Below are 57,671 nucleotides of genomic sequence, written 5' to 3'. Positions count from 1 at the left end.
CGGCGGCGGCCGCGCAGCGGCTCGGGTGGGCGGTGACGCGCTTCAACCGCAAGCTCGACAACGTGTGCGACAAGCTGGACAAGATCGGCGTCAAGGGGCTGCGGGGCGGTCCGCGTGCGCTCGCGACGAACCGGCGCGCGCGCCTCGTCGAGTACGCCGTCGCGTCGCGGCTCGTCACGTCCGAGGACCTGCCCCTGCTCGACGCCGCGGACGGCCCGCCCACGACCTGACGCCCGACCCCGAGACCGACCCCGAGACCGACCCGAGACACAGCCCGAGGACCTCTCTGTGCGCATCAAGCTCTCGCTGCACCGCCCCGACTCCACCACGACCAACGTCGCCGTCACCGCGGACGCGACGGCGACCGTGCGGGACGTCGCGGAGGCGCTCTTCGCCGGCGACCCGCAGCGTTCGGGCGCGCAGCTCCCGGAGCGGCTCACGCTCCAGGTGGGAAGCACCTCGACGGTCGCGGGCGGATCGGGGCAGGGCGGGCGGGTGCTGTCGCCGACGAGCGACCTCGTCGAGGCGGGGCTGCGCTCCGGGTCGACGGTCTCCATCGTTCGCGTCTCCGAGCAGTTCGACGCACCCGGCCAGGACCGCGGTGCGGCGATGGCCGTGCTCCGCGTCCTCGAGGGGCCCGACGCCGGTCGTGAGTTCCCGCTGCCCGTCGGGACGAGCTACGTCGGCCGCGACCGGGACATGGACATCCGGCTGTCCGACGCCCAGGTCTCCAAGCGGCACGCGCGCATCACGGTGGGCGAGTCGATCGAGATCACGGACACGAACTCCGCGAACGGTCTCGTCATGGGCGGTCGCCGCATGACCCGGTCGACCCTCACCTCGGCCGACACGGTGACGATCGGCACGACCACCGTCTCCGTGGTGGCGCTGAACCGGACCACGAGCCTCGCGCCGACGAGCCCCGTGGTGGAGTTCAACCGGTCCCCGCGCGTCGTGGCGCGGTTCGGCGAGCGCAAGCTCAAGGCCCCCAAGCCCCCGCAGCCGCCCGAGTCCCCGCGCTTCCCGTACATCGCGATGCTCGCGCCGCTGGTGATGGGGTCGATCCTGTACGCGGTGACGCAGAACATCCTGTCGATCGTGTTCATCGGGCTGAGCCCGCTCCTCATGCTCGGCGCCTACATCGACAACACGCTGCAGGCGAAGAAGAAGTTCAAGAACCAGGTCGAGCAGTTCCGCACGTCCGTCGCCGCGATGAAGATCACCATCGAGCGCACCCACGCGGTCGAGCGCGCGGTACGGCTCACGGAGGCGCCGTCGGTGTCGGACACCGTCGACGCGGTGCGCCGCCTCGGCGGGCTGCTGTGGACCCACCGGCCCGAGCACCCGGCGTTCCTGACCCTGCGGGTCGGGGTCGGCCGGGCGCCGTCGCGCACGCAGCTCGACGAGCTGAGCGAGAACAACACGATGCCCGAGTTCTGGGCCGAGCTCGAGAAGCTCGCCGCGGAGTGCGCGACGATCGACGGCGTCCCCGTCGTGGCGCGGCTGCGGACCGACGGCGGGCTCGGCATCGCCGGGTCGGGTGCCGTGGCCGACGCCGTCGGCCGCGGCATGCTCGTCCAGCTCGCGGGTCTGCACTCGCCGTCCGAGCTCGTCCTGGCGGCGATCACGTCGCAGCGCTCCCGCAGCGACTGGGAGTGGCTCGAGTGGATGCCGCACACCGGTTCGCCGTACAGCCCGATCGAGGGCGACCACCTCGCCGACAACCCGGGCGCCGCGCTCTCGCTGCTCTCGCGGCTGGAGGACCTCATCGAGGTGCGGGGGGCCGACCTCGGCCGGCACGCCGAGCTGCGGGGGCCGCTCGACCCGGAGGACGTGGCCGAGAAGACACCGTCCCCGGTGCTCCCGACGGTCGTCGTCCTCGTGGAGGACGACGCCCCGGTCGACCGGTCGCGGCTCACACGGCTCGTCGAGCGTGGTCCCGACGTCGGCGTGCACGTGGTGTGGGTCGCGCCGACGGTCGAGCAGCTGCCCGCCGCGTGCCGCACCTTCGTGCTCGTCGGGGACGAGGGCGCCGGGCCGTCGCAGCCAGGTGCGCCCGGCGCGGCGACGGGGGCGACGTCGGGCGAGGTCCGCATGGGCCAGCTCACGTTCCCCGTGACCTGCGAGACGCTCGACCTGGCCACGGCGCACGACCTCGCGAGGATCCTCGCGCCGGTGGTGGACGTCGGCGCCCCGGTCGACGACGACTCCGACCTCCCGCGGTCGGTCTCCTACCTGGCGCTCACCGGCCCTTCGCTCGCCGAGGACCCCGGCGTGATGGTCGACCGCTGGCGCGAGAACGGGTCGCTGACCCCGCGCGACGGTTCACCGCCGGTACGGCGCAGGACCCCGACGAACCTGCGCGCGCTCGTGGGCCACTCCGGGGCGGAACCGCTGTACCTGGACCTGCGGACCCAAGGTCCGCACGCGCTCGTCGGCGGGACGACCGGGGCGGGCAAGTCCGAGTTCCTCCAGTCCTGGGTCCTGGGCATGGCGGCGGCGCACAGCCCGGACCGCGTGACGTTCCTGTTCGTCGACTACAAGGGCGGCGCGGCGTTCGCGGACTGCGTCCAGCTCCCGCACACGGTCGGGCTCGTCACCGACCTGTCGCCCCACCTGGTGCGCCGTGCACTGACCTCGTTGCGCGCGGAGCTGCGCTACCGCGAGCACCTGCTCAACCGGAAGAAGGCGAAGGACCTCGCGTCGCTCGAGCGCACGGGCGACCCGGACGCCCCACCCAGCCTGCTCATCGTGGTGGACGAGTTCGCGGCGCTCGTGAACGAGGTCCCCGAGTTCGTGGACGGCGTCGTCGACGTCGCGCAGCGCGGCCGCTCCCTGGGGCTGCACCTCATCCTCGCCACGCAGCGCCCCGCGGGCGTCATCAAGGACAACCTGCGGGCGAACACGAACCTGCGTGTCGCGCTGCGCATGGCGGACGCCGACGACTCGACGGACATCCTCGGGATCCCGATGGCGGCGCACTTCGACCCGTCGATCCCCGGGCGCGGCGCGGTGAAGACCGGTCCGGGCCGGATCGTGCCGTTCCAGACCGGCTACGCGGGCGGCTGGACGACGGCGGAGCCCGAGCGTCCCCGCATCGACGTCCAGGAGATGGCCTTCGGCACCGCGGCGCGCTGGGAGCTGCCCGCGCCGGAGGTCGACGACACGGCCGACCCCGGCCCGAACGACATCTCGCGCGTGGTGTCCACCATCGCGCGTGCCGCGCACGACGCGGCCGTGCCCGAACCTCGCAAGCCCTGGCTGCCCGAGCTGGCGCACACCTATGACCTGGCCCGCCTGCCCAACCCGCGCACCGACACGATGCTGCTGCTCGGCGTCCAGGACGACCCGTCGTCGCAGGCGCAGCCGACGGTCTTCTACGAGCCGGACCGCGACGGCAACATGGCGATCTACGGCACGGGCGGCTCCGGCAAGAGCGCTGCGCTGCGCACGATCGCGGTCTCCGCCGCGATCACCGCGCGCGGCGGCCCCGTCCAGGTCTACGCGATCGACGCCGGCGCGAGCGGCCTGCGCATGCTCGAGGAGCTGCCGCACGTGGGCGCGGTCATCTCGAGCGACGACGAGGAGCGCGTCGCGCGCGTCCTGCGGATGATCCGCGACCTCGTGGACGAGCGCTCCGCACGCTACGCGGCCATCCGAGCCGGTGACATCACCGAGTACCGACGGCTCGCCGACGCCCCGGACGAGGCGCGCATCCTGCTGCTCGTCGACGGCATCGGCGCGTTCCGCGAGGCCTACGAGTTCAAGAACACGCCGGGCTTCCCGGTGTGGGGCGCGTTCTCCCAGGTCGCGACCGACGGCCGCCAGGTCGGGGTGCACGTCATCGTGGCCGGGTCGCGCGCGTCGTCGGTCCCGGCGTCTCTCGGCTCGACGATCCAGAAGCGCCTCGTGCTGCGCCTCGCGAGCGAGGAGGACTACCTCGCGCTCGGCGTTCCTCGCGACGTGCTCTCCCTGACCTCCCCTCCCGGGCGCGGGATCCTGGAGAGCGACGAGGTGCAGGTGGCGGTGCTGGGCGGCGACCCCAACGTCGCGATCCAGTCGCGCGAGGTCGGCAAGCTGCACAGCGCCATGTCGCGGCTCGGCATCCGCCCCGCACCGCCGGTCGAGCGCCTCCCGGACTCGTTCCGGCTCTCCGACCTGCCGGTGCGTGCGGGGGAGCGGGCCGCGTTCGGTCTCGACGACCTCGACATCGCGCCGGTCGGCCTGCCGCCCCGCGGGACGATGATGCTCTCGGGCCCGCCCGGGGGCGGGCGCACGACGGCGCTCGTCACGATCGCCCAGGCCATCCGTCGGGTGGGGAGCAGCCGGGTCGTGCACCTCGCCCCGCGGCGGACGAGCATCTCGTCGCTGGACGTGTGGGACACGAGCGTCTCGTCGCCCGAGGACGTCGTGACCCTGCTCGAGAGCCTGACGGGCGCGCTCGAGTCGGGGCACCTGCGCCCCGGTGGGCTGACGCTGCTGATCGAGTCGGTCACGGAGTTCACCGGGACGCCGGCCGAGCAGCCGCTCGCGGCGTTCGTGCGCACCGCCGTGCGCGCGGAGCAGCTCGTGGTGGGGGAGGCGGAGTCGTCGACGTGGGGCCAGGCGTGGGCGCTCGCGCAACCGTTCAAGGCGGGGCGGACGGGTCTGCTCCTGACGCCCGGCGACGTCGACGGCGACACGCTGCTCAGCACGTCGCTGGGCAGGATCCGGCGCGTGGACTTCCCGCCCGGACGAGGCTTCCTGATCCTCGCGGGCAGGGCTCGCAAGATGCACGTCGCACTGCCCGACTAGGTGTGACGTCCAGGGCAGTGCGGCCCGGTCCTGGCGCATGGGGAGGGCTCCCCATCGACGGGGTCGGGACTTCGATGGTTGAGTACTTCCATCGGAACAGGGACGGTGGCCACGCACGGTGGGCGCCGACGAGAGAAGGGGAACCACCATGGCTGGACTTTGGGGCGCGAACGTCGAGGAGCTCCGCGGGCTCGGTACGACGCTGCAGCAGAAGGCCGAGGAGATCAAGACGACCATGCAGACGCTGAACCAGCAGATCCAGTCGGTGCAGTGGCAGGGTCCGGACGCCGACCAGTTCAAGGGCAACGACTGGCCGGCCGCGCAGACGCAGCTCAACCAGGTCTCCCAGACCCTGACGGACGCGGGCAACAAGGCCACGCAGAACGCCCAGGCGCAGGAGCAGACCTCGAACTCCTGATCCCAGGAGGCTCGACCGCAGGCGCGGCACCCGTCGGGTGCCGCGCCTGCGGCATGTCTGCCGTGGGGATGCCGGGCGTGCGTCTGGGAGACTGGCCGACACCGACACCGACACCGAGGCCGACGCCGGTGACGACCATGACGACGCGAGAGGGCTCCGGACCTGATGACCGAGCTGAGATACCCGAGCGACGACTTCCCGGCGCCCGTCGGCGTGGGGGTGTCGATCCCCGACGGGTGGGTCCCGCTGCCGCTCGTCGCGCTGCCGCTCGCCGTCGGCCGCGAGGTGGCCGAGGGCGAGTTCAACCCGAACCTCATCGTGCTCGTCTCGCGCATCCGCGCCGATCAGTCGCTCGACGACGCGCACGCCCAGGCGCTGGGCGCGCTGCGTCCCCTGCCGAAGATGCGAGAGCTGGGGGGTGGGGACGTGGAGGTGGACGGCCACGCCGGCCGGTGGGTCGAGGCGCAGTTCAGGGGTGGCGCCGGGGCGGTGCTCGTCCAGACCGTCCGCACCGTCGTCGTGCCGCGCGGCCCGGTGGCCGACCTGGTCCAGCTCACGGGGACGTGCACGGTGACGCAGCACCCGTGGGCTGGGCCGGAGATCCGGCAGATCGCCGAGAGCCTGCGGATCCAGGAGTGATGTCCTGACCGCCGGAGCCCCGGCGCGCCGACGGACCTTCACCGTTTACATTCGCCCGGATCACAAGACGGCCTATCCACGTGGCGAGACGGCTGGCAGAGTAGAGGTACCGGGAGAGGGCTGAGTGAGGATGCCCTCACCTGGTCGTACAATCGAGGTGGTCCCTGCGGCCGGTCCTGCACCGGCCGCCGCGCTGCGGCCCCACCACCGGCCGTCACCGTGAGCGCGGAGGCGGACCCACCTTGTCCTCGACCGGAAGGCGCCCCGTCCTGTGAGCAGCATCCGTCCCCTGCGCGTCGCGATCGTCGGCGCCGGCCCCGCCGGGATCTACGCCGCGGACATCTTGTCCAAGACCGACCTCGACGTGAGCATCGACCTGTTCGAGCGCCTCCCCGCGCCGTTCGGCCTGGTGCGCTACGGCGTCGCGCCCGACCACCCGCGGATCAAGCAGATCATCGTGGCGCTGCACCGGGTGCTCAGCCGCGGCGACATCCGTCTGCTCGCGAACGTGGACTACGGCGTCGACCTCAAGCTCGACGACCTGCGGCAGTACTACGACGCGGTGATCTTCTCCACCGGGTCGATCCGGGACGCGGCGCTGGCGATCGAGGGCATCGACCTGCCCGGTTCCTACGGGGCCGCGGACTTCGTCTCCTGGTACGACGGGCACCCCGACGTGCCGCGCACGTGGCCGCTCGAGGCGCAGCAGGTGGCCGTGCTCGGCGCCGGCAACGTCGCCCTCGACGTGGCGCGCGTCCTCGCGAAGCACGCCGACGACCTGCTCCCCACCGAGATCCCCCAGAACGTCTACGACGCGCTCAAGGCCTCGCCGGTCACCGACGTGCACGTGTTCGCGCGGCGCGGACCGGCGCAGGCGAAGTTCTCCCCGCTCGAGCTGCGCGAGCTCGGCCACGTCCCGGACGTCGACGTGATCGTCTACCCCGAGGACTTCGAGTTCGACGAGGGCTCGATGGCGGCGGTGAGCTCGTCCAACCAGACCAAGCAGGTCGTGAAGACCCTCACGGACTGGACGCTCAAGGACCCGAGCGAGAACACGGCGTCCCGCCGCCTGCACCTGCACTTCCTGCACGCCCCGGCCGAGGTGCTCGGTGACGGCAAGGTCGAGGCGCTGCGCACCGAGCGGACGCAGCTCAACGGCGACGGCACCGTCTCCGGCACCGGTGAGTTCCACGAGTGGCCCGTCCAGGCGGTGTACCGCGCGGTCGGCTACTTCGGCTCGCCCCTGCCGGAGATCCCCTTCGACGAGCTCAAGGGCGTCATCCCCAACCGCGAGGGTCGTGTCCTGGACATCGACGGCGACCACCTCGCCGGGGTCTACGCCACCGGGTGGATCAAGCGCGGCCCGGTCGGTCTCATCGGCCACACCAAGTCGGACGCCTCCGAGACGGTCCGCCACCTCGTGGAGGACGTCACGGGGGCCGGCGACGGCGGAGACGTCGCGAACGCCGATCTCGAGGCGGGGCGCACCGCACCGCTGGGGGACCCGGACGCGATCGTCGAGTTCCTCACCGAGCGCGGCGTCGGTCACGTCGAGTGGTCCGGCTGGGAGCTGCTGGACGCGTACGAGCGCACCCTCGGCGAGCCGCACGGGCGCGAGCGCGTGAAGGTGGTCTCGCGCGAGGACATGATCCGGGTGGCCCGGGGCGAGGCGCTCGTCGACTGACGCTCCGCGAGCACGGCACGACGGCGCCCTCTCCGCCCGGACGGGGCGCCGTCGTCGTGCAGGCCCACGAGCGCGGACGTCGTGCGTGCTGCGTCGCTCCTCACCGGCTCGCGAGATCGCGGGAACGAGTGCGTCCGCTGGAGCGTTCTCTGGAGGGACGGACGGCGCGAGCCTCGTCCCGAGGGCGGCCCCGGCACGGCGGTGGGCCGCCTCGATCGCGGAAGGAGCCCACGTGGGTCGACGGCACCATCTCAACGGACTGAAGACGGCGGCCCTGTTCGGGGTCATGTGGGCGATCGTCCTGGGGTTGTGGATGGTCTTCGGCGCGCGCGCCAACCTGCTGTGGCTGTTCGTCGGTATCGGTCTGGTCACGACGTTCTACGGCTTCTGGAACTCCGACAAGATCGCGATCCGCGCCATGCACGCCCGGCCCGTCAGCGAGCTCGAGCAGCCTGCGATGTACCGGATCGTGCGCGAGCTCTCGACGGAGGCGCGGCAGCCGATGCCCCGCCTGTACGTCTCGCCCACCCGGGCACCCAACGCCTTCGCCACCGGGCGCAACCCCCGCAACGCCGCGGTGTGCTGCACCGACGGGATCCTGCACCTCCTCGACGAGCGGGAGCTGCGCGGCGTCCTCGGGCACGAGCTCATGCACGTCTACAACCGCGACATCCTCACGTCGTCCGTCGCCGGGGCGCTCGCGGGCGTCATCACGTCGCTCGCCCAGTTCCTGCTGTTCTTCGGCGGGGGCCGGGACCGGGGCGGCAACCCGCTGGCGTCGATCGCCATGGTGATCCTGGCACCGGTCGCCGCGATGCTGATCCAGCTCGCGATCTCGCGCACGCGCGAGTACGACGCCGACGAGGACGGCGCGAAGCTCACCGGGGACCCGCTCGCGCTCGCGTCCGCGCTGCGCAAGCTGGACTCCGGGACGCAGCGCGCGCCCCTGCCGCAGAACCGGGACCTGGTGGACGTCTCCCACCTGATGATCGCCAACCCGTTCCGCGGCGCCGGCGTCGCGAAGATGTTCGCGACGCACCCGCCGATGGCCGACCGCATCAAGCGGTTGGAGACCATGGCCGGCCACGGTCCCGGGTACGGCGGCATCACGTACCACTGAGGCCGACCGGCCGCTTGCTCGCGCGGTGGTGCTCGCCGTGCGACGTCCGACCGTGAGCGCGCTCAGCCCGCCAGGGCGCCCTCGAGCACGAGCGCGACCCCGTCGTCGTCGTTGGAGACCGTGCGGTCGCTCACCGCGGCGACGACGTCGGGGTGCGCGTTGGCGACGGCGAACGAGCGGCCCGCCCACCGCAGCATCGGCAGGTCGTTCGGCATGTCCCCGAACGCCCACACGTCGCGCGCGTCGACGCCGAGGCGGGCGCACCAGCGCGCGAGCGCGGCGTCCTTCGAGACGGTGGGCGCGAGCAGCTCGGCGAGACCGGCAGCGCCGGAGTAGGCGAGCTGCGCGCGATCGCCGACGACGGCGCGCACGCGCGCGAAGAACTGTTCCTGCGCGGGGATCTGGGCGTCCGCGAGGGCGGCGGGCCGGGTCGCAGGGCCACCTGACACGGGACCGGCGTCCGCGGCCCGGGCGAGCAGCTTTCCCACCGGTGCGGTCGACCGGCCGTCGAGAGTGCTCTCCACGCGGCTCACGACGGTCGAGCGGTCCACGGGGTCGACGTCGACTGCGTCGTCTCCTGGGGTGCGGAAGCCGCGGTCGAACGTCGGACCGTCGGCGCGCTCGAGCGCGAGCGCCACGCCGGGCACGGCCTCGCGCAGGTCGGCGACGAGGGCCTGTGCGTCGTCGTCGGCGAACCCGCACACCTCGAGCGCCTGCTCGGTCGCGAGGTCCCAGACCGCCGCACCGCCGAGGCACACGACCCGCCCGTGCCCGCCCACGACGTCGGACAGGAACCCGAGCCAGCGCGGCGGCCGCGCGGTCACCAGGACCACCTCGATGCCGGCGTCCTCGGCGGCGCGCAGGGCCGAACGGGTGCGGGGCGACACGCTGCCGTCCGAGCGGAGCAGGGTGCCGTCCAGGTCGGTCGCGACGACGCGTGGCAGGGTCTCGGCGGTCACCCCGGGGAGTCGGGTCACGCGGCGGTGCTCAGCGGTAGTTCGTGAACTGCAGCGCGACGTCGAGGTCGGCGCCCTTGAGCAGCGAGATCACGGTCTGCAGGTCGTCGCGCGACTTGCTCGTCACGCGCACCTCGTCGCCGGTGATCTGCGTCTTGACGGCCTTCGGGGCCTCGTCGCGGATGATCTTGGTGATCTTCTTCGCGTTCTCGCTCGACAGCCCCTCCTTGAGCGTCGCGGCGAGGCGGTACTCCTTGCCCGACGCCTGCGGCTCCTTCTCGCCGGTGTCGAGCGACTTGAGGGAGATCCCCCGCTTGACGAGCTTGGTCTCGAGGACGTCGAGGATCGCCAGGACGCGCTCGGGGGAGTTGGCGACCATGAGGATGGCCTCACCGCTCCAGGCGATCGAGGCGCCGACGTTGCGGAAGTCGTAGCGCTGCGAGATCTCCTTCGCGGCCTGGTTGAGCGCGTTGTCGACCTCCTGGCGGTCGACCTTGGAGACGACGTCGAACGAGGAGTCGGCCATGGTGGTTCCCTTCCTGGGCGGGTTGCGGGTGCTGGCTCCACCGTAGTCGAGCCGTCGCGTCAGCCGCGCGCGGCGGTCCGGGCGGCGAGCCGCGTCGCGCGCACGGCGCGCACGGCGTCGGTGGACAGGACGACGAGCGCGATCCAGACGAGCGAGAAGCCGATCCAGCGCGACGGCGGCATCGCCTCGTGGAACACGAGGAGGCCGCACAGGAACTGCAGGACGGGCGTGAGGTACTGCAGCATCCCGACCACGGCGAGCGGGATGCGTCGCGCCGCGGCGGCGAAGAGCAGCAGGGGCCCCGCCGTCACGATCCCGGAGGACGCCAGCAGGAGGTCGTGGCCGGTATCCGCCGGGGTGAACGTCCCGGCCCCGGTGAGCCCGAGCCAGAGCAGGAACGCGAGGGCGAAGGGCGCCAGCGCGGCGGTCTCGGCCGCGAGGCCGGGCAGCGCCTCGACGGTCCGGCCGACCCGGTTCTTCACCAGCCCGTAGAGCCCGAACGAGAACGCGACGCCGAGCGCGATCCACGGGACCTCGCCGACGCCGGCCGTGATGACGACGACGGCGGCCGCGCCGAGGCCGAGCGCGACCCACTGGGCGGGCCGCAGCCGTTCGCGCAGGACGACGACGGCGAGCAGCACCGTCACGAGAGGGTTGACGAAGTAGCCGAGCGCGGCGTCGAGCACGTGGCCGGAGAGGACCCCGTAGACGTAGATCGTCCAGTTGGTGGCGACGAGCACCCCGCCGAGGGCGAGGGTGGCGAACGTGCGCCGGTCCCGCAGGACGGCGCGGAACCGCCGCAGGCCACCGGTGACGAGGAGCGCGAGGACGCACACGACGAGGCACCACACGATGCGGTGCGCGATGATCTCGACCGGACCGGCCGGCTCGAGGAGCGGGAAGTACAGCGGCATCGTGCCCCACAGGGCGTAGGCGCCGACACCGAAGAGCAGCCCGCGCCGGTCCGCCGGGGCCGGCCCGCCCGTCGGACCTGGGGCGGACGGGCGTGCGGGGCCGGAGGCGTTCACGTGCTCACTGTACGGAGACGACCGGACGACGGCGGCGGCCCGGATTTCACGGCACGGCCGGTGGACTGTAGTGTTGTCCCCGCTCGCCTGGTCGACGACCGGCGGGCACCCAGTTGGACACGGCAGGTTGCCCGAGCGGCCAAAGGGATCTGACTGTAAATCAGACGGCTCAGCCTTCGGGGGTTCGAATCCCTCACCTGCCACCAGCACGACGGGGCGCCATCGGATCAGGTGGTGCCCCGTCGTCGTGCCGGCGCCTGCAGAGCTGCTCGCCGGGAAGATCCGGGGAGAGCCCGCAGCGGGCCGGAGCCGCGGAAATCAGCCGATTTCGCGCCAGGGCTCGGACCGTGTAAAGTTTTCCGCGCTGCCCCGATAGCTCAGTCGGTAGAGCGTCTCCATGGTAAGGAGAAGGTCAAGGGTTCGATTCCCTTTCGGGGCTCTGTGGTGACGCGGGGCCGTCTTGCTGGAATACTGCGAGACGGTCCCGCGTTCGCCTCATGCGGCGGGGTAGCTCAGATGGTTAGAGCGCACGACTCATAATCGTGAGGTCGCGGGTTCGATCCCCGCCTCCGCTACCACTCTTCACAACTCGCACGGCGGCCGGCGTCGTGCGACCTGCACAGCACAAGCGCCCTCCGGAGGCGCGAGAGGTGGCTCACTACCGTGGCAAAGAGTACTGACGTTCGCCCCAAGATCACGCTCGCGTGCGTGGACTGCAAGGAGCGCAACTACATCACGAAGAAGAACCGTCGCAACGACCCGGACCGCCTGGAGCTCGCGAAGTTCTGCCCGCGCTGCGGCAAGCACACCGCGCACCGCGAGACCCGCTGACCCAGCGCTCACCCACCGACCCGTGGCGATCAACGCAGACTTCGCCGGGCGCGAGTACCCGGCCACGGCCCCGTACTCCGTCGGACGCGAGAAGCTGCGCGAGTTCGCCGCGGCCGTCGGTTCCACGCACCCCGTGCACCACGATCTCGTGGCGGCGCGGGGTGCTGGTCATGGCGACCTCGTCGCGCCCCCGACCTTCGCGGTCGTCGTCGCGCAGCGCGCCGAGGCGCAGCTGATCGAGGACCCGGAGGCGGGCATCGACTTCACGCGTGTCGTCCACGCCGACGAGCGCTTCACGCACCACCGGCCGATCGTCGCCGGCGACGAGCTCGTGACGGTGCTCCACGTGGACCGCATCGTCGAGCGCGCAGGCCTCGCGATGGTGACGACGCGCTGCGAGATCTTCGCCGCGGCCACGGACGACGCGGGCGAGCCGGCGCGGACGCCGGTCTCCACCGTCGTCTCGACCCTCGCCGTCCGCGGGGAGGACGCATGACCGCCCAGCGGCCCGCTGCCGCACGCCGGCCGGCGATCGGAGACCTGGCCGCCGGGGACGTCGTCGGGACGCGCACGGTCGAGGTGGACCGTGCACGCCTCGTGCGCTACGCCGGTGCGAGCGGCGACTTCAACCCGATCCACTGGAACGACACGTTCGCGGCCGGGGTCGGCCTGCCGGGCGTCATCGCGCACGGCATGTTCACCATGGGCGCCGCGGTCGCGCTCGTCGAGGAGTGGGCGGGCGACCCGGGCGCCGTCGTCGACTACCAGACCCGCTTCACGCGCCCCGTCCCCGTCCCGGACGCGGGCGTCGCGACGCTCGAGGTGACCGGCACGGTCGGTGCGATCGACGCCGACGCCGGGACCGTCCGCGTCGACCTCACCGTGACCTTCGAGGGTGCCCGGGTGCTCGGCAAGACGCAGGCGGTCGTCCGGCTCTGAGGTGCTGTCAGCAGGTCTCCCAGGAGACGCAGCCGCTGTCCTCGAGGCGCGGCTCGGCGGGCGGAGCGTCCGCGGGTCCTTCGTCGAGGTAGGTCGTGCGGGACGAGGTCGTCAGGATGACGCCGTCGAGGCGTCCGTCGTCGCGCATCTCGTCGAGCAGCTCGTCGTCCTGCGTCCCGGTCGTCTCGAGGACGCGGTGTGCCGTCGGGTCGTACACGATGCGGCTCGTCCACCCCTGGATCGTCGTCTCGACGCCCTGCCCGCTCCGGTCCCGCGCATCGGTCACCTCACCCAGCGCGGACGTCGACGGGAGGTCGGTGAGGACGTCCCAGAGCGCGTCGCGCAGCGCCGGCGGCGCAGGGGTGCCCACCAGCAGCGTCCGCGCCATGTCGAAGACCTTGTCGTCGGGCGTGCCGGCACCTCGGTCCGGCTCGACGCTGTCGCGCAGGAGACGTTCGAGCTCGACCGGGTCGGTCGGCAGCGCGTAGAGCCCGTCCCACCCGACCAGCACCCGCTCGTCGTCGATCAGGAGCTCCGCCCACGAGGACGGCCCGATCGGCGTCACCTCGTCCTCACCCTCCTCCGTGAGCAGCCCGGGGTCGTCGTGCCCGAGCCAGTCGACGCGCACGGCCGTCGAGCCCGCGCCGGTGGTGTCCGTGCCCTGCGTCTCGAACCGCACCCGCCAGTACGGTGCGTCCGGCCACCCGCCGTCGATCGTCGGGGCGCCGTCGGAGGGGACGTAGGGGACGACGGTCGCGGGCACGACCTCGTCGGGAACCGTGAGGATCCAGGTGTGCGCCGCCCAGCCGGCGCCGGCGGCGAAGACGGCGACCGCGGCGGCGCCGGTGAGCGCGGCACGTCGCCGACGACGACGGCGTGCCGCCGGGACGACGTCGTGGGTGTCGACGTCGATGGTGGGGGCGAGGGCGTCGACGTGCTCGCGCAGCGAGCGGGCGAAGTCGGCGTCGGTGCGGTCGGTGGTGGGGTTCATGACGGGCTCCCGTCGGTGCGTGCGGTGGGCTCGGCAGCGGCGCCGAGCACGGAGCGGAGCTGGGCGAGGCCGCGGGACGCGGTGGACTTGACCGTCCCGACGGACACGCCGAGGTCGTCGGCGACCTCGCGCTCGGTCAGGCCCACGAGGTGGCGCAGCACGACGACGCGGCGTTGCCGCGCGGTGAGCGTCGCGAGCGCGCGCACGAGCTGGTCGCGGTCGGCGTGACGGTGTCCCGCATGAAGTCGGTGAACTCGCGCTCGGTCGTGCGCGCCGTCCGGACCACCCGCACCAGGTCGTCCGCCGGATCCGCCCGGGGTGCGCCCGGTGGTCCGCCGCCGTCGCCGTCGTCCTGGTCGCTCGCCCCGAGGGCGAGTGCGTGGGTGCTCAGGACAGTGACACGTCCGGGCACCGACGGAGGTTGAGTCCGGAGCGCGACCCGTCGCTCACGCCACCGGTGCGCCGGGGCGGACCGGGCCCGTCGTGGTCCCGACCACGAGCTCGACGTGCAGCGTCGTCGTCGCCGGTTCCTCCCCGGCGAGGAGGCCGACGACGGCCCGGCCGAGCGCGGCGCCCTTGTCCGCGAGCGGCTGCAGGACGCTCGTCAGGACGTCCGGTGCCAGCCAGGGCAGGTCGAGACCGTCGAAACCGGCGACCGACACGTCGTCGGGCACGCGCAGCCCCAGCTCGCGCACCCCGAGCAGCGCTCCTGCGGCGAGCAGGTCGGAGTGGGCGATGATCGCCGTCGGCCGCGTCGCGGCGTCCTGCGCCCGGAAGGCGCCGTCCGGGCCGGGTGTCCCGAGCAGCGCGAGGGCTGCGGAGCGCCCGTGCTCGACGAGGGACGCCTCGGTCTCCCAGCTCGCGACGGGCTCGACGACGTCGCGGACCCCGGCGAGCCGGTTGGCCGTGGGCGTGCGGTCCACCTGGGCGAGCCGCGCCGCGACGAGCGGTCCGCTGCGGTCGGAGTTGTCGAGCGGCAGGGAGACCTCCGCGACGCGCTCGTGGCCGAGCCCGACGAGGTGGCGGACGGCCTCGGCCGTCCCCTCGCGGTCGTCGATCCCGACGAGCGGAGCGCCCTCGACCTCGCGACCCTCGCCGATCACGACGGGCACCCCGCGGCGCTGCAGCGCGGCGAGGGTCGCGTCGTCGGACCCCACTCCCCACACGAGCACGGCGACGTCCATCGCGGCGCTCTCGACGAGGGGGTCGACGGCGCGGGCGGGGTCGTCGGACGGGATACCCGGGATGAGCAGGACGCCGAGCCCGTTCTCCCCGAGGGTCGAGACGAGGCCGTCGAGCACTTGGACGGCGACCGGGTCGCGGAACGCGCGGCGGAGCTGGTCGCCGACGACGACGCCGACGACGCCCGAGCGGCCCGACCGGAGCTGGCGCCCGAGCGGGTTCGGTCCGGTGTAGCCGAGCTCCTCGGCCGCGGTGAGGACGCGCTCGCGGGTCTCGGGTGTGATCGGCCCGGCGCCGGAGAACGCGAGGGACGCCGTGGAGACGGAGACGCCGGCGCGCTCGGCGACCTTGGCGAGGGTCGGGCGGTGCGTGCCGCCGGCCCTGGTGCCCGTGGTGTCGCTCATCACGCTCCTGCCTGGCCGCTGACCTGGAAAGTCGATTGACGCGCGGCCAGCGTACCCGCACACTGGTGACCATGCCTCGAATCGATTCGAAGCCCGCGCTCCTCGATCGGATCGAATCGATTCGAGGATCTGCGGCGCCGGACCCGTCCGACCCCCGGGTGCTCGCCCGTGCCCGCTGGGCGCTCCTCGGCATCTTCGCGCTCAACGGCGTCATGATGTCGAGCTGGCTCGCGCGGATCCCGTCCGTGCGCGACGCGCTCGACCTGACACCCGCCGAGCTCGGCGTCGTGCTGCTCGCGGGCGCCGTCGGCGCGCTCGCGACCGTCACCGTCGCCGGTCCGTTCGTCACCCGGTTCGGCGGTCGCGTCGCGTTCCTCATCGCCGCCGTGCTCTTCGCCGCGGCCTTCGTGCTCCTCGGGGTCGGTCCCGCCACCGGCTCCGTGACCCTCCTCGCGACCGGCATCCTCCTCAACGGCATGGCCTTCTCGCTGGGCAACGTCCCCATGAACGTCGAGAGCGCGGGGATCGAGCGCCGCACGGGTCGTACGGTCCTGCCCCAGTTCCACGCGGCCTTCTCGATCGGCGCCGTCGCGGGGTCCCTCCTCGGCGCCGCGTGCGCCGCGGGCGGGGTCCCCGTCCTGGTCCAGTTCGTCGTGACCGGCGCTCTCGCGACCGTCGTGCGCCTCGCCACGATCCCCCTGATCGTGCACGACACGCTGCCCATGTCCCCGGCCCGGCCCGAGCCCCGCGGTCGTGGCGCGAGCGGCGCCTCCTCGGCCCCGCGGGAGACCACGGGACCCGGCTCGGCCTCGCCCACGCTCAGGCACCGCTCCGTCGTGCTGCGCCGCGCGGTCGCGCACCGAGGTGCGCGGCTCGGCGCCGCGCTGGGCGCGTGGCGCGAGCCCCGGACGCTGCTCATCGGTCTGGTCATCCTCTCCGCGGCGCTGTCCGAGGGTTCCGCGAACGACTGGCTGTCGCTGGCCGTCGTCGACGGGTTCGCCCAGACGGAGGCGGTCGGCGCCGTGGTCTTCGGCACCTTCGTCGGCGCGATGACCGTGATGCGCCTGGCCGGGACACGCCTGATCGACCGGTTCGGGCGCGTCGCGGTGCTGCGGGCGTCGGGGATCACGTCCGTCGTCGGGCTCCTGCTCTTCGGGTTCGCCCCCACGCTCGCCCTCGCCGGCGTCGGCGTGGTCCTGTGGGGGTTCGGTGCGGCGCTCGCCGTCCCCATCGGCATCGCCGCCGCCTCGGACGAGCCCCTGCGGGCGGCGGGCCGGGTGTCCGTGGTCTCGGCGTTCTCGTCGATGGCGGCGTTGGCCGCACCCCCGCTGCTCGGGCTCGCGGCCGAGGCCGTGGGCGCGCGCCACGCGCTCGTCCTCATCGTCGGCGCGATGGTCCTCAGCGTCCTGCTCGCGGACCGGGTCGCACCGTTGCGGGCACCGTCCGGCGCCGTCGCGGGCGCCGTGATGCAGGATGGACCGGTGGACGACGGCGGCCCCGCGGCCGGCACCGAGGGCATTGACGGCACTGACGGCACGGACGGCGCCCCTGAGCCGGGGGCCGAGGCGGCGTTGCCCGACCGGCGCGCCCCGGTGCGCGTGACCCGTCGCCCGCACCGGGACCCGCAGCGCGCCGGGCGACGCACGAACCGCCCGCACCGTCGCCAGGAGACCTCGGCATGAGCTCGCCCGTCACCCCTCGTCCCGCGCGCGTCGCCACCGTCGCGGCCTGGGCCGTCTTCGCCGTGTTCTTCTGCAACGGCTTCAACTTCGCCACCTGGGCGTCGCGGCTGCCCGCCGTGCGCGACCAGCTCGGCTTCGCCGAGGCCGAGATGGGTCTGCTGCTGCTGTCCATCGCGGTCGGGTCGATCCTCGCCATGCCGCTGTCCGGCCTGGTCGTCGAACGCCTGGGCGCGTCGCGCACCATCGTCCTGTTCGCCCTGGTGAACACGGTCGGACTGGTCACCACGGTCTTCGCGGTCGACGCGGGTGCCGACTGGGTCGTGCGGGTCGCGCTGTTCGTCACGGGCATCGGCACCGGCGTCTGGGACGCCGCGATGAACCTCGAGGGTGCGGCGGTCGAGCAACGGCTGGGGCGCGCGATCATGCCGCGCTTCCACGCCGGCTTCTCGTTCGGCACGGTCGCCGGCGCGGGCGTCGGCGCGCTCGCCGCCGGGCTGGGGTTGCCGCTCCGGTGGCACGTGCTCGTCGCGGTCGTCGTGAGCCTGGTCGGCGTCCTGTGGAGCGTCCGGCACTTCCTGCCCGAGCGGGACGTGCACCGGGCCGCCGTCACGGCCGGAGCGCGCACGGCCGAGCACGCCTCGGACGGTGCGGACCCCGCGACCGCGGTCGGGACGGGTGGCGCAGGCGGGGCCGGCCGCCGCCGTGGCGGCGAGGCCGGCCGCCGTGCCGCAGGTTCCGCGCTGTCCGCGTGGACCGAGCCGCGCACGCTGCTCATCGGGCTGATCGTCCTGGGCGCGGCGCTGACCGAGGGTGCGGCCAACGACTGGGTGAGCCTCGCCGTCGTCGACGGGTTCGGCACCGACAACGCGCTCGGTGCCGTCGGGCTCGCCGTCTTCCTCACGGCCATGACCGTCATGCGGCTCCTCGGCACCGGGCTGCTCGACCGCTACGGCCGGGTCCCCGTGCTGCGGCTGTCCGCCGGGCTCGCGCTCGCGGGCCTGCTCGTGTTCGGTCTCGCGCCGACGCTGTGGCTCGCGCTCGTCGGGGTCGCCCTGTGGGGGACGGGTGCGGCGCTCGGCTTCCCGGTCGGGATGAGCGCGGCGTCCGACGACCCGCAGCGCGCGGCGATGCGCGTGAGCGTCGTCGCGACGATCGGGTACTCCGCGTTCTTCGTCGGTCCGCCCCTCATCGGGTTCCTCGCGCACGCGGTCGGCTACCGGTACGCCCTGCTGGTCATCCTCGTGCCGGTCGTCGTGGGTCTTCTCGTGGTCGGTGCGGCCCGTCCGCTGCCCACGGCCGCGGGCGGTCCCGCGCAGGAGGGCGACGGCGCGGCAGGGGGCGACGCCGCACGGGGCGACGCCGCGTCGTCGGGCGGCAGGGACTCGAACTAGGCTGGACGCGTGACCTGCGAACCCACGGATCCCCGCCCCGGCGACCCGACGAGCGCGCTCGCGACCGCCCCGGGCCTGCGCCCGGCGTCCGTCGGCGAGCCGGCGCTCGCCGAGCTCACGACGCTCCGCGTCGGAGGTCCCGCCGACCGGTACGTCGAGGTCACGAGCGATGCCGAGCTCGTCGAGACGGTGCGAGCCGCGGACGACGCGGGGGAGGCGCTGCTCGTGCTGGGCGGCGGCTCCAACCTGCTCGTGGGCGACGACGGCTTCGCCGGCGTCGTGGTGCGCGACCGCCGCACGGGGGTCACGGTCGACGCCCAGGACTCGTGCGGCGGGGCGAGCTTCCACGCGCCCGCCGGGCAGGACTGGGACTCCCTCGTCGCGCGGGCCGTGACCGAGGAGTGGGTCGGGGTGGAGGCCCTGTCCGGCATCCCGGGCACGGTGGGCGCCGCGCCCGTGCAGAACATCGGTGCCTACGGGCAGGAGGTCGCGGGCGTGGTCTCGTCGGTGCGCGTGTGGGACCGCGCGCAGTCGCGCGTACGTACCCTCGCCGTGGGCGAGCTCGGTTTCGGCTACCGCACGTCGCTGCTCAAGCAGAGCATGCACCGCGTGGCCGCGGACCCGAGCACCCCGTGGTATCCGAGCCCGCGGTACGTCGTGCTCGACGTCGCGTTCCAGTCCCGGCTCGGGTCGCTGTCGGCGCCGGTCGCCTACCCGGAGCTGGCGCGCGCCCTCGGCGTGCAGGTGGGGGACCGGGCGCCGAGCGCGGACGTGCGTGCCGCGGTGCTCGAGCTGCGCGGGCGCAAGGGCATGCTGCTCGACGGCGGGGCCGAACCCGGCACGGGCTCCGGCACCCCGGCGCCCGACCACGACCGCTGGAGCGCGGGGTCGTTCTTCACCAACCCGGTCGTCCCGGCCGAGGCGGCCGACACGCTCCCTGCCGACGCGCCGCGGTTCCCGGTGCGGTCCGCGACGCCGAGCAGGACCACCGGGCCGAGCCTCGGGGAGATCGACCCGTCCCTCGTCAAGACGTCGGCCGCCTGGCTCATCGAGCACGCGGGCTTCGCCAAGGGGTACGGCGTGCACGGCGCGGCCAGTCCCGCGACGCTGTCCACCCGGCACACGCTCGCGCTCACCAACCGTGGGGGAGCGAGCGCGGGCGACGTCGTCGAGCTGGCCCGCGCCGTGCGCGACGGCGTGCGCGAGTCGTTCGGTGTCGAGCTCGTGCCCGAGCCCGTGCTCGTCGGGGTCTCCCTCTGAGCCCGTCGGAGTCTTCCTCCGACGCGAGGCCGACCTGCCCCTGGCCGCGGCACGAGCACGCGCTCGGGGATCAGTAGACGAGGACGGTCGTCCCGGGCGGAGCGCCCCACGAGTCCCAGATCCAGTTCATCGCGCCGTTCGCGACGCGCACGCACCCGTGCGAGGCGCCCCACGGCGGGATGGACGGCGACCCGTGGACCGCGATACCGCCGGTGAAGAACTTGGGTCGCCACATGCTGCCCAGCTCGAGACTGGACTCGTAGTCCGCGTCCACCTGGCGACCCACCTGGAACGTCCCGCGCGGCGTGTTGGCGTGGTACTGCCGGCCCTTGGCCTCGAACGCCTCACCGCTGCCGCCGGATGCGTTGATCACCGTGACGACCTTCCCGTCCTCGACCGCGAGGAGGAGCTGACGGCCAAGGTCGATCTCGATCACCTTGCCCGACGAGCTCTGGGCCCCCGGCCGCACCCCGTCGTCGAGCGCCGCCTGCGTGGCCGGGCCGACGACGCCGTCCCGCGAGATCCCCGCCGCCTTCTGCAGCGCCCACACCGCCTGCTGCGTCCCGGGGCCGAACGACCCGTCCGGCGAACCGATGAAGTATCCGAGCTCGTGCAGGCGTGCCTGCAGCGCCGTGACGCGCTCGCCGCTCGCTCCGCGCACCAGCGCCGCCGGCTTCTCGGGCTCCGCGGGCTTCTCGGCCGGGGTCTCGGTCGCCTCGGGCTCGGGCTCGGGCTCCTCGGTCGGGGTCTCGGTCGCCGTGTCCGTGAGGTCCTCGGCCGGTTCCTCGCTCGGTTCGTCGCTCGGTTCCTCGGACGGTTCCTCGGTCGGTGCCGTCGTCGAGGGCTCCGGTGCCGGGGCCTCGGTGCTGGTCGGGGACGCGTCGGCGCTCGCCGGCTCCGTCGTCGTGGCCGTCGGTGCGCGACCCGGCTCCATGTCGGGCAGTCCTGCCTGGCAGCCCGCGAGCGCGAGCAGGGCGACGAGCACCGGTACGACGACGCGACGCGTGCCGCGTCGTGCGTCATGGCCCGGCATGCCGCGTCGCGAGGTGTCGTGCTCAACCATGTCGGCCCCTGTCGCTCAGCACTCTCGGTGCGGGAGAACCATGATGCGCCCCGCTCGGGTCGCCCGTGCACGCCCGTGGCGCGGTCGCCCCGGATCGTGACCGTGCTGTAACTCGTCGCCGCTCCCTCAGGAGACGTCCGGCGCGACCGGATCGTCGGGGGCGGCCGCCGGGTCGTGGTGGAGCAGCGCTCCGCGCACGAGGTCGAGGACGGCGTCGTCCGAGAGCCCCACAGCACGTGCCGTGCGCACGAGCTCGTTCGCCGCGTGGCGCGCGACGACGTCGGCCGCGGTCGCGCCGTCGGACACGACGGTCCCGGCCCGGCGTCGTGTCGTGACCGCTCCGGCCGCCTCGAGCTCGCGGTACGCCCGGGCGACGGTGCCGGGTGCGAGCCCGAGGTCGCTCGCGAGCGCGCGGATGGTCGGCAGCCGGTCGCCCACGGCGAGCCGCCCGGATGCGACGTGCGCCACGACCTGGGCGCGGATCTGCTCGTACGGCGGCACGCCGGAGGCGAGGTCGATCTCGACGCGCAGGTCAGCGGGCACGGGTGATGTCCCCGTCCGCCCCGGTGCCGCCCGCCGACGCGGGCTCCGCGCGTGCGACGCCGCGGCGAGTGCCCGCCGGGGTCCCGGGGAGCAGTGCGACGACCACCACGGTGAGAGCCAGCGCGATGCCGAGGCCGAGGGCGACGGCGCCCAGCACGCCGACGGGGCCGGCGCTCGCGCCGTTCAGCCCGGCGTTCGTGGCGGTGCTCGTCGCCGCCTTGCCGGCGACGACCAGCATCCCCGCGGTCGTGAGGCCGATCGTGAGCTGCGCACCCCGCAGCAGACGATGGGCCGAGAGCCGGCGCAGCCCCAGGTCCCACTGCGTGTCGACGCCCGCGACGGCAGGGCGGGAGACGACGAGGCGCAGGCACGCCTCGGCACCGGCGAGCACGAGCAGGCACGCGCCGAGGAGCGGCAGCCCGTAGAACCAGCCCGGGTAGGGGCTGCTCGCGCCGGACACGAGACCGTCGACGTAGCCGACCGACCTGCCGTCCGGCTCGGCGGTCAGGCCGCAGGCCAGCGTGGTCAGGGTCGCGAGGAGGGCCGTCACCCAGGTCCACCGGCGCAGGCGGTGCGGGGCGACGTCCCGCACGCTGCGCGGCACGAGGCTCGCGCTGCGGCGCTCGCCGGAGGGGGACGGCCACGTGACCTCGGTCAGCGCGAGCACCGCGAGGAACGAGAGACCCGCGGTCGCGGGGGCGACGCCGTACGCGACGCCGCCGGCGAGGCCGGACAGGGTGCTCGAGGCGGTATGGCTCGCGACGGGCAGCGCGACGAGGGCGACGAGGACGGCGACGAGGACTGCGACGAGCGCCCCGGTGCCGGCGTGGCGTCGCGCGCCGACCGCGGCCGCCGGATCGGTGACCACGGCCGGCCCGTCCGACGACGGCCGGTCGCGCAGGACCCGGCCCACCACCCACGCGACGACGACGGCGGGCACGGCGACCAGCAGCGCAAGGAAGACAATATGTATTGACACATTGATACTTTGACGCGATCAGGCCGACGTGTCAAGACCCGCCGGGACAGCGCCGCCCCGACCGCGCAGCGGTGCTCGGCCGTCGAGAGGTGCTCCCGGGGCAGGTCGTCGTTCTCACCGAGCGGGCGGGTCCGCCATCCAGGCGGTGACGTCCGACAGGAGCCGTGACTTCGTGCCCGACGACGCGCGGCTCGCCCGGATCGAGGCGCGCGCCAGGTCCGCCAGGTCGTCGTCCGTGAAGCCGTGCTCGTGGCGGGCCGTCTCGTACTGAGCGACGAGCCGCGACCCGAACAGCAGCGGGTCGTCCGCCCCGAGCGCGACCCGGGCGCCGGCGTCGACGAGCGTGCCGAGCGGGACCTGGCCGGCGTCGTCGTACACCCCGAGGGAGACGTTGGACGCGGGGCACACCTCGAGGGCGACCCCGCGCTCCACCACGTCCTCGAGGAGGCGCCGGTCCTCCGCGGTGCGCACCCCGTGACCGAGACGGTCCGGCTCCAGCGCCGTCACGACCTCGTGCACGTGCGCGGGCCCGAGGAGCTCGCCGCCGTGCGGCACGGACGCCAGCCCGGCGCGCCGCGCGATCGCGAAGGCGTGCGCGAACTCCGACGTGTCGCCGCGGCGTTCGTCGTTGCTCAGCCCGAACCCGACGACCTCGCCGGCGCCCTCGCCCGCGTACTGCGCCGCGAGCCGGGCGAGCGACCGGGCGTCGAGCGGGTGGCGGGTCCGCGACGCCGCGACGACCACGGCGACCTCGGTGCCCGTCGCGGCGCTCGCGGACCGGGCCTCGTCGAGCACGATCTCGACCGCGGGCGTGATGCCCCCGACGAACGGTGCGTACGACGTCGGGTCCACCTGGATCTCGAGGCGCCCCGACCCCTCCGCGGCGTCGTCCTGCGCCGCCTCCAGCACGATGCGCCGCATGTCCGCCTCGGACCGCACGCACGCGCGCGCCGCGTCGTACAGACGCTGGAAGCGGAACCAGCCACGCTCGGTGGCCGGCAGGCGCAGCGGGTCGCCGTCCAGGAGCGCCGTCGGCAGGCGCACGCCGTACTGCTGCGCGAGGTCGCGCAGGGTCTCGACCCGCATGGACCCCGTGAAGTGCAGGTGCAGGTGGGCCTTGGGAAGCGTCGCCAGGTCTCGCACACCGGGAGTCTGTCACGGACCGGTGAGGTAGCCCCGCTGCATCGCGACCGTCACCGCCGCGGTCCGGTCGTCGACGTCGAGCTTGGCGAACGAGCGCAGCAGGTGCGTCTTGACCGTCGCCTCGGTGATGAACAGCTCCCGCCCGATCGCGGCGTTCGACCGGCCACGGGAGACGAGGCGCAGCACCTCGACCTCGCGGTCCGTCAGCCGTCCGCCGCGCACCGACGTCACGAGCCGGGTCGCGACGCTCGGCGCGAGGACCGTCTGCCCGCGCGCCGCGGCCCGCACGCCCGCGACGAGCTCGTCGCGCGGCGTGTCCTTGAGCAGGTAGCCCGTCGCACCGGCCTCCACCGCGCGCAGGATGTCGGTGTCGGTCTCGTACGTCGTGAGCACGACGACGCGCGGCACGTCCCGGCCGCCCGCACCGCCGGGCCCGCCGACGATCGCGGACGTCGCGCCGACGCCGTCGAGCACGGGCATGCGCAGGTCCATCAGCACGACGTCGGGGCGCAGCTCCGCCGCGAGCGCGACGGCCTGCTCGCCGTCGCCCGCCTCGCCGACCACGTCCAGGTCGGGCTCGGCCGCGAGCATGCCGATGATTCCCGACCGCACCACGGGATGGTCGTCCACGACGAGCACGCGCACCGCCGCGGTCAGGACCCTGCCCCCGTCCGGCGCAGAGCAGGCAGCCCGGGCAGCGCACGCGTCCGGGCGGTCGGCGACCGGTCGACGGGGACCGCCGCGGGCAGGCGGACCTCGACGCGCGTGCCGCCGCTCGGTCCGTCGCCCACGACGACCGTCCCGCCCTCGGCCGCGACCCGCTCGCGCATCCCCCGCAGCCCGTAGCCCTCGGTGCGGCCGACGGGCAGGCCACGCCCGTCGTCGACCACCTCGAGGACCGTGGCGCCGACGTCCTGGGTGAGCACGACACGTGCCGTGCGAGCCGCCGCGTGCCGGCGGACGTTCGCCAGCGCCTCCTGCGCCGAGCGCAGCAGCACGACCTGCTCCGCGCTGGACAGGCCGCAGACGTCGGCGAGGGAGGTCGTCACCTCGACACCCGACTCGGTGCCGAACCGCTGCGCGAGCCGAGCGACCGCCTCGACCAGCGTCCCGCCCGCCGCCAGCGGCACGGGACCTGTCGCGGCGACGAGCGCGCGCGCCTCCGCGAGGTTCTCGCGTGCCGTCGCCTCGACGATCGCGAGCCGGTCGCGCGCCGCGTCGGTCGCGCCCCGGTCGAGGTCGGCGCCCGCGGCCTGGGCGAGCATGACGACGCTCGTGAAGCCCTGGGCGAGCGTGTCGTGGATCTCACGCGCGACGCGCTCACGCTCGGCGGCGACGCCGGCGCGGTGGTGCGAGCGCGCGAGCTCGGCCTGGGTCGCGCGCAGCTCGTCGACGAGCCGCGCGTGCCGCTCCGCCTGCCGCATCGTGTGCGCGGTCCACAGCCCGAGGCCGAGGGAGAAGGCGAGCGCGACCCCCATCTGGGGCGCGGTGCTCACGAGCGCGTCGGGGTCCACCCGTCCTGCGGTCGCGTCCCACGCGAGCGCGACGGCGGTGCCGCCCGCGAGGACGACGCACAGCACGACCTGCGCCCACAGGTGCTCCGACATCATCCAGATCTGGGTGAACGTCGCGAACAGCAGCAGGGTCCCGAGCGTGTCCTGCGCGGCGACCACGACCGTCCCCGCGACGGCCACGAGCAGGTACAGGTGCGCGGCGACCTGGTCGCGCGTGCGGGCGGCCCGCCGCCCCCAGACGGTGTAGGCGAGCAGGATCGCGCCGATCGCCGCGAGCGCCACGACCAGGGCGGCACGGGAGAGCTCCGTCGTGAACAGCGCGACGGCGCTGAGGGTGACGATGACGTAGAACGCCAGGTCCCACCAGCGCACGTCGCGCGTCCACGTGCCGTCGAGCTGTGCGGTGGCGCTGGGCTCGGCGTCGTCGACGTCCGCGCGGTCAGCCGTCGTCACGGCGCCGCCACCGGAACGTGCGCGCGCCCACCACGAGACCCACCACCAGCCATGCCACCAGTACAGCAGCCGTCGCGCCGTGCTGCCACGACCCCGACGGCTCGAGCGCCGCCGCCTGCTCCGGCAGGAAGACCGACCGCATGCCCTGCGCCATCCACCTGAGGGGGAACACCGACGCCACGGACTGCATCCACGACGGCAGCGCGAAGAACGCGAAGAACACGCCGGAGATGAACTGCAGGACGAGGACGACCGGCGTGACGACCGCCGTCGCGGACCTCCCCGACCGGGGGATCGACGAGAACGCGACGCCGCACACCGCGCCCGCGGCACAGCCCAGGACGAACACCCAGGCGAACGTCGCGACCCGCCCCGCGCCGTCGGGCATGGTCCACGGCATGGGGACGTCGAACGCGATCGCGGCCAGTGCCAGGAGCAGGGCGGTCTGCACGAGCGCCGTCGCGAGGACCAGCCCGACCTTGCCGTAGAAGTAGGCCGTCGCGGGCAGCGGCGTCGAGCGCAGCCGCTTGAGCGTGCCGTCGTCGCGCTCGACCGCGATCGAGATGGCGAGCGACTGGAAGCTCGTGAGCATGACGCCCGTCGCGACCATCCCCGGCAGGAAGTACTGTGCGAACGGGACGCCGTAGCCGTCCGTGCCCTGGTCCTGGCCGTCGAACACCGACGCGAAGATCGCCAGCATGATGACGGGGTACGTGAAGATGAAGATCACCGCGTCGCGCTCGCGGAAGAACGCGCGCAGCTCCGCGGCCGAACGGGCGAGCCCGAGGCGGAGGGGCCCTGGCAGCGCGGGTGACGACCGGGCGACGCGGCCGGATCCGCCCGTCGGTGCGGCGGACGTGGTGGGTGCGGTCACGGTCGTGCCTCCTCGGCGAGGGTCCCGGGTGCGATCGACGGCGTCGCCGCGCCGCCGTCGATGAGGTCGAGATACACGTCCTCGAGGCTCGGGCGGGTCACCTCGAGCCCGGGCACCTCGCCGTCCGTGCCCGCACCACTGGCCACGAGCGACGTGACGAGCGCGGTGGGGGAGTCGGTGCGCTCGCAGCGCCACGTGCCGCCGTCCAACCAGCGCACGACGGGTCGCCGCGCGGCGACCCCGCCGAGGCGGTCGGGCGCGTCCAGCGCGACGACCCGACCGTCGCGCACGACGGCCACCCGGTCGGCCAGGTGCGCGGCCTCGTCGAGGTAGTGCGTGGTCAGGACGATGGTCGTGCCGCCGTCGCGCAGCGACAGCACGAGCTCCCAGAAGGAGCGGCGAGCCTGCGGGTCGAACCCCGTCGTGGGCTCGTCGAGGAACAGCAGCTCGGGGCGTCCGACGATGCCGAGCGCGACGTCGAGGCGACGCCGCTGCCCGCCGGAGAGCTGTCGCGTCCGCGTGCCCGCCTTGGCGCGCAGCCCGACGGCGTCCACGACCTCGTCCGGGTCGCGAGGTGCGGGGTAGAAGCCGGCGAAGTGACGGACCAGCTCGGCGACCGTCAGCTCGGACTGGTCGCGCGAGTCCTGGAGCACGACGCCGAGGCGCGCGCGCCAGGCGCGGCCCGCGCTCTGGGGGTCCTCCCCGAGCACGCGCACCTCGCCCGCGTCCCGGCGGCGGAAGCCCTCCAGGATCTCGACGGTGGTCGTCTTGCCGGCGCCGTTGGGGCCGAGGACGGCGAAGATCTCGCCGCGCTCGACGCGCAGGTCCAGGCCGTCCACGGCCTGCTTCGTGCCGTACGCCTTGCGCAGCCCGCACACCTCGACGGCCGCGGCTCGGCGTTCCGTGGTGAGCCGGGTCGGCGGGGCAGGGGCGGCGGCGGGTCCGCCGCGTGTCGTCGTCATGCCATCAGCGTGCCGAGCGCGGGCTCCACGCCGCGACGACCGGTCGGCGGGACCCGTCGTCCACCGATCGGTGGACGGCGGAGCCCCCGTGGTCCGGGCGGCGGTTCGACCCGGGCCGTCGCGTCGCGTACAGTTGACCCTCGGTGGTTGACGTCCACCAGGCTGAAGTGCGCCCCGGGAGGGGTGTCGCGCGAGGTGTGGACAGGGCGTCGGCAACGAAGGGTAGTGGCGCAATTGGTAGCGCAGCGGTCTCCAAAACCGCAGGTTGCAGGTTCGAGCCCTGTCTACCCTGCAGGACGCATCCCCCGGGGTGCGCGTAGTCCGGGAACGGGTTACAGAGAAGGGTTCCAACAGGTCCAGGGCACGTCCCGTACGCGAACGATGGGGAAGATCGAGTGAGCGAGTCACCGTCAGAGGCCGTAGGCGCGGACGACGCACACGGCGACAAGGCGCAGAAGGGCCGGTCCGTCGAGGGCAAGAAGCCCAACTTCTTCGCGCGCATCGCGTTGTTCGTGCGTCAGGTCGTGGCCGAGCTGCGCAAGGTCGTGACCCCCACCCGGTCCGAGCTCATCACCTACACCACGGTGGTCCTCGTGTTCGTGGCGGTCGTCATGGCGTTCGTGTTCGTGCTCGACCTGGGGATCGGCAAGGCCACCTTCTGGATCTTCGGGAGCTAGCTCCCCGGCCGGGCGGTCGCCCGGCGGCGTCGCGAGCGCGATCGGCCTCCGCGGGCGCCACGGACCGCCCTACGTCCACCAGTCATTCGAGCAGGTCAGCAGAAAGCAGGTTCGTTCGTGTCCCAGGAGCCGCTGGACCAGACGGAGAACGTCGACCCGACGCAGCCGGAGGGCGGCGAGGACCAGGTCGACGAGGCCTCCGGCGTGCCCGCTGCCGAGGATGCCGACGTGACCGAGGACGTCGAGGTGGCGGAGGACGCCGCCGAGGCGACGGACGAGGACGACGCACGCGCGGTCGACGAGGACGGCGACGTCATCGAGGACCCGGTCGCGGAGTTCAAGCGCACGCTGCGCTCGCAGTTCGGCGACTGGTACGTGATCCACTCCTACGCGGGCTACGAGAACCGTGTGAAGGCGAACCTGGAGAACCGCATCCAGAGCCTGAACATGGAGGACTACATCTTCCAGATCGAGGTCCCCATGGAGGAGGTGGCCGAGATCAAGAACGCGCAGAAGAAGATCGTTCGACGCGTGCGGATCCCCGGCTACGTCCTCGTGCGGATGGAGCTCACCGACGAGTCGTGGGGCGCCGTGCGCCACACCCCGGGAGTCACGGGTTTCGTCGGGCACACGCACCAGCCCGTGCCGCTGACGCTCGACGAGGTCTTCTCGATGCTCGCGCCGATGCTGGCCCCCGCCGCCGCCGAGCCGGGCAAGCCCGCAGCGGGTGGCGCCTCGGGCCGGGCTCCGGTCGAGGTCGACTTCACGGTCGGCGAGTCCGTCACCGTCACCGACGGGCCGTTCGACACGCTGCCCGCCACGATCTCCGAGATCAACGCCGAGAACCAGAAGCTCAAGGTCCTCGTCTCCATCTTCGGCCGGGAGACCCCGGTCGAGCTGTCGTTCAACCAGGTCGCCAAGATCTGACTCGCCCCTGAGGCGGTGAGCGGCACCCGCCGCTCGCGAGCACGCAGCACTGCAACCGGGTCATCGCCCAAGGCGTCGGCCCACGACACGAAAGACAGGGAACCAGCATGCCTCCCAAGAAGAAGGTCTCCGGCCTCATCAAGCTCCAGATCCAGGCGGGTGCCGCGAACCCGGCGCCCCCGATCGGCCCCGCGCTCGGACAGCACGGCGTCAACATCATGGAGTTCTGCAAGGCCTACAACGCGGCGACCGAGTCGCAGCGCGGCAACGTCGTCCCGGTGGAGATCACGGTCTACGAGGACCGTTCCTTCACCTTCATCACCAAGACGCCGCCGGCCGCCGAGCTGATCAAGAAGGCCGCGGGCGTCCCCAAGGGCTCGTCGACGCCGCACACGGTCAAGGTCGCGAAGCTGACCTCGGCCCAGGTGCGCGAGATCGCCCAGACCAAGCTCGAGGACCTCAACGCGAACGACCTCGACGCCGCGTCGAAGATCATCGCCGGCACCGCCCGCTCCATGGGCATTACCGTCCAGGACTGAGCGGCACCACCAGATTCGTCCGTCCACGATCCGTGGACGGCAGTGGCAGGGTCCGCGCGGACCCGCTGACCACGACTGCAGAAGGAGAAGCAGCATGGCAACGCGCAGCAAGGCGTACCGCAACGCCGAGGAGAAGATCGACCGTGAGCGTCTCTACGCTCCGCTCGAGGCCGTCCGTCTCGCCAAGGAGACGTCGTCGGTCAAGTACGACGCGACCGTCGAGGTCGTGTTCCGCCTGAGCGTCGACCCGCGCAAGGCGGACCAGATGGTCCGCGGCACGGTCAACCTCCCGCACGGCACGGGCAAGACCGCCCGCGTCATCGTCTTCGCGAACGCGGCGAAGGCGGAGGAGGCACGTGCGGCCGGTGCCGACGAGGTCGGTGGCGACGAGCTGATCGAGAAGGTCGCCGCGGGCTACACGGACTTCGACGCCGCGGTCGCGACGCCGGACCTCATGGGCAAGGTCGGTCGTCTCGGTAAGGTGCTGGGCCCGCGTGGTCTCATGCCGAACCCGAAGACCGGCACCGTGACGATGGACGTGACCAAGGCCGTGTCCGACATCAAGGGCGGCAAGATCGAGTTCCGTGTCGACAAGCACGCGAACCTGCACTTCATCATCGGCAAGGTCTCGTTCGAAGAGAAGCAGCTGGTGGAGAACTACGCGTCGGCGCTCGACGAGGTCCTGCGCCTCAAGCCGTCGTCCTCGAAGGGCCGCTACATCAGCAAGGCCACGATGACGACGACGATGGGCCCCGGCATCCCGCTGGACCAGTCCAAGACGACGAAGCTTCTCGAGGACGACGCGGCCTGACACCGCAGACCCTGCACACGCCGACGGCGCGGCTCCCCCGGGGGAGCCGCGCCGTCGGCGTCTCCCGACCTTGCTCTCGCCGGCAGGCCGGGGACGGGGAGCGGTTGTCGGTCGTGCTACGGCTGGTGTCGGACGTGCAGCCCCGGCAGGTCGGGGAGGTGGTGGTCGCCGTGGGGGACCGCGTGCTCCGCGGCCTCCGTGCCGCTCAGCCCGAACGTCGTGACCGTCGCGACCACGACCGCGGCGACGAAGAGGGCTCCGACGGTCGTCGTGGCGCGCCGCGCCGGCAGCGGGCGCGACCCGAGCTCCGGCCGCGTGAGCACCCCGATCGTCCCGGCGCCCGCGATCTGCAGAGCCGCGACGGCGGTGACGGCGGACCCGAGGGTCTGGCCGCCGAGCACGGTGAGCGCCGCCTGGGTGATGCTCCCGACCACGAGCAGGCCGACGGCGACGCGTCCGAGGGCCTGCGCGCCGAGGCGGCGGGGCCGGCGGTCGGCGAGCGTCAGCAGCGCGCACGGGATCTCGATGGTCCCGAGCCCCAGGGCGACGAGCCCTCCCGTGGCCGGGAGCGTCCCCCGGGAGAGCCCGAGGTTGACGATCCCGGCACCGAGGAGCGCGAAGCCGACGAGCACCCGCAGCAGCGGCGCACGCCCGGTCACGCCGTCGCGGCGTGGCTGCCCGGCCGCGTGTCGGCGGCGAGACCCACGCCGAGCAGCAGGATCGCGCTCGCGAGGTGCAGCACGTTGTCGGCGCCGTTGAGCGCGATGATGTTCGCCGCGGTCCCCACGAGGAAGAGCCCGACCACGCCGACGAGCAGGTACACCGTGCCGATCGTGATGTTCACGGCCCGCGCGCCGCCGGTCGAGCGCGACGCGAGGAGCAACGCCGCGCCCACGCCGAGGTGGACGATGTTGTGCAGCGGGTTCACCTCGAAGATCAGCAGCTCGTCGCCCTCGGTGGCGGCGAACCCGACACCGGAGGTGACGAGGAACCCGGCGAGGCCCACGAGCAGGTAGACCGCGCCGAAGACGGCGGCGAGGAGTCGGTTCGGGGACGAGCTCATGGCGGTACCTGCTTCCGTGGACGGCGCGCGGGTCGTTCCCGCGCCTCGGGCAGGGTTCGTAGTGCACCGAGAGATCGGATGGGTCCCGGGTCCGTCGGCGAAATGTGCTGAACTGTCTCGCTCAGGACGTATCAGGCGACCTCGTGCGGCCTCTCGTCCAGGTGGAGAGTCCCGTGCGGGGCTCGGTGGGCCCCGGCCCGCGCATCACCACCGAGGAGAACGATGGACCGATGCAGTGCGCAGCAGAAGGGTGGTGACCGATGATCATGGTTGTCGACCCGATCGGTGCCGCCATAGGATCACCTGATCCGAGCGACCCGCTGCTGAGACCCAACCCGACGAGCGTCCCGAGGACCGAGTCGATGAGCAGACCGACAGACGAACAGGTGCCGACCGGCGAGTCCGAGGAGAGCCTCGGCGACCGAGGGGCGTTCGCGCTCCTCGAGTACCGGGAGGGCCGGACGCACGCGTTCGAGGCGTTCGTGCGCGAGGCCACGCCGCTCCTGTGGCACACCGTGCGCGCGCAGGGCGTGGATCGTGAGCAGGCCGACGACCTCGTCCAGACGGTGTGGGTCGCGCTCGTGCGCAACGCGACGACGATCAAGGAGCCGCACGCGGTCCTCAAGTGGTTGCTGATCACGGCCAAGCGCGCCTCCTGGGAGGCGGTCCGCCGGCACCGTGACGAGGCGCGACGCCGCACCGAGCTCCCCGACGACACCGACGAGGGGATCCCGGAGCTGCCCTCGTCGGCCCCCTCCCCGGAGGCGGAGGTGCTGGGCAACGAGCGCGACCGGGGCCTGTGGCAGGCGATGGCGCGGCTGCCGGAGCGGTGCCAGAAGCTGCTGCGGCTCGTGTCGCTCGCCGACCGCCCGGACTACAAGGCCATCTCGGCCGCCACCGGCATGCCGGTGGGCAGCATCGGCTCGACGCGCGGCCGCTGCCTGGCCAAGCTGCGCGACATCATCGACGACCAGGGGGAATCGTGGGAAACACCATGAACGCAGAGTTCACGCACAGCCCCGACGAGCCGCTGGACGAGGTCGACGTCGCCCTGCTCGCCGATCTGGCACGCATCGCGGACGAGATCGACCCCGTCCCCGCAGGTCTTGTCGACCGGTCGTTGTTCGCCATCACGCTCGCCGGGCTCGAGGCCGAGGTCATGGAGCTCGAGTACGTCCAGGCCCCCGCGATGTCCGTCCGGGGCGACGCCCCACCCGTCGAGGCACGCACGATCACGTTCACGTCGGAGTCCGTGACCGTGATGATCTCGCTGTCCCCGGCGGACGGCGGCCTCGTCCGCATCGACGGCTGGGCCGCGCCAGCGACGGCGCTGCGCGTCGAGCTGCACCGGCCCGGCTCGGTGTCGGAGGCCTCGAGCGACGACGACGGCCGCTTCGCGTTCGACGCCGTGGAGCGCGGTCCTGCGAGCCTCGTCGTCCGACGCGCCGATGGTTCCGGCGGCGCCGTGAGCACGCCGGTCATCGAGCTCTAGCGCCGACAGGCCTGCTGCGGACCGACTCGGGTCCGCAGCACGCTGCGGCGTCTCCGAGAGCCGCCGCCCGCACATGCCCCGACCCTGCTTCCTGCCCGCACTGGAGCGGCGCAGCGAGATTCCCCGACCACTAGGAGGAGCCCGTGAGCGAGACCCCTGAGATCCCCCCGTCGCGGACGGTCCGTGATGCCGTCGGCGGTCGTCGACCCGTCCGACACCTGGATCCCGAGCGTGTGCGGCGCAGCCCTGGCGCCTCTCGGGTGGAACCCACGGCCTACGTGGCGGACCGCATCATCGTGCGGGGTGCGCCTCCCCGCGCCCTGCGGGACCTCGCGTCCTCGGACGCGGAGGCCTTGCGAGCGGGCGGCCCGACAGCTGAGGTCGCGCTCCCGAGGTGGTCGGGGGACGAGCAGCCGACGACGTGGCTCGACGGCGTCCGTCGGATCGCCGCGGACATGGGATATCAGGTCGTCTACGACGGTCGGCTGGGAGACCTCGCACTGGACGAGGACGACGACGCCGAGTCTCCGTTCGGGTATGCCCTGCGTTTCGTGCCCGTCCGCTCCGACGACGTCGAGGCAGACACGTGGGAGGTGCTCGAGCGGGTGACGTCCGAGCTGCGCGACCTCGCTCCGGACGACGGGCTCGAGGCGCCCGCGGCCGGTCTCGACCACGTCCTGCGCGCCCAACGGCGCACGTCTCCGCTGCCGTTCATCCCTGTCGCCCGGCCTCGGACGTCGCCGCTACCGGTGGGTGCGGTCGACGAGTACGGCCATCCGGGGTCCGGCGGCCTGACGCCCGTCCGCATGATCGCACCGGCACCCGTGCGCAGGCTCGCCGACGGTTCGTCGCCCTGGGAGGCGAAGGACGGCACCCGCCGGCCGGTCGTCGCGCTCGTGGACACCGGCGTCGGCACCCATCCCTGGTTCGGTGACTACACACCCGGGGAGCGGTCGGACACGCGGCACTCGATCGTCGTGCGCGACGCGGAGCTGGACGGGAGCCCGATCGGGACCTTCCCCGTGCCGCGCATCGACTCGGAGGACGCGGAGTACGGCGGGATGAGCAAGGACCCGCTCACGGGACCGCTCGACCCGGTCGCCGGCCACGGGACGTTCCAAGCGGGCATCGTGCACCAGCTGTGCCCGGACGCGGTGCTGCTGTCCGTGCGAGCCTTCGGCGGGTCGGGGGACGTCCCGGAATGGGAGGTGCTGCACACGCTGTGGCGTCTCCTGCGCTTCCACCGCCGTGGGCTGCGTGGCGAGAAGGGCTGCCATCCGGTCGACGTCGTCGTGCTCGCGATGGGCTATTACCACGAGCAGCCGGAGGACTACGGGTACGACGGTCCGCTGCGGCGGGTGCTGCGTGCTCTGCGCCGTGCGGGGATCATCGTGGTCGTCGCAGCGGGGAACGACGGGACGACGCGCCCGATGTTCCCCGCCGCCTGGACGCCGCACGTGGACAGGACGCCGGCGGGTGCGGTCCCGCGCGAGCGTGCCGACCTGAAGGCCGAGTACACGCCGATCCTCGCGGTCGGGGCGACGAACCCGGACTCGACCGTCGCGGTCTTCAGCAACGACGGGCCGTGGGTGACGGCGGTGAAGCCCGGAGCCGCCGTCGTCAGCACGATGCCCACCACCATCGACGGCCCGTTGACGCCGTCGGTCCGGCTGCCCGAGCGGCTCGGACCAGGGGTGCGGGCGTCGGTGGATCCCGACGACTTCGGCGGCGGGTTCGCGACGTGGAGCGGCACGTCGTTCTCCGCCCCGTACCTCGCGGGAGAGATTGCCGCGCGACTCCTCGAAGGGCGGACGACCGCACAAGGCGGCGGGAGACGCCGTGACGCAGCCGACGCGTCCGGCGACGACGCGGCCTCGCAGCGCACAGGTCTGGCGTGGGATGCTGTGCGTCGTGTGCCGCGACTGTTCGCCGACGGGGCCGCGACCGTCTGATCCCGTGTCGGGGGCGGTCGTGTGAACGGTGACGCACGCGCGATGTTCACCGACCGCCTCCGTGCCGCGCAGGAGCTGAACGCGCTGGCCAGGGTGCGTCCCGCGCACACCGCCTTTCGCGCGCTCGTCCGCGACGTCGAACGGTGGGAGCGGTCGGCGGGGGCGACGGACTGGTCGTGCGAGCTGCGCGTGCGCGCACTGGTGGGCGCGGCGGCGTGCGTCTACGCGCTTCGGGGAAGTGTCGGAGCCGGCAACCAGGTGCTCGACCGTGCGGAGGCCATCGCCCTGGAGGTCGGAGATCCTCGGTTGCGGTCGTCGGTGCACGGGCAGCGAGGGCTGCTGCTCCTGCGTTCAGGGGATGGCCAGGCGGCCTTGCGCGAGCTGACGGCGGCACTGGACGAGGCCGACGAGACCAACCAGCGTGACATGACCCTGCTGCGGCTCAACCGCGGCTCGGCGTACGTGGACGGCGGGCAGATCGACGCGGCGCTGCGCGACTTCGAGGCGGCGCTCCATCACGCCCGGGTCCTGGGCAACGACTACTACGCCTCTTTCGCGCTGCACAACATCGGCTACGCGCACTACGCGCAGGGCGACATGCCGGCGGCGCTCCGTTTCATGGACGAGTCGGTCGCGCTGCTTCCCGACGGCGCCGACGGGATGGCTCTGGTCGGGCGCGCGCGGGTGCTGTTCGAGGTCGGCCTGCTGAACGAGGCGGAGCGTGCACTGGAAGAGGCCGAGTCACTCCTGGATGACGAAGGACTCGGCTTGGAACGGGCGGAGTCGCTGCTCGACCGGGCCCGATGTCTGGTCGGGCTGCGCCGGTTCGACGAGGCACGCGAGGTCGCGGTGCAGGCGAGACGGTTGTACCAGCGGTCAGGCAACCCGACGTGGTGCCTCTACGCCCGCGTCGTCGAGCTCGAGGCCATGCTCGGAGCGGACCGCTCCGAGACGGACACCGTCTCCGAGGCGCGACGTCGCGCCCGGAGACGGAGCGGCCTCGCGCTCAAGGTCGCTCTGGCGGGCGACGAGCGGGGCGTGATCGCGAGGTTCGGCGTCAGTGTGCCCGCGAGGCTGTATGCCGCCGAGTGGTCTCTGCTCGGAGGCGAGACCGATGCCGCGCGCGAGATCCTCGGCGCAGTCCGGCGGCTGCCTGCATGGGCACCTTTCCCGGTCCGGGTCCAGCACCACGCCGTGCGAGCCCAGCTCGCCTTCGCGGACGGGGACCGGCGCGACGGTGTCCGCTCCGTGCGTCGCGGACAACAGGCGATCGCGGAGCACCGTGCCCGGCTCGGGTCCGTGGACGCAGTGACTGCCACGGCCGTCCATGCCGTTCGACTGGGAAACGTCGACGTCTCCGCTGCACTGTGGACGCGGCGCCCTGCCGCCGTCTTCGACGCGGTCGAGCGCGGACGCGCAGCGTTCGCGGGGTCGGGACGCATCCGGCCACCGTCGGACCCCGCGCACGCCGGGCTGCTCACCCGGGCGCGCCGGGAGGTCGAGGCCGCGCGCGACATCGGGTCGGCGGCCGACGGCGAGCTCCAGCTCGAGCGGCAGCAGCACCTGCGAGAGGCACGCCGTCTGCAGGAAGAGGCCCGGCGCCGGTCGTGGCTGGACTCCGGAGAGGTTGCGGTACCGGTAGCGACGACGGAGCGGGCGCTGCGTGCCGCGCTCGCGGACACCGGCTCGTCGACGGTCGTCGCAGACCTGCTGGTCGACGGGGGAGCGGTCACCGCGGTGCGCGTCGGCGGGCGGGGATCGCGACTGCGGCGCCTGGCGTCGCTCGAGCAGGTGTCTGAGCACGTGCGCCGGGCGCGAGCGGACTTCGCGGTCCTGTCCAACGCACTCATACCCGTCCCCATGCGCGAGGCCGCACTCGGGTCCTTGCAGCGCACGCTCGCCTGGTTGGACGACACCTTGATCGCGCCTCTCGAGGCCGAGGGAGACCTGCATCTTGCGGCGCGCAACGTCCTGCTCGGTGTCCCGTGGGCCGCGCTCCCGTCGCGACGCGGGCTGCGCACGTGGGCGAACTCCTGGATAGATCTCCGGCAGGGGCAGCCTCAGCGCCGTACCGACCATGCACTGGTCGTCGGTGGCCCGGGGCTGCGGTTCTCGAGCGCGGAGGCGCGTCTCGTGGCGGGTGCCTGGCAGTCGGCGGCCCTTCTGACCGGCGCGAGCGCGACGTGCGCAGCGGTCGTCGACGGTCTCGACGGCGCCGGCGTGGTCCACCTGGCCGCGCACGGGGCGCACGAGACCGACAACCCGCTCTTCTCGTCGATCCGGCTCACGGACGGTCCGCTCTTCGCCCACGAGCTGGACGGCATCGACCTGAACGGCGTCGTCGTCGTGCTCTCGGCCTGCGAGGTGGGCCTGTCGACCCCGCGCATCGGAGGGGAGTCCCTCGGCCTGACGAGCGTCCTGCTCCGGCTCGGGGCGCGCGCGGTGATCGCGAGCGTCGCCCCGCTGCGCGACGATGTCGCCGCGCGCGTCATGCCTGCACTGCATGCGGAGCTGCGCGGCGGCGCGATGCCTGGGGTGGCGTTGGCGCGGGCAGTCATCGACGAGCCCGAACCCGTTCCTCTCGTGTGCTTCGGACCGCTCGTGCTGTGACCTTCTCGGCCCCTCCGCCGGCGCGGCGCACCCGGTCCGCTCGTCCTGCTCTCCTGCCGCGGTTTGGACCACGCGCCGTCGTCCCGTACGATGCTCGGGTACCCAAGACCGCCGGTCGTCCGACGCTGCCCGCAGACTCCTCTGCAGGACGTGAAGGCCGAAGTCCCACCACGAGGTGGAGGCCAGCGCAGGTAGCGAATCGACGACGTGAGTCCGGCCCCGTGCCGGCCGCGACACCGAGCCCCGCGCCTGCGCGGGGCTCTTCCTCGTTCCGGGGCCGGTGGTACCACCACCGGAAGGATTGCCATGGCGAGGCCGGACAAGGCAGCCGCAGTCACCGAGATCTCGGACAAGTTCCGCGACTCGAACGCTGCCGTGCTGACCGAGTACCGCGGGCTCACCGTCGCGCAGCTCAAGCAGCTGCGTCGGTCGCTCAGCGGCAACGCAACCTACGCCGTGGTGAAGAACACGCTGACCGCCATCGCGGCCAAGGAGGCCGGTGTCGAGGGACTCGACGCCGACCTGCAGGGCCCGTCGGCCATTGCCTTCGTCACCGGGGACCCGGTCGAGGCAGCCAAGGGTCTGCGTGACTTCGCCAAGGCGAACCCCGCACTGGTCATCAAGGGCGGTGTCCTCGACGGACGCCCCCTGACCGCTGCGGAGGTCACGAAGCTCGCGGACCTCGAGTCCCGCGAGGTCCTGCTGGCCAAGGCGGCCGGCGCGATGAAGGCCAAGCTCTACCAGGCCGCGTACGTCTTCACCGCGAACACCGCCCAGGCCGCCCGCGTCATCGATGCCCTGCGCCAGAAGCAGGAATCGGAGGGCGCTGCCGCCTGATCCCGTGCTCCGGCACGCGATCGCGACAGCGCAAGCACACAACCCCGCTTCTGGCAGGCCCGCACCGGGCCCTTGCCGAGCACTGACGAAAGGAACGCCATCATGGCGAAGCTCAGCACCGACGAGCTCATCTCGCAGTTCAAGGACCTGACCCTCATCGAGCTCAACGAGTTCGTGAAGGCCTTCGAGGAGACCTTCGAGGTCACCGCCGCGGCGCCCGTCGCCGCTGCCGCCCCCGCCGCCGCCGGTGGCGGCGCCGCCGAGGAGGTCGAGGAGAAGACCGAGTTCGACGTCGTCCTCGAGGCCGCCGGCGACAAGAAGATCCAGGTCATCAAGGAGGTGCGCGCCCTCACGTCCCTCGGCCTGAAGGAGGCCAAGGACCTCGTCGACGGCGCTCCCAAGCCCGTCCTCGAGAACGTCGCGAAGGACGCCGCGGACAAGGCCAAGGCTGCCCTCGAGGGCGCCGGCGCCACCGTCACCGTCAAGTGACCCCCACCGGTCCCGCGTGAGCGGGACCGGGACTGCACGCACGCGAGGCCCGCACCCTTCGGGGTGCGGGCCTCGCGGTGCTCCGGCGGCCGGACGATCCCCGCGCACCCGTCGAGACGAGTGATCGGCCCTACGGCTTCCCCCCGCGGGGTGCTCTGTGCCACCATGTCGTGGTCGGTCGATGATGATCGGCGAGAGCTGGGTACGGCCCGGGAGCGCGTGGCGACCGACCGACAGCGGCGAAGCAGGACAGCGGACGCCGCTCGTGGGATCGCCTCGGGGGAGCGGCGCGAGGCGGACCGGATTCCTGGCACAGCCCTCCACAGGGGCACGGGCTGGACGGCCCCCGTGGATGGGGGTATGCTAGCGCTTTGCGCTGTCCTGTGCCCCCGATCTCATATACCCCGTGACCCACTTGTCGACGTACGTGCGCGTCGTCGAGCAGTCACGGCTGGCGGTGATCGTTCCCAAGCCGGGTGGTGCAGCGTTCTTTCGATCTGCAGGGAAGGACCCCTCTTGGCTGCCTCGCGCACCCCTTCTGCTCCGTCCGCCGACGCCATCGCGAACCGTACCGCGTCGCGTCGCGTCTCTTTCGCCAAGGTCTACGAGCCTCTCGGCGTCCCCGACCTGCTGGGCCTCCAGACCGAGAGCTTCGACTGGCTCCTCGGCAACGAGGCATGGCAGGCCCGCGTCTCCGCCGCTGCGGGTTCCGGGCGCCGGGACGTCTCGACGTCGTCCGGGCTCGAGGAGATCTTCGAGGAGATCTCGCCCATCGAGGACTTCGGTTCGTCGATGTCGCTCTCGTTCTCCAACCACCGCTTCGAGCCGCCGAAGTACTCGGCCGACGAGTGCAAGGAGAAGGACTTCACCTTCGCCGCGCCGCTCTTCGTCACGGCGGAGTTCGTCAACTACAACACCGGTGAGATCAAGAGCCAGACCGTCTTCATGGGCGACTTCCCGCTCATGACCGCGCGCGGCACGTTCATCATCAACGGCACGGAGCGCGTCGTCGTCTCGCAGCTCGTGCGCTCGCCTGGCGTGTACTTCGAGCGCACCCCGGACAAGACGAGCGACAAGGACATCTTCTCCGCGAAGATCATCCCGTCGCGCGGTGCGTGGCTCGAGTTCGAGATCGACAAGCGCGACGCCGTCGGCGTCCGCGTCGACCGCAAGCGCAAGCAGCCCGTCACGATCCTCCTGAAGGCCCTCGGGCTGAGCGAGGCCGAGATCCGCGAGCAGTTCGCCGACTACCCGGCCGTGCTCGACACCCTCGAGAAGGACCACGTCCACACCCAGGACGAGGCGCTCGTCGACCTGTACCGCAAGATCCGTCCCGGCGAGCCGCCCACCGTCGAGGCCGGCCGTGCGCTGCTCGAGAACTTCTACTTCAACCCCAAGCGCTACGACCTCGCGAAGGTCGGCCGCTACAAGGCGAACAAGAAGCTCGGCGTCGACGCGGACCTCACCGACTCCACGCTCTCGGTCTCCGACGTCGTGGCGACGATCAAGTACATCGCCGCCCTGCACGCCGACCACGCGACCATGCCCGGCGTGCGCGCCGACGAGGCGATCGAGGTGCGCGTCGAGACCGACGACATCGACCACTTCGGGAACCGTCGCATCCGCGCGGTCGGCGAGCTCATCCAGAACCAGGTCCGCACGGGTCTGTCCCGGATGGAGCGCGTCGTGCGCGAGCGCATGACGACGCAGGACGTCGAGGCGATCACGCCCCAGACGCTGATCAACATCCGTCCGGTCGTGGCCTCGATCCGCGAGTTCTTCGGCACGTCGCAGCTCTCGCAGTTCATGGACCAGAACAACCCCCTCGCCGGCCTGACGCACAAGCGTCGTCTGAACGCGTTGGGCCCCGGTGGTCTGTCGCGTGACCGCGCCGGCATGGAGGTCCGTGACGTCCACCCGTCGCACTACGGCCGCATGTGCCCGATCGAGACGCCCGAGGGCCCGAACATCGGTCTGATCGGCTCGCTCGCGTCCTACGGGCGGATCAACCCGTTCGGCTTCATCGAGACCCCGTACCGCAAGGTCACGAACGGCAAGGTCACCGACGAGGTCGTGTACCTCACCGCCGACGACGAGGACCGCTACGTCATCGCCCAGGCGAACCAGGTGCTGAGCGCCGACGGCTCCTTCGTGGAGGAGCGCGTGCTCGTGCGCACCAAGGGCGGCGAGGTCGAGATCATCCCGGGCGGGCAGGTCGACTACATGGACGTCTCGCCGCGGCAGATGGTGTCCGTCGCGACGGCGCTCATCCCGTTCCTCGAGCACGACGACGCCAACCGCGCGCTCATGGGCGCCAACATGCAGCGCCAGGCCGTGCCGCTGGTCCGTTCCGAGGCCCCGCTCGTCGGGACCGGCATGGAGTGGCGCGCTGCCGTCGACGCCGGTGACGTCATCGTGGCGACCAAGCCCGGTGTCGTCACCGAGGTCTCTGCGGACCTCGTCCTCGTGGCCAACGACGATGCGACCACGTCGAGCTACCGCGCCGCCAAGTTCCGTCGCTCGAACCAGGGCACGAGCTACAACCAGCGCGTGCTCGTGGACGAGGGACAGCGGGTCGAGGTCGGGTCCGTCCTCGCCGACGGCCCCGCGACCGACGAGGGCGAGCTCGCGCTCGGGCGCAACCTTCTCGTCGCGTTCATGTCCTGGGAGGGTCACAACTACGAGGACGCGATCATCCTCAGCCAGCGTCTCGTGCAGGACGACGTCCTCTCCTCGATCCACATCGAGGAGCACGAGGTCGACGCGCGCGACACCAAGCTCGGCCCCGAGGAGATCACGCGCGACATCCCGAACGTCGCCGAGGACGTCCTCGCGGACCTCGACGAGCGCGGCATCATCCGCATCGGTGCCGAGGTCGGGGCCGGCGACGTGCTGGTCGGCAAGGTGACGCCCAAGGGTGAGACCGAGCTGACCCCGGAGGAGCGCCTGCTGCGCGCGATCTTCGGCGAGAAGGCGCGCGAGGTGCGCGACACCTCGCTCAAGGTGCCCCACGGCGAGTCCGGCACCGTCATCGGCGTGCGCGAGTTCAACCGTGAGGACGGCGACGAGCTGCCCGCCGGTGTGAACCAGCTGGTGCGCGTCTACATCGCCCAGCGTCGCAAGATCACGGACGGCGACAAGCTCGCCGGCCGGCACGGCAACAAGGGTGTCATCTCGAAGATCCTGCCCGTCGAGGACATGCCGTTCCTCGAGGACGGCACCGCCGTCGACATCATCCTCAACCCGCTCGGTGTGCCCGGCCGCATGAACGTCGGCCAGGTCCTCGAGACGCACCTCGGATGGATCGCCAAGCAGGGCTGGGACGTCAGTCTGGCCGAGGGCAAGGACCTCTCCTGGAAGAAGGACGTCCCCGAGATCGCGGCGACGTCCGACCCTGGTCGCCCCGTCGCGACCCCGGTGTTCGACGGCCTGCAGGAGAACGCCCTCACGGGGCTCCTGTCGGCGACGATCCCCAACCGCGACGGCGACCGCATGGTCGGCGGCGACGGCAAGGCGCGGCTGTACGACGGCCGCTCCGGCGAGCCGTTCCCGGAGCCCGTGTCGGTGGGCTACATGTACATCCTCAAGCTCCACCACCTCGTCGACGACAAGATCCACGCGCGCTCGACCGGCCCGTACTCGATGATCACGCAGCAGCCGCTGGGTGGTAAGGCGCAGTTCGGCGGTCAGCGGTTCGGCGAGATGGAGGTGTGGGCGCTCGAGGCGTACGGCGCGGCCTACACGCTGCAGGAGCTCCTCACGATCAAGTCCGACGACGTCCCGGGCCGTGTCAAGGTCTACGAGGCGATCGTCAAGGGTGAGAACATCCCGGACTCGGGCATCCCGGAGTCCTTCAAGGTGCTCCTCAAGGAGATGCAGTCGCTGTGCCTGAACGTCGAGGTGCTCTCGAGCGACGGCGTCCAGATCGAGATGCGGGAGTCCGACGACGACGTGTATCGCGCCGCGGAGGAGCTCGGCATCGACCTGTCGCGTCGGCCCAACGCCGCCGCGAGCGTCGACGAGATCTGATCCGCAGACTCACACCCACCCCGTCTTTATGGAGTCGGCGGCGACGTCCCGGTACCCCGGGACGTCGCCCCGGCAGGCGAAGGAAGTAGGACACTTTGCTCGACGTCAACGTCTTCGACGAGCTGCGTATCGGCCTGGCCACGGCCGACGACATCCGTACCTGGTCGCACGGCGAGGTCAAGAAGCCCGAGACCATCAACTACCGCACCCTCAAGCCCGAGAAGGACGGACTCTTCTGCGAGAAGATCTTCGGCCCCACCCGGGACTGGGAGTGCTACTGCGGCAAGTACAAGCGCGTGCGCTTCAAGGGCATCATCTGCGAGCGCTGCGGCGTCGAGGTGACGCGCTCGAAGGTGCGTCGTGAGCGCATGGGGCACATCGAGCTCGCCGCCCCCGTCACGCACATCTGGTTCTTCAAGGGCGTGCCCTCGCGCCTCGGCTACCTGCTCGACCTGGCACCGAAGGACCTGGAGAAGGTCATCTACTTCGCGGCCTACATGATCACGTCGGTCGACGACGAGGGCCGCCAGGAAGACCTCCCGAACCTCCAGAACGAGATCGACCTGGAGAAGAAGGAGATCTCGGACGCCCGCGACAACGACATCAACACGCGCGCCACCAAGCTCGAGGGCGACCTCGCCGAGCTCGAGGCCGAGGGCGCGAAGGCCGACGCACGCCGCAAGGTGCGCGACTCCGCCGAGCGTGAGATGACGCAGATCCGCAAGCGTGCGGACGCCCAGCTCGACCGGCTCGAGCAGGTCTGGGACCGCTTCAAGAACCTCAAGGTGGCCGACCTCGAGGGCGACGAGATGCTGTACCGCTCGCTGCAGGATCGCTACGGCACCTACTTCGAGGGGGCGATGGGCGCCGCGGCGATCCAGAAGCGGCTCCAGGACTTCGACCTCGTCGCGGAGGCCGAGTCGCTGCGCGAGACCATCCGCAGCGGCAAGGGCCAGCGCAAGACGCGTGCGCTCAAGCGCCTCAAGGTCGTCAACGCGTTCCTCACGACGACCAACTCGCCCACGGGCATGGTGCTCGACGCCGTCCCGGTCATCCCGCCGGACCTGCGCCCGATGGTGCAGCTCGACGGTGGCCGTTTCGCGACGTCCGACCTGAACGACCTGTACCGCCGCGTGATCAACCGGAACAACCGGCTCAAGCGCCTGCTCGACCTGGGTGCGCCGGAGATCATCGTCAACAACGAGAAGCGGATGCTCCAGGAGGCCGTCGACTCGCTGTTCGACAACGGTCGTCGTGGCCGTCCCGTCACCGGACCGGGCAACCGCCCGCTCAAGTCGATCTCCGACATGCTCAAGGGCAAGCAGGGCCGGTTCCGTCAGAACCTGCTCGGCAAGCGCGTCGACTACTCGGGCCGTTCGGTCATCGTCGTCGGCCCGCAGCTCAAGCTGCACCAGTGCGGTCTGCCCAAGCAGATGGCGCTCGAGCTGTTCAAGCCGTTCGTCATGAAGCGGCTCGTCGACCTCAACCACGCGCAGAACATCAAGAGCGCCAAGCGCATGGTCGAGCGCGCGCGCCCGGTCGTGTGGGACGTCCTCGAAGAGGTCATCACCGAGCACCCCGTGCTGCTCAACCGTGCACCGACGCTGCACCGCCTGGGCATCCAGGCGTTCGAGCCGCAGCTCGTCGAGGGCAAGGCGATCCACCTGCACCCGCTCGTGTGCGCCGCGTTCAACGCGGACTTCGACGGTGACCAGATGGCCGTGCACCTGCCGCTGAGCGCGGAGGCGCAGGCCGAGGCCCGCATCCTCATGCTCTCGAGCAACAACATCCTGAAGCCGTCGGACGGCCGCCCGGTGACCATGCCCTCGCAGGACATGATCATCGGCCTGTTCCACCTGACGAGCGAGCGGGACGCCGCCGAGGGCGAGGGCCGCTCGTTCGGCTCGGTGTCGGAGGCCGTGATGGCGTTCGACCAGGGCACGCTCGACGTGAACGCGCAGGTCAAGATCCGCATGACGGACCTCGTCCCGCCGGTCTCGGGGTTCGACGCACCCGAGGGCTGGGAGCAGGGCCAGCCGATCCTGTTCGAGACCACGCTGGGTCGGGCGCTGTTCAACGAGACGCTGCCCGTCGACTACCCGTACGTCAACGCGATCGTGGACAAGCGTCGGCTCTCGACGATCGTCAACGAGCTGGCGGAGCGGTACCCGAAGGTCGAGGTCGCCGCCTCGCTCGACGCGCTCAAGGCGGCCGGCTTCCGCTGGGCGACCCGCTCGGGCGTCACGATCGCGATCTCCGACGTCTCCACGCCGACGGAGAAGGCGGAGATCCTCGAGCAGCACGAGGAGCGCGCGCTCAAGGTCCAGCAGCAGTACGACCGTGGTCTGATCACGGACGACGAGCGTCGTCAGGAGCTCATCGAGATCTGGACCCAGGCGACCGACAAGGTCGCCGCGGTCATGCGCGAGAACCTCGAGTCCGACCGCCGCAACACCGTGCTGCGCATGGTGGGCTCCGGCGCGCGCGGAAACTGGATGCAGGTCCGCCAGATCGCCGGTATGCGCGGTCTCGTGGCGAACCCGAAGGGCGAGATCATCCCGCGCCCGATCAAGTCCAACTACCGCGAGGGCCTGTCCGTCCTCGAGTACTTCATCGCGACGCACGGCGCCCGCAAGGGCCTGGCGGACACCGCGCTGCGGACCGCCGACTCGGGCTACCTCACGCGTCGTCTCGTGGACGTGTCCCAGGACGTCATCATCCGTGAGGAGGACTGCGGGACCGAGCGTGGGCTGCCCATGCCGATCGCGGAGGAGCTGGCCAACGGCGAGCTCGTGCGTCACTCCAAGGTCGAGACGAGCGTGTACTCGCGCAACCTGGCGTCCGACGTCGTGGACGCCCAGGGCAACGTCATCGCGAAGGCGGGCGACGACGCGGGTGACATCGTGATCGACGCGGCCGTGGCCGCGGGCGTGCAGGCCGTCAAGGTGCGCTCGGTGCTGACGTGTGAGTCCCGCGTGGGCACGTGCGCCAAGTGCTACGGGCGCTCGCTCGCGACGGGCAAGCTCGTCGACATCGGCGAGGCCGTCGGCATCATCGCGGCCCAGTCGATCGGTGAGCCGGGCACGCAGCTGACGATGCGTACCTTCCACACCGGTGGTGTGGCCTCGGCCGACGACATCACGCAGGGTCTGCCGCGTGTCACGGAGCTCTTCGAGGCCCGTACCCCCAAGGGTGAGGCGCCCATCGCGGAGTTCCCCGGCCGCATCGCGATCGACGACTCCGAGCGTTCGCGTCGCCTCGTGCTGACGCCGGACGACGGCTCGGAGGAGATCGCGTACCCGGTGACCAAGCGGGCGCGTCTGCTCGTGCAGGACGGCGACCACGTCGACGTCGGCACGCAGCTCGTCCAGGGTGCGATGGACCCCAAGAAGGTCCTGCGCATCCTCGGCCCGCGCGCCACGCAGAAGCACCTGGTGGACGAGGTCCAGGAGGTCTACCGCTCGCAGGGCGTGGACATCCACGACAAGCACATCGAGGTCATCGTGCGCCAGATGCTGCGCCGGATCACGGTCCTGGACTCGGGCGACGCCCCGCTGCTCCCGGGCGAGCTGGCCGAGCGCGGCCGGTTCGAGGACGCGAACCGTCGCACGGTGGCGGAGGGCGGCCAGCCGGCCTCCGGCCGTCCGGAGCTGATGGGTATCACGAAGGCGTCGCTCGCGACGGACTCGTGGCTCTCGGCCGCCTCCTTCCAGGAGACGACCCGGGTGCTCACCGAGGCATCGATGAGCGGTCGTCGCGACCCGCTGCTCGGCCTCAAGGAGAACGTCATCATCGGTAAGCTCATCCCTGCCGGGACGGGCCTGCCCCGCTACGGCAACGTCAAGGTGGAGCCGACCGAGCAGGCGAAGACGGAGCTCTACCCGAGCTTCGGCTACGACGAGATCGACTTCCCGGCGCTCGGTATGGGCACCGGCGAGGCGATCCCGCTGGAGGACCTGGACTTCGGCGACTACCGCTGACGTCCGGTCGACTCGATGCCCGGCGGTGCGACGCGAGTCGTGCCGCCGGGCATCTGTCGTCAGGAGACGGGCCGAGGTGCGCGCCTTTTGACTACCTACGAAGTCGCAGGTATCGTGGTAAGCCGTGCCCGCGCCGTCGGGCTCTCCCTGATGTGCCAGGCTCACCGATCTGTCGAAGATCGGTCGATCCTGCTGGTCATCCGTGGACGAGCCGATGTGAGCGCGTGGGCATTCCGGTACCGATCGTCGTAGCGCTCCGTGCGCGCCGGCCGGTGACGGACCATCGAGCCGGTGGTAGGTGGCTGCGCACGACGCCTCGCGTCGTGGGTGCCGCGTGCGATCGGCACCCGTAGCCAGCCAGACCACAGCCGGGGATCGCCCCGGTACAGCTCGAGAAGACAACGGAGACGTAGTGCCTACGATCCAGCAGCTCGTCCGCAAGGGACGAACCTCGAAGGTGACGAAGTCGAAGACTCCGGCACTCAAGGGTTCCCCGCAGCGGCGCGGTGTGTGCACGCGCGTGTACACCACCACCCCGAAGAAGCCGAACTCCGCGCTCCGCAAGGTCGCTCGCGTGAAGCTCTCCTCCCAGGTCGAGGTCACGGCCTACATCCCCGGCGTCGGCCACAACCTGCAGGAGCACTCCATCGTGCTCGTCCGCGGTGGTCGTGTGAAGGACCTCCCGGGTGTGCGCTACAAGATCGTGCGCGGCGCGCTCGACACGCAGGGCGTGAAGAACCGCAAGCAGGCCCGCAGCCGTTACGGCGCCAAGAAGGAGAAGAGCTGATGCCCCGTAAGGGCCCGGCCCCGAAGCGGCCGCTCATCGTCGACCCGGTCTACGGGTCTCCCGTCGTCACGCAGCTCATCAACAAGGTGCTGCTCGACGGCAAGAAGTCGACCGCCGAGGCGATCGTCTACGGCGCCCTCGAGGGCGTGAAGTCGAAGACCGACGGCGACCCCGTGGTCGTCCTCAAGCGCGCGCTCGAGAACGTGCGCCCCGCGCTCGAGGTCCGCTCGCGTCGCGTCGGTGGCGCGACGTACCAGGTGCCCGTCGAGGTGCGCCCCGTGCGGTCCACGACCCTCGCGCTGCGCTGGCTCACGGACTACTCGCGGGCCCGCCGCGAGAAGACCATGACCGAGCGCCTCATGAACGAGATCCTCGACGCGAGCAACGGCCTCGGTGCCGCGGTCAAGCGCCGCGAGGACATGCACAAGATGGCGGAGTCCAACAAGGCCTTCGCCCACTACCGCTGGTAGTCCGTCCGACCGGCCCCGAGGATCTTCGTCCCCGGGGCCGTCGGCGGGTCCCGGCCGGTCACCTCCGGTCCGAGCAGCGCCCCCGACTCAACCCACCTAGCGAGGGACACAGACGTGGCACTTGACGTGCTGACCGACCTGAACAAGGTCCGCAACATCGGCATCATGGCCCACATCGATGCCGGTAAGACCACGACGACCGAGCGCATCCTGTTCTACACGGGTGTGAACTACAAGATCGGTGAGACGCACGACGGTGCGTCGACGATGGACTGGATGGAGCAGGAGCAGGAGCGCGGCATCACGATCACGTCCGCCGCGACGACCTGCTACTGGAAGGACAACCAGATCAACATCATCGACACGCCCGGCCACGTCGACTTCACGGTCGAGGTCGAGCGTTCGCTGCGCGTGCTCGACGGCGCCGTCGCGGTGTTCGACGGCAAGGAGGGCGTGGAGCCGCAGTCGGAGACGGTGTGGCGCCAGGCGGACAAGTACAACGTGCCGCGCATCTGCTTCGTCAACAAGATGGACAAGCTCGGTGCGGACTTCTACTTCACCGTCGACACGATCATCAGCCGCCTGAAGGCGAAGCCGCTGGTCATCCAGCTCCCGATCGGTTCCGAGAACGACTTCACCGGTGTCGTCGACCTGCTCGAGATGAAGGCGCTCGTGTGGCACGGCGAGACCAAGCTCGGTGAGGCGTACGACGTCGAGGAGATCCCGGCCGACCTCCAGGAGAAGGCCGAGCAGTACCGGACCGAGCTCGTCGAGGCCGTCGCCGAGGCGGACGACGAGCTGCTCGAGAAGTTCCTCGGTGGCGAGGAGCTCACGGTCGCGGAGATCAAGTCCGGGATCCGCAAGCTCGTCATCTCGGGTGACGCGTTCCCCGTGCTGTGCGGTTCCGCGTTCAAGAACAAGGGCGTCCAGCCCATGCTCGACGCGGTCATCGACTACCTGCCCTCGCCCCTCGACGTCCCCGCCATCGCGGGGATCGACGTCAAGGACGAGGAGAAGGTCGTCGAGCGCCACCCGGACGCCACCGAGCCGTTCGCCGCGCTCGCGTTCAAGGTCGCCTCGCACCCGTTCTTCGGCAAGCTCACCTACGTCCGTGTCTACTCGGGCAAGGTCTCGCAGGGCGCGCAGGTGCTCAACTCGACCAAGGGCAAGAAGGAGCGCATCGGGAAGCTCTTCCAGATGCACTCCAACAAGGAGAACCCGGTCGAGTCCGCCTCCGCAGGTCACATCTACGCGTTCATCGGGCTCAAGGACGTCACCACGGGTGACACCCTCTGCGCGCTCGACTCGCCGGTGATCCTCGAGTCGATGTCGTTCCCCGAGCCCGTCATCGACGTCGCGATCGAGCCGAAGACGAAGGCGGACCAGGAGAAGCTCTCCACGGCGATCCAGAAGCTCGCCGAGGAGGACCCGACGTTCCGCGTGAAGCTGGACGAGGAGACCGGCCAGACCGTCATCGGCGGCATGGGCGAGCTCCACCTCGACATCCTCGTGGACCGCATGCGCCGCGAGTTCCGCGTCGAGGCGAACGTCGGCAAGCCGCAGGTCGCGTACCGCGAGACCATCCGTCGCGCGGCCGAGAAGGTGGACTACACGCACAAGAAGCAGACCGGCGGTTCCGGGCAGTTCGCCAAGGTCCAGGTGACCTTCGAGCCGCTCGAGACGACGGAGGGCGAGCTCTACGAGTTCAAGAACTCCGTCACCGGTGGTCGCATCCCGCGGGAGTACATCCCGAGCGTGGACGCGGGGATCCAGTCCGCGATGGAGCTCGGTGTGCTCGCCGGCTTCCCGATGGTCGGGGTCAAGGCGACGCTGCTCGACGGCGCGTACCACGACGTCGACTCGTCGGAGATGGCGTTCAAGATTGCCGGCTCGATGGTCCTCAAGGAGGGCGTCAAGCGGGCGGACCCGGTTCTGCTGGAGCCGGTGATGGCGGTCGAGGTGCGTACGCCCGAGGAGTACATGGGCGACGTCATCGGCGACCTGAACTCACGTCGTGGAATGATCCAGTCCATGGAGGACGCGACGGGTGTGAAGGTCGTCCGGGCCAACGTACCGTTGTCAGAGATGTTCGGGTACATCGGTGACCTGCGGTCGAAGACCCAGGGCCGCGCGATGTACTCGATGCAGTTCGACAGCTATGCCGAGGTTCCTCGGAACGTTGCCGAAGAGATCATCAAGAAGACCCGGGGCGAGTGAGTCCCCACAGGTCGAAGACCATCAGAACCATCAACCTGTAGGAAACCGCAACGCCCCGCGGATGTAAGATCCTTCGGACGACATTCGCAAACGTTCGGCACATCTACCCAAGTCCCAGGAGGACCCCAGTGGCTAAGGCCAAGTTCGAGCGGACCAAGCCGCACGTCAACATCGGCACCATCGGTCACGTCGACCACGGTAAGACGACGCTGACGGCGGCGATCTCGAAGACGCTCGCGGACACGTACCCGGACCTGCCGGCGAACAAGCAGCGCAACTTCGACGAGATCGACGCGGCTCCCGAGGAGAAGCAGCGCGGTATCACGATCAACATCGCGCACATCGAGTACGAGACGCCGAAGCGCCACTACGCGCACGTCGACGCCCCGGGTCACGCCGACTACATCAAGAACATGATCACCGGTGCCGCCCAGATGGACGGCGCGATCCTGGTCGTCGCCGCGACCGACGGCCCGATGGCCCAGACGCGTGAGCACGTCCTGCTCGCCCGCCAGGTCGGCGTGCCGTACCTGCTCGTGGCGCTCAACAAGGCCGACATGGTCGACGACGAGGAGATCCTCGAGCTCGTCGAGATGGAGGTCCGTGAGCTCCTCTCCTCGCAGGAGTTCGACGGCGACAACGCACCGGTCATCCGCGTCTCCGGCCTCAAGGCCCTCGAGGGCGACGCCGAGTGGACCTCGAAGATCGTCGAGCTCATGGACGCCGTGGACGAGAACGTGCCCGAGCCCGTGCGCGAGCTCGACAAGCCGTTCCTCATGCCCGTCGAGGACGTCTTCACGATCACCGGTCGCGGCACGGTCGTCACCGGCAAGGTCGAGCGTGGCACGCTGGACGTGAACTCGGACGTCGAGATCGTCGGCATCCGTTCCCCGCAGAAGACCACGGTCACGGGTATCGAGACGTTCCACAAGCAGATGGACCAGGCCCAGGCCGGCGACAACACCGGTCTGCTCCTGCGCGGCATCAAGCGCGAGGACGTCGAGCGCGGCCAGGTCGTCGTCAAGCCGGGCTCGATCACCCCGCACACGGACTTCGAGGCGCAGGTCTACATCCTGGGCAAGGACGAGGGTGGGCGTCACAACCCGTTCTACTCGAACTACCGTCCGCAGTTCTACTTCCGCACCACGGACGTCACCGGCGTCATCACGCTGCCCGAGGGCACCGAGATGGTCATGCCGGGCGACAACACCGAGATGTCGGTCGCGCTGATCCAGCCGATCGCCATGGAGGAGGGCCTCGGCTTCGCCATCCGTGAGGGTGGTCGTACCGTCGGCTCGGGCCGCGTCACCAAGATCAACAAGTGATCTGACGCTGCCCTGCAGCACTGCTCACGAGGGCCCGGCACCGCGCAGGTGCCGGGCCCTCGTGCCGTGACGGGTCCGCTCGGCCGGGGTCGAGCTCCTCGCCGGGCCGGCACGAGGACTGCCCACGTGAAGGCCCACGAAGGCCCACGTGAAGGCGCACGAGAAGCGCACGAGGCGGTCCACCGTCCCGACTTGGCGATCACGGCTTCGTGTGGCAGACTGTTCAGGTTGCCTGTTACGGGCGCGCTCTTTCATGTATCGAACAGTGTGTTGATCCAGTCCTCGCTCGTCGGGGACCAGGAACCGGCCCCTCGGGCCGGGGCTGCGGGATGGACTCTCTGTCGGTACAGATCGAGGAGCCCCGCGGAAGCACATTCCGGTCAGGCTCGCCAAACGTTGTGATCCAGGCTGCGGCGTCGCGTGAGAGCGCGGTGCGCGGTGGTTCACATATCCAACGGCCCTACGCCTTCGGGCGTGTGCGCCCTGGTGTGTCGCACGAGTGCGACACGCCCGAGCGCGGGGGTCGGACAGCTAGCGGTACGAGAGAGAGAGTCAGACGACGCCATGGCGGGACAGAAGATCCGCATCCGGCTCAAGTCCTACGACCACGAGGTCATCGACAGCTCGGCGCGCAAGATCGTCGACACGGTGACGCGCGCTGGTGCAACGGTCGTGGGTCCGGTGCCGCTGCCGACGGAGAAGAACGTCTTCTGCGTCATCCGGTCGCCTCACAAGTACAAGGACAGCCGCGAGCACTTCGAGATGCGCACGCACAAGCGGTTGATCGACATCATCGACCCCACGCCGAAGGCCGTCGACTCGCTCATGCGTCTCGACCTGCCTGCCGACGTGAACATCGAGATCAAGCTCTGAGGCTGGAGGACATCATGACTACCCCCCAGCAGAACATCCGCCCTGTGTCGGCGGTGCTCGGGACCAAGCTCGGCATGACCCAGCTGTGGGACGAGGCCGGTCGCCTCGTTCCCGTGACGGTCGTGGCCGTCGGGACGAACGTGGTGACGCAGGTGCGTTCCGCGGACGCCGACGGGTACGCGGCCGTGCAGCTCGCCTACGGGCAGATCGACCCCCGCAAGGTGACCAAGCCCCTCAAGGGCCACTTCGAGAAGGCCGGCGTCACGCCGCGCCGTCACGTGGCCGAGGTGCGGACCAGCGACGCCGCCGAGTACTCGCTCGGCCAGGAGATCACTGCCGAGGCCTTCGCGGCCGGGGCGCTGGTCGACGTCATGGGTACGACCAAGGGCAAGGGCACCGCAGGTGTCATGAAGCGCCACGGCTTCTCCGGTGTCGGTGCCTCCCACGGTGCGCACCGCAACCACCGCAAGGCCGGCTCGATCGGTGGGGCCTCGACCCCGTCGCGCGTCTTCAAGGGCATGCGGATGGCCGGTCGGATGGGTCACGCCCGTCAGACCACCCAGAATCTGACCGTGCACGCGGTCGACGCAGAGAAGGGTCTGCTGCTCGTCAAGGGCGCAGTTCCCGGCCCCAAGGGTGGCGTCGTCCTCGTCCGTAGCGCCGCGAAGGGAGCGTGAACATCGTGGCTGCACTGAGCGTTGAGGTCCTTGACCCCAAGGGCAAGAAGGCCGGGACCGCCGAGCTCCCCTCCGAGGTGTTCGACGTCGTCACGAACGTCCCGCTGATCCACCAGGTCGTCGTGGCCCAGCGCGCTGCTGCGCGCCAGGGTACCCACGACACCAAGTCGCGCGGCGAGGTCCGCGGTGGTGGCAAGAAGCCGTACAAGCAGAAGGGCACCGGCCGCGCCCGTCAGGGTTCGATCCGTGCGCCGCAGTTCGCCGGCGGTGGCATCGTCCACGGTCCGACGCCTCGCTCGTACGACCAGCGCACCCCGAAGAAGATGAAGGTCGCCGCGCTGCGCGGTGCCCTCTCCGACCGGGCACGCAACGGCCGCGTCCACGTCGTGACAGGTTTCGGCGTCGACGGTGCCCCGTCGACCAGGACCGCACTGACGATGCTCGCGAAGCTCTCCGGGCGCAAGCACGTCCTCGTCGTCACCGAGCGTGGGGACGAGCTGACGGTCAAGTCGCTGCGGAACGTGGAGCAGGTCCACCTCCTGGTGGCCGACCAGCTCAACACCTACGACGTGCTCGTCTCCGACGACGTCGTCTTCACGCAGGGCGCGCTCGACGTGTTCCTGGCCGGGCCGGCCACGGGTCGTTCCGCGAAGGCTGTCGCGACGTCCTCCGAGGCGGACGAGACTGCTGCCGAGGAGGCCGCGAAGTGACCACCGTGACCAAGGACCCCCGCGACGTGATCCTCACGCCGGTCGTCTCCGAGAAGAGCTACGGCCTGCTCGACGAGGGCAAGTACACGTTCGTGGTCGACCCGCGGGCCAACAAGACCGAGATCAAGATCGCGATCGAGCAGATCTTCGACGTCAAGGTGGCCTCGGTGAACACGATCAACCGCAAGGGCAAGTCGCGCCGCACGCGCTACGGCCTGGGCAAGCGCAAGGACACCAAGCGTGCGATCGTCACCCTCCGCGAGGGCACGATCGACATCTTCGGCTGAGCCGACGAGAGCAGATTGAGGACAGATCCCCATGGGAATCCGTAAGTACAAGCCGACGACGCCAGGCCGCCGCGGCTCGAGCGTCGCCGACTTCGCCGAGATCACGCGCTCGCAGCCGGAGAAGTCTCTGGTCCGCCCGCTCTCCAAGAGCGGGGGCCGCAACAGCTCCGGCCGCATCACCACCCGGCACAAGGGTGGTGGCCACAAGCGTGCATATCGCGTGATCGACTTCCGTCGCCACGACAAGGACGGCGTGCCGGCGAAGGTCGCGCACATCGAGTACGACCCGAACCGCACGGCGCGCATCGCGCTCCTGCACTACGCCGACGGCGAGAAGCGCTACATCATCGCGCCGAGCAAGCTGAAGCAGGGCGACGTCGTCGAGAACGGCGCGGGCGCCGACATCAAGCCCGGCAACAACCTGCCGATGCGCAACATCCCGACCGGTACGGTCATCCACGCCATCGAGCTCCGGCCCGGCGGCGGCGCGAAGATCGCCCGCTCGGCCGGCGCGTCGGTGCAGCTCGTCGCCAAGGACGGTCCCTACGCGCAGCTGCGCATGCCGTCCGGCGAGATCCGCAACGTCGACCTGCGCTGCCGCGCGACGGTCGGCGAGGTCGGCAACGCCGAGCAGTCCAACATCAACTGGGGCAAGGCCGGCCGCATGCGGTGGAAGGGCGTCCGCCCGACCGTCCGTGGCGTGGTCATGAACCCGGTCGACCACCCGCACGGTGGTGGTGAGGGCAAGACGTCCGGCGGTCGTCACCCGGTGAGCCCCTGGGGCCAGCCGGAGGGTCGTACCCGCCGCCCGAACAAGCCCAGCGACAAGCTGATCGTCCGTCGCCGCCGTACCGGCAAGAAGCGCTGATAGGAGCCTGGAGACATGCCTCGTAGCCTGAAGAAGGGCCCCTTCGTCGACGACCACCTGCAGAAGAAGGTGGACGGACAGAACGAGAAGGGGACCAAGAACGTCATCAAGACCTGGTCCCGGCGGTCGGTCATCACGCCCGACTTCCTCGGTCACACCTTTGCCGTGCACGACGGCCGCAAGCACACCCCGGTGTTCGTCACCGAGGCGATGGTCGGCCACAAGCTCGGCGAGTTCGCCCCGACGCGGACGTTCCGCGGCCACGTGAAGGACGACAAGAAGGGCCGTCGCCGCTGACTCGGTGGGCCTCGGCCCTCGAGACAGCAGCGATGTGCACCTGACGGTCACAAGACAAGAAGGCAGGACAGCAATGGAAGCCAAGGCGCAGGCGCGGTTCGTCCGTGTCACGCCCCAGAAGGCCCGGCGCGTCGTGGACCTCATCCGTGGCAAGCAGGCCTCCGAGGCCGTCGCCGTGCTGAAGTTCGCACCGCAGGCGGCGAGCGAGCCCGTCCGCAAGGTCGTGGAGAGCGCCGTCGCGAACGCCAGGGTGAAGGCCGATCGTGCGAGCGTCGCGTTCGAGGAGCAGGAGCTCGTCGTGCGTGAGGTGTTCGTCGACGAGGGTCCGACCCTCAAGCGTTTCCGGCCGCGGGCCCAGGGCCGGGCGAACCGTATCCTCAAGCGAACGAGCCACATCACCGTGGTCGTCGCTCCGCGAGAGAACACGAAGGGAAGTGCCCGATAGTGGGACAGAAGGTTCACCCGCACGGGTACCGCCTCGGCATCTCGACCGACCACCGGTCGCGTTGGTTCGCCGACAGCACCAAGCCCGGACAGCGGTACCGCGACTACGTCCGTGAGGACGTGCAGATCCGCAAGCTCATGAGCACCGGTCTCGAGCGCGCCGGCATCTCCAAGGTCGAGATCGAGCGCACCCGCGACCGCGTCCGCGTGGACATCCACACGGCGCGCCCGGGGATCGTCATCGGTCGCCGTGGCGCCGAGGCAGACCGCATCCGCGGTGAGCTGGAGAAGCTCACCGGCAAGCAGGTGCAGCTCAACATCCTCGAGGTCAAGAACGCGGAGATCGACGCGCAGCTCGTGGCCCAGGGCATCGCTGAGCAGCTCGCGAGCCGCGTGGCCTTCCGCCGCGCGATGCGCAAGGGCATGCAGTCCGCGCAGCGCGCCGGTGCGAAGGGGATCCGCGTCCAGGTCTCCGGTCGCCTCGGCGGCGCCGAGATGAGCCGTTCGGAGTTCTACCGCGAGGGTCGTGTGCCGCTGCACACGCTGCGCGCGTACATCGACTACGGCTTCTTCGAGGCTCGCACGACCTTCGGCCGCATCGGCGTGAAGGTCTGGATCTACAAGGGCGACATGACCGAGAAGGAGTTCGCCGCACAGCAGGCGACCGCCGCTCCTCGTCAGGGCCGTGGCGGCCCGCGCGGTGAGCGTGGCGGCGACCGTCGCGGTGGACGTCGTCCCGAGCGTTCGGCCGAGCGTCCTGCTCCCGAGGCGCCGGCAGCCGCACAGGCTCCGGCCGCGGAGCCTGCTGCTCAGCCGACCCCTGAGACCGGAACGGAGGCCTGAGTCATGCTGATCCCGCGCAGGCTCAAGCACCGCAAGCAGCACCACCCCTCGCGCTCCGGTGCGGCCAAGGGTGGTACTCAGATCTCGTTCGGCGAGTACGGCATCCAGGCTCTCGAGCCTGCGTACGTGACGAACCGGCAGATCGAGGCTGCTCGTATCGCGATGACCCGCCACATCAAGCGTGGCGGCAAGGTCTGGATCAACATCTACCCGGACCGTCCGCTGACCAAGAAGCCCGCCGAGACCCGCATGGGTTCCGGTAAGGGTTCGCCCGAGTGGTGGGTCGCCAATGTCAAGCCCGGTCGCATCGTCTTCGAGCTGGCCGGTGTCCCGGAGCCCCTGGCGCGCGAGGCCATGCGTCGCGCGATCCACAAGCTCCCGATGAAGTGCCGTTTTGTGGTGCGCGAGGGTGGTGGCAACTGATGTCTGTCGGAACGAAGGGGCTCGCCCCCACGGACCTGGACGCTTTCGACGACGAGAAGCTCGTCGCCGAGCTGAAGAAGGCCAAGGAGGAGCTGTTCAACCTCCGCTTCCAGTCGGCCACCGGCCAGCTGGAGAGCCACGGACGTCTCAAGGCCGTCCGTCGCGACATCGCGCGGATCTACACGATCCTGCGTGAGCGCGAGCTCGGTATCCGTACTGCGCCGAGCGCCGAGTGAGTGAGGCTGGAATGAGCGAGAACGCAACCAACACGCCCGTGGAGGACGCTGCCGCAGACGCGCAGCGCACCACCACCCGCAAGACGCGCCGCGGCTACGTCGCGAGCGACAAGATGGACAAGACCGTGGTGGTCGAGGTCGAGGACCGGGTCAAGCACCCGCTCTACGGCAAGGTCATCCGGCGTACGAGCAAGGTCAAGGCGCACGACGAGCAGAATGCTGCCGGCGTGGGCGACCTGGTCGTGATCATGGAGACCCGCCCGCTGTCCGCGACCAAGCGGTGGCGCGTGGTGGAGATCCTCGAGAAGGCGAAGTAGCACCCGGCGAACTGCCGACGTGCAGGGTCGTGGGGGGGGGGGGGGGGGCCCCCCCCCCCCCCCCCCCGGCCCCCCCCCGGGGCGGCCCCCCCGGCGGACCGGGGGGGCCGGCGCC

General features: G+C 71.4%; 54 protein-coding genes, 4 tRNA genes and 1 pseudogene (1 of these 59 only partly in view). 43 read left to right on the top strand and 16 right to left on the bottom strand.

What is annotated here, in order from left to right; translation table 11 throughout:
- The 6 genes from IF651_RS16110 to htpX all read left to right on the top strand — a co-directional run.
- On the top strand, positions 1-230 hold the end of the coding sequence (locus tag IF651_RS16110) for an FHA domain-containing protein (protein ID WP_191830142.1). Its footprint begins 478 nt before the window's first position; the window shows 230 of its 708 coding nt (coding positions 479-708); its start codon lies beyond the left edge, outside the window; its stop codon occupies positions 228-230.
- Between the two features lie 58 nt (positions 231-288).
- The gene (locus IF651_RS16105; protein WP_191830141.1) at positions 289-4,794 is read left to right on the top strand and encodes an FtsK/SpoIIIE domain-containing protein; all 4,506 of its coding nucleotides are present in this window, start codon (positions 289-291) and stop codon (positions 4,792-4,794) included.
- 148 nt (positions 4,795-4,942) lie between these two features.
- The gene (locus IF651_RS16100; RefSeq protein ID WP_191830140.1) at positions 4,943-5,212 is read left to right on the top strand and encodes a hypothetical protein; all 270 of its coding nucleotides are present in this window, start codon (positions 4,943-4,945) and stop codon (positions 5,210-5,212) included.
- Between the two features lie 165 nt (positions 5,213-5,377).
- Positions 5,378-5,851 carry an LpqN/LpqT family lipoprotein gene (locus IF651_RS16095; protein WP_191830139.1) on the top strand — a complete coding sequence of 158 codons (474 nt, stop codon included), beginning with the start codon at positions 5,378-5,380 and terminating at the stop codon, positions 5,849-5,851.
- Positions 5,852-6,122: 271 nt separating this feature from the next.
- The gene (locus IF651_RS16090; RefSeq protein ID WP_191830138.1) at positions 6,123-7,535 is read left to right on the top strand and encodes an FAD-dependent oxidoreductase; all 1,413 of its coding nucleotides are present in this window, start codon (positions 6,123-6,125) and stop codon (positions 7,533-7,535) included.
- A 232-nt stretch (positions 7,536-7,767) separates the two neighbouring features.
- The gene (gene htpX, locus IF651_RS16085) at positions 7,768-8,655 is read left to right on the top strand and encodes a zinc metalloprotease HtpX (RefSeq protein ID WP_191830137.1); all 888 of its coding nucleotides are present in this window, start codon (positions 7,768-7,770) and stop codon (positions 8,653-8,655) included.
- Between the two features lie 62 nt (positions 8,656-8,717).
- Here the strand turns inward: htpX and IF651_RS16080 are convergent, their stop codons facing one another.
- Genes IF651_RS16080 through rarD form a run of 3 tightly spaced genes read right to left on the bottom strand, consistent with a single transcriptional unit; the run spans position 8,718 to position 11,165 of the window.
- Positions 8,718-9,632: an HAD family hydrolase gene (locus tag IF651_RS16080; RefSeq protein WP_338404010.1), complete on the bottom strand. Its 915-nt coding sequence runs from the start codon at positions 9,630-9,632 to the stop codon at positions 8,718-8,720.
- A 10-nt stretch (positions 9,633-9,642) separates the two neighbouring features.
- Complete coding sequence (locus IF651_RS16075) at positions 9,643-10,137, bottom strand: YajQ family cyclic di-GMP-binding protein (RefSeq protein ID WP_191830136.1); 495 nt, start codon at positions 10,135-10,137, stop codon at positions 9,643-9,645.
- Between the two features lie 59 nt (positions 10,138-10,196).
- Positions 10,197-11,165, bottom strand: coding sequence for an EamA family transporter RarD (gene rarD / locus IF651_RS16070; RefSeq protein WP_191830135.1), 969 nt, complete (start codon positions 11,163-11,165; stop codon positions 10,197-10,199).
- Between the two features lie 121 nt (positions 11,166-11,286).
- Between rarD and IF651_RS16065 the strand changes: the two genes are divergently transcribed.
- From IF651_RS16065 to IF651_RS16040, 6 genes are all read left to right on the top strand, one after another.
- A tRNA-Tyr gene (locus tag IF651_RS16065) sits at positions 11,287-11,371 on the top strand.
- A 160-nt stretch (positions 11,372-11,531) separates the two neighbouring features.
- A tRNA-Thr gene (locus tag IF651_RS16060) sits at positions 11,532-11,604 on the top strand.
- Positions 11,605-11,666: 62 nt separating this feature from the next.
- Positions 11,667-11,743 (top strand) — tRNA-Met (locus tag IF651_RS16055).
- A gap of 85 nt (positions 11,744-11,828) precedes the next feature.
- Positions 11,829-11,996, top strand: coding sequence for a 50S ribosomal protein L33 (gene rpmG / locus IF651_RS16050; protein ID WP_191830134.1), 168 nt, complete (start codon positions 11,829-11,831; stop codon positions 11,994-11,996).
- 22 nt (positions 11,997-12,018) lie between these two features.
- The gene (locus tag IF651_RS16045) at positions 12,019-12,492 is read left to right on the top strand and encodes an FAS1-like dehydratase domain-containing protein (protein WP_191830133.1); all 474 of its coding nucleotides are present in this window, start codon (positions 12,019-12,021) and stop codon (positions 12,490-12,492) included.
- Complete coding sequence (locus IF651_RS16040) at positions 12,489-12,935, top strand: MaoC family dehydratase (protein ID WP_191830132.1); 447 nt, start codon at positions 12,489-12,491, stop codon at positions 12,933-12,935. The genes IF651_RS16045 and IF651_RS16040 overlap by 4 nt, the downstream gene beginning before the upstream one ends.
- 7 nt (positions 12,936-12,942) lie before the next feature.
- On the opposite strand, the gene IF651_RS16035 is transcribed toward IF651_RS16040, so the two are convergent.
- From IF651_RS16035 to IF651_RS16025, 3 genes and pseudogenes are all read right to left on the bottom strand, one after another.
- Positions 12,943-13,926: a hypothetical protein gene (locus IF651_RS16035; RefSeq protein WP_191830131.1), complete on the bottom strand. Its 984-nt coding sequence runs from the start codon at positions 13,924-13,926 to the stop codon at positions 12,943-12,945.
- A pseudogene (locus IF651_RS16030) lies at positions 13,923-14,156 on the bottom strand (sigma-70 family RNA polymerase sigma factor); the annotation flags it as partial. The pseudogene IF651_RS16030 and the gene IF651_RS16035, both read right to left, overlap by 4 nt.
- Positions 14,157-14,372: 216 nt before the next feature.
- Entirely contained in the window at positions 14,373-15,512 is a 1,140-nt protein-coding gene (locus IF651_RS16025; protein WP_191830130.1) for a LacI family DNA-binding transcriptional regulator, read from the bottom strand.
- A gap of 158 nt (positions 15,513-15,670) precedes the next feature.
- On the opposite strand from IF651_RS16025, the gene IF651_RS16020 reads away from it, so the two are divergent.
- The 3 genes from IF651_RS16020 to IF651_RS16010 all read left to right on the top strand — a co-directional run bounded on the left by IF651_RS16020 (position 15,671) and on the right by IF651_RS16010 (position 19,845).
- Positions 15,671-17,194: an MFS transporter gene (locus IF651_RS16020; protein WP_338404009.1), complete on the top strand. Its 1,524-nt coding sequence runs from the start codon at positions 15,671-15,673 to the stop codon at positions 17,192-17,194.
- Positions 17,191-18,585, top strand: a complete 1,395-nt coding sequence (locus IF651_RS16015; protein ID WP_191830128.1) for an MFS transporter — start codon at positions 17,191-17,193, stop codon at positions 18,583-18,585. The genes IF651_RS16020 and IF651_RS16015 overlap by 4 nt, the downstream gene beginning before the upstream one ends.
- A gap of 75 nt (positions 18,586-18,660) precedes the next feature.
- A complete protein-coding gene (locus IF651_RS16010) occupies positions 18,661-19,845 on the top strand; it encodes a UDP-N-acetylmuramate dehydrogenase (protein WP_191830160.1) in 1,185 nt (394 codons plus the stop codon).
- Positions 19,846-19,915: 70 nt separating this feature from the next.
- On the opposite strand, the gene IF651_RS16005 is transcribed toward IF651_RS16010, so the two are convergent.
- The 8 genes from IF651_RS16005 to IF651_RS15970 all read right to left on the bottom strand — a co-directional run bounded on the left by IF651_RS16005 (position 19,916) and on the right by IF651_RS15970 (position 27,376).
- On the bottom strand, positions 19,916-20,908 hold the full coding sequence (locus IF651_RS16005) for a L,D-transpeptidase family protein (protein ID WP_241744527.1): 993 nt from the start codon (positions 20,906-20,908) through the stop codon (positions 19,916-19,918).
- A gap of 126 nt (positions 20,909-21,034) precedes the next feature.
- Complete coding sequence (locus IF651_RS16000) at positions 21,035-21,451, bottom strand: GntR family transcriptional regulator (RefSeq protein WP_191830127.1); 417 nt, start codon at positions 21,449-21,451, stop codon at positions 21,035-21,037.
- Complete coding sequence (locus IF651_RS15995) at positions 21,441-22,430, bottom strand: hypothetical protein (protein ID WP_191830126.1); 990 nt, start codon at positions 22,428-22,430, stop codon at positions 21,441-21,443. Before IF651_RS15995 ends, IF651_RS16000 begins: the two co-directional genes overlap by 11 nt.
- A 114-nt stretch (positions 22,431-22,544) precedes the next feature.
- Entirely contained in the window at positions 22,545-23,573 is a 1,029-nt protein-coding gene (locus tag IF651_RS15990) for an adenosine deaminase (RefSeq protein ID WP_191830125.1), read from the bottom strand.
- Positions 23,574-23,585: 12 nt separating this feature from the next.
- Positions 23,586-24,218, bottom strand: a complete 633-nt coding sequence (locus tag IF651_RS15985; protein ID WP_338404008.1) for a response regulator — start codon at positions 24,216-24,218, stop codon at positions 23,586-23,588.
- A gap of 8 nt (positions 24,219-24,226) precedes the next feature.
- Complete coding sequence (locus IF651_RS18320) at positions 24,227-25,540, bottom strand: histidine kinase (RefSeq protein WP_191830124.1); 1,314 nt, start codon at positions 25,538-25,540, stop codon at positions 24,227-24,229.
- Positions 25,527-26,414 (bottom strand): ABC transporter permease, encoded by an 888-nt coding sequence (locus IF651_RS15975; RefSeq protein ID WP_191830123.1) that lies wholly within the window; start codon positions 26,412-26,414, stop codon positions 25,527-25,529. The genes IF651_RS18320 and IF651_RS15975 overlap by 14 nt, the downstream gene beginning before the upstream one ends.
- Positions 26,411-27,376, bottom strand: a complete 966-nt coding sequence (locus IF651_RS15970) for an ABC transporter ATP-binding protein (RefSeq protein WP_191830122.1) — start codon at positions 27,374-27,376, stop codon at positions 26,411-26,413. Before IF651_RS15970 ends, IF651_RS15975 begins: the two co-directional genes overlap by 4 nt.
- Before the next feature lie 219 nt (positions 27,377-27,595).
- On the opposite strand from IF651_RS15970, the gene IF651_RS15965 reads away from it, so the two are divergent.
- From IF651_RS15965 to rplA, 5 genes are all read left to right on the top strand, one after another.
- Positions 27,596-27,668, top strand: a tRNA-Trp gene (locus IF651_RS15965).
- Positions 27,669-27,771: 103 nt separating this feature from the next.
- A complete protein-coding gene (gene secE, locus IF651_RS15960; RefSeq protein ID WP_191830121.1) occupies positions 27,772-28,053 on the top strand; it encodes a preprotein translocase subunit SecE in 282 nt (93 codons plus the stop codon).
- Between the two features lie 117 nt (positions 28,054-28,170).
- Positions 28,171-28,980, top strand: coding sequence for a transcription termination/antitermination protein NusG (nusG, locus tag IF651_RS15955; RefSeq protein ID WP_191830120.1), 810 nt, complete (start codon positions 28,171-28,173; stop codon positions 28,978-28,980).
- 107 nt (positions 28,981-29,087) lie between these two features.
- Entirely contained in the window at positions 29,088-29,519 is a 432-nt protein-coding gene (gene rplK, locus IF651_RS15950) for a 50S ribosomal protein L11 (protein ID WP_191830119.1), read from the top strand.
- 94 nt (positions 29,520-29,613) lie between these two features.
- Positions 29,614-30,330 (top strand): 50S ribosomal protein L1, encoded by a 717-nt coding sequence (rplA, locus tag IF651_RS15945; RefSeq protein ID WP_191830118.1) that lies wholly within the window; start codon positions 29,614-29,616, stop codon positions 30,328-30,330.
- Positions 30,331-30,446: 116 nt separating this feature from the next.
- Here rplA and IF651_RS15940 read toward each other — a convergent pair whose 3' ends face one another.
- Both IF651_RS15940 and IF651_RS15935 read right to left on the bottom strand, forming a co-directional pair.
- Entirely contained in the window at positions 30,447-30,989 is a 543-nt protein-coding gene (locus IF651_RS15940; RefSeq protein WP_191830117.1) for a hypothetical protein, read from the bottom strand.
- Positions 30,986-31,393, bottom strand: coding sequence for a DUF4383 domain-containing protein (locus IF651_RS15935; RefSeq protein ID WP_191830116.1), 408 nt, complete (start codon positions 31,391-31,393; stop codon positions 30,986-30,988). Before IF651_RS15935 ends, IF651_RS15940 begins: the two co-directional genes overlap by 4 nt.
- Positions 31,394-31,755: 362 nt before the next feature.
- Between IF651_RS15935 and IF651_RS15930 the strand changes: the two genes are divergently transcribed.
- The 23 genes from IF651_RS15930 (at position 31,756) to rpsQ (ending at position 57,556) form a co-directional block, all read left to right on the top strand.
- Entirely contained in the window at positions 31,756-32,391 is a 636-nt protein-coding gene (locus IF651_RS15930) for an RNA polymerase sigma factor (protein ID WP_191830115.1), read from the top strand.
- Positions 32,388-32,885 carry a hypothetical protein gene (locus tag IF651_RS15925; protein WP_191830114.1) on the top strand — a complete coding sequence of 166 codons (498 nt, stop codon included), beginning with the start codon at positions 32,388-32,390 and terminating at the stop codon, positions 32,883-32,885. The genes IF651_RS15930 and IF651_RS15925 overlap by 4 nt, the downstream gene beginning before the upstream one ends.
- A 143-nt stretch (positions 32,886-33,028) precedes the next feature.
- On the top strand, positions 33,029-34,837 hold the full coding sequence (locus IF651_RS18315) for a S8 family serine peptidase (protein ID WP_191830113.1): 1,809 nt from the start codon (positions 33,029-33,031) through the stop codon (positions 34,835-34,837).
- A gap of 42 nt (positions 34,838-34,879) precedes the next feature.
- On the top strand, positions 34,880-37,447 hold the full coding sequence (locus IF651_RS15915; protein WP_191830112.1) for a CHAT domain-containing protein: 2,568 nt from the start codon (positions 34,880-34,882) through the stop codon (positions 37,445-37,447).
- Positions 37,448-37,753: 306 nt separating this feature from the next.
- Positions 37,754-38,284 carry a 50S ribosomal protein L10 gene (gene rplJ / locus IF651_RS15910; protein WP_191830111.1) on the top strand — a complete coding sequence of 177 codons (531 nt, stop codon included), beginning with the start codon at positions 37,754-37,756 and terminating at the stop codon, positions 38,282-38,284.
- A 102-nt stretch (positions 38,285-38,386) separates the two neighbouring features.
- On the top strand, positions 38,387-38,773 hold the full coding sequence (gene rplL / locus IF651_RS15905) for a 50S ribosomal protein L7/L12 (protein ID WP_191830110.1): 387 nt from the start codon (positions 38,387-38,389) through the stop codon (positions 38,771-38,773).
- Positions 38,774-39,289: 516 nt separating this feature from the next.
- Positions 39,290-42,802 carry a DNA-directed RNA polymerase subunit beta gene (gene rpoB, locus IF651_RS15900; RefSeq protein ID WP_191830109.1) on the top strand — a complete coding sequence of 1,171 codons (3,513 nt, stop codon included), beginning with the start codon at positions 39,290-39,292 and terminating at the stop codon, positions 42,800-42,802.
- 95 nt (positions 42,803-42,897) lie between these two features.
- Complete coding sequence (locus IF651_RS15895; protein ID WP_191830108.1) at positions 42,898-46,782, top strand: DNA-directed RNA polymerase subunit beta'; 3,885 nt, start codon at positions 42,898-42,900, stop codon at positions 46,780-46,782.
- Positions 46,783-47,194: 412 nt separating this feature from the next.
- Positions 47,195-47,569, top strand: a complete 375-nt coding sequence (gene rpsL, locus IF651_RS15890) for a 30S ribosomal protein S12 (RefSeq protein ID WP_191612714.1) — start codon at positions 47,195-47,197, stop codon at positions 47,567-47,569.
- A complete protein-coding gene (gene rpsG / locus IF651_RS15885; RefSeq protein WP_191830107.1) occupies positions 47,569-48,039 on the top strand; it encodes a 30S ribosomal protein S7 in 471 nt (156 codons plus the stop codon). Before rpsL ends, rpsG begins: the two co-directional genes overlap by 1 nt.
- A gap of 114 nt (positions 48,040-48,153) precedes the next feature.
- The gene (fusA, locus tag IF651_RS15880) at positions 48,154-50,256 is read left to right on the top strand and encodes an elongation factor G (protein ID WP_191830106.1); all 2,103 of its coding nucleotides are present in this window, start codon (positions 48,154-48,156) and stop codon (positions 50,254-50,256) included.
- A gap of 128 nt (positions 50,257-50,384) precedes the next feature.
- On the top strand, positions 50,385-51,581 hold the full coding sequence (tuf, locus tag IF651_RS15875; protein ID WP_191830105.1) for an elongation factor Tu: 1,197 nt from the start codon (positions 50,385-50,387) through the stop codon (positions 51,579-51,581).
- A 564-nt stretch (positions 51,582-52,145) separates the two neighbouring features.
- The gene (gene rpsJ, locus IF651_RS15870) at positions 52,146-52,454 is read left to right on the top strand and encodes a 30S ribosomal protein S10 (RefSeq protein WP_012867945.1); all 309 of its coding nucleotides are present in this window, start codon (positions 52,146-52,148) and stop codon (positions 52,452-52,454) included.
- Between the two features lie 14 nt (positions 52,455-52,468).
- Positions 52,469-53,131, top strand: a complete 663-nt coding sequence (gene rplC / locus IF651_RS15865; protein WP_191830104.1) for a 50S ribosomal protein L3 — start codon at positions 52,469-52,471, stop codon at positions 53,129-53,131.
- Between the two features lie 5 nt (positions 53,132-53,136).
- Positions 53,137-53,841: a 50S ribosomal protein L4 gene (rplD, locus tag IF651_RS15860; protein WP_422110500.1), complete on the top strand. Its 705-nt coding sequence runs from the start codon at positions 53,137-53,139 to the stop codon at positions 53,839-53,841.
- Positions 53,838-54,128 carry a 50S ribosomal protein L23 gene (rplW, locus tag IF651_RS15855; RefSeq protein ID WP_191830103.1) on the top strand — a complete coding sequence of 97 codons (291 nt, stop codon included), beginning with the start codon at positions 53,838-53,840 and terminating at the stop codon, positions 54,126-54,128. Before rplD ends, rplW begins: the two co-directional genes overlap by 4 nt.
- 31 nt (positions 54,129-54,159) lie before the next feature.
- Complete coding sequence (gene rplB, locus IF651_RS15850) at positions 54,160-54,996, top strand: 50S ribosomal protein L2 (RefSeq protein WP_191830102.1); 837 nt, start codon at positions 54,160-54,162, stop codon at positions 54,994-54,996.
- A gap of 15 nt (positions 54,997-55,011) precedes the next feature.
- Positions 55,012-55,293: a 30S ribosomal protein S19 gene (gene rpsS, locus IF651_RS15845; RefSeq protein ID WP_191830101.1), complete on the top strand. Its 282-nt coding sequence runs from the start codon at positions 55,012-55,014 to the stop codon at positions 55,291-55,293.
- A gap of 73 nt (positions 55,294-55,366) precedes the next feature.
- Positions 55,367-55,738: a 50S ribosomal protein L22 gene (gene rplV / locus IF651_RS15840; RefSeq protein ID WP_191830100.1), complete on the top strand. Its 372-nt coding sequence runs from the start codon at positions 55,367-55,369 to the stop codon at positions 55,736-55,738.
- Positions 55,738-56,580 (top strand): 30S ribosomal protein S3, encoded by an 843-nt coding sequence (rpsC, locus tag IF651_RS15835; RefSeq protein ID WP_191830099.1) that lies wholly within the window; start codon positions 55,738-55,740, stop codon positions 56,578-56,580. Before rplV ends, rpsC begins: the two co-directional genes overlap by 1 nt.
- Before the next feature lie 3 nt (positions 56,581-56,583).
- Entirely contained in the window at positions 56,584-57,003 is a 420-nt protein-coding gene (gene rplP / locus IF651_RS15830) for a 50S ribosomal protein L16 (RefSeq protein ID WP_069386374.1), read from the top strand.
- The gene (gene rpmC / locus IF651_RS15825) at positions 57,003-57,239 is read left to right on the top strand and encodes a 50S ribosomal protein L29 (RefSeq protein WP_191830098.1); all 237 of its coding nucleotides are present in this window, start codon (positions 57,003-57,005) and stop codon (positions 57,237-57,239) included. The genes rplP and rpmC overlap by 1 nt, the downstream gene beginning before the upstream one ends.
- A gap of 11 nt (positions 57,240-57,250) precedes the next feature.
- The gene (rpsQ, locus tag IF651_RS15820) at positions 57,251-57,556 is read left to right on the top strand and encodes a 30S ribosomal protein S17 (protein ID WP_191830097.1); all 306 of its coding nucleotides are present in this window, start codon (positions 57,251-57,253) and stop codon (positions 57,554-57,556) included.
- Positions 57,557-57,671 lie beyond the last annotated feature (115 nt).

It is taken from the genome of Cellulosimicrobium arenosum (assembly GCF_014837295.1).
Classification (GTDB): domain Bacteria; phylum Actinomycetota; class Actinomycetes; order Actinomycetales; family Cellulomonadaceae; genus Cellulosimicrobium; species Cellulosimicrobium arenosum.
The sequence above is the reverse complement of the archived record's forward strand: the minus strand, read 5'-3'. Positions and strand labels throughout refer to the sequence as shown.

Excerpts from the sequence above, each read along its gene's own strand:
- IF651_RS16100 (WP_191830140.1), top strand. The coding sequence starts at position 4,943 with ATGGCTGGACTTTGGGGCGCGAACGTCGAGGAGCTCCGCGGGCTCGGT.
- IF651_RS16095 (WP_191830139.1), top strand. The coding sequence starts at position 5,378 with ATGACCGAGCTGAGATACCCGAGCGACGACTTCCCGGCGCCCGTCGGC.
- IF651_RS16075 (WP_191830136.1), bottom strand. The coding sequence starts at position 10,137 with ATGGCCGACTCCTCGTTCGACGTCGTCTCCAAGGTCGACCGCCAGGAG.
- IF651_RS16040 (WP_191830132.1), top strand. The coding sequence starts at position 12,489 with ATGACCGCCCAGCGGCCCGCTGCCGCACGCCGGCCGGCGATCGGAGAC.
- IF651_RS16035 (WP_191830131.1), bottom strand. The coding sequence starts at position 13,926 with ATGAACCCCACCACCGACCGCACCGACGCCGACTTCGCCCGCTCGCTG.
- IF651_RS16025 (WP_191830130.1), bottom strand. The coding sequence starts at position 15,512 with ATGAGCGACACCACGGGCACCAGGGCCGGCGGCACGCACCGCCCGACC.
- IF651_RS16015 (WP_191830128.1), top strand. The coding sequence starts at position 17,191 with ATGAGCTCGCCCGTCACCCCTCGTCCCGCGCGCGTCGCCACCGTCGCG.
- IF651_RS16005 (WP_241744527.1), bottom strand. The coding sequence starts at position 20,908 with ATGGTTGAGCACGACACCTCGCGACGCGGCATGCCGGGCCATGACGCA.
- IF651_RS15970 (WP_191830122.1), bottom strand. The coding sequence starts at position 27,376 with ATGACGACGACACGCGGCGGACCCGCCGCCGCCCCTGCCCCGCCGACC.
- rplK (WP_191830119.1), top strand. The coding sequence starts at position 29,088 with ATGCCTCCCAAGAAGAAGGTCTCCGGCCTCATCAAGCTCCAGATCCAG.
- rplA (WP_191830118.1), top strand. The coding sequence starts at position 29,614 with ATGGCAACGCGCAGCAAGGCGTACCGCAACGCCGAGGAGAAGATCGAC.
- IF651_RS15935 (WP_191830116.1), bottom strand. The coding sequence starts at position 31,393 with ATGAGCTCGTCCCCGAACCGACTCCTCGCCGCCGTCTTCGGCGCGGTC.
- IF651_RS15930 (WP_191830115.1), top strand. The coding sequence starts at position 31,756 with ATGAGCAGACCGACAGACGAACAGGTGCCGACCGGCGAGTCCGAGGAG.
- IF651_RS15925 (WP_191830114.1), top strand. The coding sequence starts at position 32,388 with ATGAACGCAGAGTTCACGCACAGCCCCGACGAGCCGCTGGACGAGGTC.
- IF651_RS15915 (WP_191830112.1), top strand. The coding sequence starts at position 34,880 with ATGTTCACCGACCGCCTCCGTGCCGCGCAGGAGCTGAACGCGCTGGCC.
- rplJ (WP_191830111.1), top strand. The coding sequence starts at position 37,754 with ATGGCGAGGCCGGACAAGGCAGCCGCAGTCACCGAGATCTCGGACAAG.
- rplL (WP_191830110.1), top strand. The coding sequence starts at position 38,387 with ATGGCGAAGCTCAGCACCGACGAGCTCATCTCGCAGTTCAAGGACCTG.
- rpsG (WP_191830107.1), top strand. The coding sequence starts at position 47,569 with ATGCCCCGTAAGGGCCCGGCCCCGAAGCGGCCGCTCATCGTCGACCCG.
- rpsJ (WP_012867945.1), top strand. The coding sequence starts at position 52,146 with ATGGCGGGACAGAAGATCCGCATCCGGCTCAAGTCCTACGACCACGAG.
- rplC (WP_191830104.1), top strand. The coding sequence starts at position 52,469 with ATGACTACCCCCCAGCAGAACATCCGCCCTGTGTCGGCGGTGCTCGGG.
- rplB (WP_191830102.1), top strand. The coding sequence starts at position 54,160 with ATGGGAATCCGTAAGTACAAGCCGACGACGCCAGGCCGCCGCGGCTCG.
- rpsS (WP_191830101.1), top strand. The coding sequence starts at position 55,012 with ATGCCTCGTAGCCTGAAGAAGGGCCCCTTCGTCGACGACCACCTGCAG.
- rplV (WP_191830100.1), top strand. The coding sequence starts at position 55,367 with ATGGAAGCCAAGGCGCAGGCGCGGTTCGTCCGTGTCACGCCCCAGAAG.
- rplP (WP_069386374.1), top strand. The coding sequence starts at position 56,584 with ATGCTGATCCCGCGCAGGCTCAAGCACCGCAAGCAGCACCACCCCTCG.
- rpmC (WP_191830098.1), top strand. The coding sequence starts at position 57,003 with ATGTCTGTCGGAACGAAGGGGCTCGCCCCCACGGACCTGGACGCTTTC.
- rpsQ (WP_191830097.1), top strand. The coding sequence starts at position 57,251 with ATGAGCGAGAACGCAACCAACACGCCCGTGGAGGACGCTGCCGCAGAC.